The 45,872-nt window shown below is 40.6% G+C and carries 31 protein-coding genes and 1 tRNA gene; 15 read left to right on the forward strand and 17 right to left on the reverse strand.

Translation table 11 applies throughout. The annotated features are described in order from the left end of the window. Positions 1 to 132 precede the first annotated feature (132 nt). The gene (locus LBQ60_21955; GenBank protein MDR2040589.1) at positions 133 to 1,071 is read left to right on the forward strand and encodes a glycosyltransferase family 2 protein; all 939 of its coding nucleotides are present in this window, start codon (positions 133 to 135) and stop codon (positions 1,069 to 1,071) included. A gap of 241 nt (positions 1,072 to 1,312) precedes the next feature. After that, positions 1,313 to 2,833 (forward strand): potassium/proton antiporter, encoded by a 1,521-nt coding sequence (locus tag LBQ60_21960; GenBank protein ID MDR2040590.1) that lies wholly within the window; start codon positions 1,313 to 1,315, stop codon positions 2,831 to 2,833. A gap of 252 nt (positions 2,834 to 3,085) precedes the next feature. Here the strand turns inward: LBQ60_21960 and LBQ60_21965 are convergent, their stop codons facing one another. The 7 genes from LBQ60_21965 to LBQ60_21995 form a co-directional block, all read right to left on the reverse strand. Beyond that, positions 3,086 to 3,823 carry a hypothetical protein gene (locus LBQ60_21965; GenBank protein ID MDR2040591.1) on the reverse strand — a complete coding sequence of 246 codons (738 nt, stop codon included), beginning with the start codon at positions 3,821 to 3,823 and terminating at the stop codon, positions 3,086 to 3,088. A gap of 336 nt (positions 3,824 to 4,159) precedes the next feature. Next, positions 4,160 to 4,678 (reverse strand): hypothetical protein, encoded by a 519-nt coding sequence (locus LBQ60_21970; protein ID MDR2040592.1) that lies wholly within the window; start codon positions 4,676 to 4,678, stop codon positions 4,160 to 4,162. Between the two features lie 17 nt (positions 4,679 to 4,695). Then, positions 4,696 to 5,724, reverse strand: coding sequence for a hypothetical protein (locus tag LBQ60_21975; protein MDR2040593.1), 1,029 nt, complete (start codon positions 5,722 to 5,724; stop codon positions 4,696 to 4,698). 18 nt (positions 5,725 to 5,742) lie between these two features. Then, positions 5,743 to 7,059, reverse strand: coding sequence for a hypothetical protein (locus tag LBQ60_21980; protein ID MDR2040594.1), 1,317 nt, complete (start codon positions 7,057 to 7,059; stop codon positions 5,743 to 5,745). A 598-nt stretch (positions 7,060 to 7,657) separates the two neighbouring features. Next, positions 7,658 to 9,121 carry a glycoside hydrolase family 57 protein gene (locus LBQ60_21985; protein ID MDR2040595.1) on the reverse strand — a complete coding sequence of 488 codons (1,464 nt, stop codon included), beginning with the start codon at positions 9,119 to 9,121 and terminating at the stop codon, positions 7,658 to 7,660. A gap of 18 nt (positions 9,122 to 9,139) precedes the next feature. Beyond that, entirely contained in the window at positions 9,140 to 10,438 is a 1,299-nt protein-coding gene (locus tag LBQ60_21990) for a glycosyltransferase family 4 protein (protein ID MDR2040596.1), read from the reverse strand. A gap of 58 nt (positions 10,439 to 10,496) precedes the next feature. Then, entirely contained in the window at positions 10,497 to 12,452 is a 1,956-nt protein-coding gene (locus LBQ60_21995) for an amylo-alpha-1,6-glucosidase (protein ID MDR2040597.1), read from the reverse strand. A gap of 400 nt (positions 12,453 to 12,852) precedes the next feature. Between LBQ60_21995 and LBQ60_22000 the strand changes: the two genes are divergently transcribed. From LBQ60_22000 to LBQ60_22020, 5 genes are all read left to right on the forward strand, one after another. Next, a tRNA-Ser gene (locus LBQ60_22000) sits at positions 12,853 to 12,939 on the forward strand. Between the two features lie 141 nt (positions 12,940 to 13,080). After that, a complete protein-coding gene (locus LBQ60_22005) occupies positions 13,081 to 13,317 on the forward strand; it encodes a hypothetical protein (GenBank protein MDR2040598.1) in 237 nt (78 codons plus the stop codon). Between the two features lie 204 nt (positions 13,318 to 13,521). After that, complete coding sequence (locus LBQ60_22010; protein MDR2040599.1) at positions 13,522 to 13,860, forward strand: hypothetical protein; 339 nt, start codon at positions 13,522 to 13,524, stop codon at positions 13,858 to 13,860. 363 nt (positions 13,861 to 14,223) lie between these two features. Then, positions 14,224 to 14,553 carry a DUF3853 family protein gene (locus LBQ60_22015; GenBank protein ID MDR2040600.1) on the forward strand — a complete coding sequence of 110 codons (330 nt, stop codon included), beginning with the start codon at positions 14,224 to 14,226 and terminating at the stop codon, positions 14,551 to 14,553. Between the two features lie 700 nt (positions 14,554 to 15,253). Next, a complete protein-coding gene (locus LBQ60_22020; protein MDR2040601.1) occupies positions 15,254 to 17,023 on the forward strand; it encodes a hypothetical protein in 1,770 nt (589 codons plus the stop codon). A 258-nt stretch (positions 17,024 to 17,281) separates the two neighbouring features. Here LBQ60_22020 and lepB read toward each other — a convergent pair whose 3' ends face one another. The 10 genes from lepB to LBQ60_22070 form a co-directional block, all read right to left on the reverse strand. Next, positions 17,282 to 18,139: a signal peptidase I gene (gene lepB / locus LBQ60_22025; GenBank protein MDR2040602.1), complete on the reverse strand. Its 858-nt coding sequence runs from the start codon at positions 18,137 to 18,139 to the stop codon at positions 17,282 to 17,284. Then, positions 18,136 to 19,923, reverse strand: coding sequence for an O-antigen ligase family protein (locus LBQ60_22030; protein MDR2040603.1), 1,788 nt, complete (start codon positions 19,921 to 19,923; stop codon positions 18,136 to 18,138). The genes lepB and LBQ60_22030 overlap by 4 nt, the downstream gene beginning before the upstream one ends. 78 nt (positions 19,924 to 20,001) lie before the next feature. Continuing rightward, a complete protein-coding gene (locus LBQ60_22035; GenBank protein MDR2040604.1) occupies positions 20,002 to 20,565 on the reverse strand; it encodes a hypothetical protein in 564 nt (187 codons plus the stop codon). A 243-nt stretch (positions 20,566 to 20,808) separates the two neighbouring features. Further along, positions 20,809 to 21,912 (reverse strand): 6-bladed beta-propeller, encoded by a 1,104-nt coding sequence (locus LBQ60_22040; GenBank protein ID MDR2040605.1) that lies wholly within the window; start codon positions 21,910 to 21,912, stop codon positions 20,809 to 20,811. A gap of 255 nt (positions 21,913 to 22,167) precedes the next feature. Beyond that, positions 22,168 to 22,485, reverse strand: coding sequence for a hypothetical protein (locus tag LBQ60_22045; GenBank protein MDR2040606.1), 318 nt, complete (start codon positions 22,483 to 22,485; stop codon positions 22,168 to 22,170). Between the two features lie 197 nt (positions 22,486 to 22,682). Then, positions 22,683 to 25,850 (reverse strand): efflux RND transporter permease subunit, encoded by a 3,168-nt coding sequence (locus LBQ60_22050; protein MDR2040607.1) that lies wholly within the window; start codon positions 25,848 to 25,850, stop codon positions 22,683 to 22,685. Continuing rightward, complete coding sequence (locus LBQ60_22055) at positions 25,847 to 27,331, reverse strand: TolC family protein (protein ID MDR2040608.1); 1,485 nt, start codon at positions 27,329 to 27,331, stop codon at positions 25,847 to 25,849. The genes LBQ60_22050 and LBQ60_22055 overlap by 4 nt, the downstream gene beginning before the upstream one ends. A gap of 89 nt (positions 27,332 to 27,420) precedes the next feature. Next, a complete protein-coding gene (locus LBQ60_22060; GenBank protein ID MDR2040609.1) occupies positions 27,421 to 30,525 on the reverse strand; it encodes an efflux RND transporter permease subunit in 3,105 nt (1,034 codons plus the stop codon). A 311-nt stretch (positions 30,526 to 30,836) separates the two neighbouring features. Next, positions 30,837 to 31,907: an efflux RND transporter periplasmic adaptor subunit gene (locus tag LBQ60_22065; protein MDR2040610.1), complete on the reverse strand. Its 1,071-nt coding sequence runs from the start codon at positions 31,905 to 31,907 to the stop codon at positions 30,837 to 30,839. Between the two features lie 1,418 nt (positions 31,908 to 33,325). Continuing rightward, positions 33,326 to 33,559, reverse strand: coding sequence for a hypothetical protein (locus LBQ60_22070; GenBank protein MDR2040611.1), 234 nt, complete (start codon positions 33,557 to 33,559; stop codon positions 33,326 to 33,328). Between the two features lie 278 nt (positions 33,560 to 33,837). On the opposite strand from LBQ60_22070, the gene LBQ60_22075 reads away from it, so the two are divergent. The 8 genes from LBQ60_22075 to LBQ60_22110 form a co-directional block, all read left to right on the forward strand. Further along, on the forward strand, positions 33,838 to 34,668 hold the full coding sequence (locus LBQ60_22075) for a rhomboid family intramembrane serine protease (protein ID MDR2040612.1): 831 nt from the start codon (positions 33,838 to 33,840) through the stop codon (positions 34,666 to 34,668). A 101-nt stretch (positions 34,669 to 34,769) separates the two neighbouring features. Beyond that, positions 34,770 to 35,369: a riboflavin synthase gene (locus LBQ60_22080; GenBank protein MDR2040613.1), complete on the forward strand. Its 600-nt coding sequence runs from the start codon at positions 34,770 to 34,772 to the stop codon at positions 35,367 to 35,369. A 3-nt stretch (positions 35,370 to 35,372) separates the two neighbouring features. Further along, positions 35,373 to 36,404 carry a cell wall metabolism sensor histidine kinase WalK gene (locus LBQ60_22085; GenBank protein MDR2040614.1) on the forward strand — a complete coding sequence of 344 codons (1,032 nt, stop codon included), beginning with the start codon at positions 35,373 to 35,375 and terminating at the stop codon, positions 36,402 to 36,404. A gap of 307 nt (positions 36,405 to 36,711) precedes the next feature. Next, complete coding sequence (locus LBQ60_22090) at positions 36,712 to 38,373, forward strand: LuxR family transcriptional regulator (protein MDR2040615.1); 1,662 nt, start codon at positions 36,712 to 36,714, stop codon at positions 38,371 to 38,373. Positions 38,374 to 38,561: 188 nt separating this feature from the next. Next, entirely contained in the window at positions 38,562 to 38,954 is a 393-nt protein-coding gene (locus LBQ60_22095; GenBank protein MDR2040616.1) for a DUF3244 domain-containing protein, read from the forward strand. A gap of 328 nt (positions 38,955 to 39,282) precedes the next feature. After that, the gene (locus LBQ60_22100) at positions 39,283 to 39,636 is read left to right on the forward strand and encodes a DUF3244 domain-containing protein (GenBank protein MDR2040617.1); all 354 of its coding nucleotides are present in this window, start codon (positions 39,283 to 39,285) and stop codon (positions 39,634 to 39,636) included. A 1,746-nt stretch (positions 39,637 to 41,382) separates the two neighbouring features. Beyond that, entirely contained in the window at positions 41,383 to 41,883 is a 501-nt protein-coding gene (locus LBQ60_22105; GenBank protein ID MDR2040618.1) for a T9SS type A sorting domain-containing protein, read from the forward strand. Positions 41,884 to 41,941: 58 nt separating this feature from the next. Beyond that, on the forward strand, positions 41,942 to 45,872 hold a 3,931-nt coding region (locus LBQ60_22110), incomplete at its 3' end, for an FG-GAP-like repeat-containing protein (GenBank protein MDR2040619.1).

Below are 45,872 nucleotides of genomic sequence, written 5' to 3' on the forward strand. Positions count from 1 at the left end.
GATCATGTTTTTCGGCGGATTGCAGATGGTATTGCTGGGAATCATCGGGATTTATATCGGAAAGATCTTCATACAAACCAAACAACGCCCCAGCTATATAGTAAAAACAACGAACATTACCCACTCATCCATATGAAACGAATAGCTATCTTGATACCATGCTTCAACGAAGAAGCGACCATTGCCAAAGTTATCGCCGGTTACCGGGAGGTATTTCCATCGGCCGACATTCTGGTGTATGACAATAATTCCACTGACCGTACAGCTGAAGTAGCATCCTCATCGGGTGCAGTTGTACATAGGGAATACCGGCAGGGAAAGGGTAATGTTATCCGGAGTATGTTCCGTCATGTTGATGCCGACTGTTATATCCTGATCGACGGAGATGATACTTATCCAGCAAAAGATGCACAAGTCATGGTGGACATGGTCCTTAACGGCCAGGCGGATATGGTCATTGGCGACCGTTTATCATCCTCTTATTACCAGGAAAATAAACGGCCTTTCCATAATGCGGGTAACCGTTTGGTACGCTGGTTGATTAACCGGTTGTTCAACAGCCATGTCAAAGATATCATGACCGGTTACCGGGCTTTCAGCCCCTGTTTTGTAAAAACATTCCCTGTTTTATCTAAAGGTTTTGAAATCGAAACAGAAATGACCATCCATGCACTGGATAAAAATTTCCTGCTGAAAGAGATCCCGGTCGGGTACAAAAACCGTCCGGAAGGGAGCAATTCCAAGCTTAATACCTACAGGGACGGTTATAAAGTATTACGTACTATCTTCATGTTGTACAAGGAATACCGTCCGATGGCATTTTTCGGCTGGCTTTCATTGATCCTGCTCTTGCTGGCGGTAGGACTATTTATTCCTGTATTGGCGGATTATCTCGAAACCGGGCTGGTACCCCGTTTCCCCACATTGATCGTGTCCGGAATTGTTTTTTTATGTGCACTCCAGTGTTTTTTCAGTGGTTTAATACTGGAGGTGATTGTAAAAAAACACCGCCAGTTATTTGAACTCAGTTTAAATTACTTTGAAAGGGATTGGAAATTATCCAATCACTAATGAATACCTAAAAGATCAAACATTTACTTGCACCAACATGAATAAATCCGCTAAAAATTCGTAAGATAACGAACCAGGTATCGTTTTTTTCCTACATTGGGCCAATAGAAAGCATAGTTTTGCCCCCGTATAAAATTCATTTACAGATGGAATTTTTCAGGATATCCTGGTTTGTTAAAAGACCTTTTTATTATATTTGCACACATTACTCTCAGATTTCTAATAAAATAATCGTATATATATGCCTGTATCTATCGAATCTGTACTTTTCGTTGCTGCTATATTGTTTTTTATCAGTCTTTTTGCATCTAAAGCAAGCAATCGTTTCGGAGTACCGGTACTCCTATTGTTTTTAGGGATCGGTATGCTTTTCGGATCGGATGGACTTGGAATTATCTGGTTTGAAAATTTTAAAATGGCACAGACAGTCGGTACGGTAGCTTTGTGTATCATTTTGTTCTCGGGCGGATTGGACACCCAATACGACGATATCAAACCGGTGGTCAAGCAGGGTGTCATACTGGCGACATTGGGTGTTTTACTGACTGCTTTTATCACAGGTTTTTTTATATTCTATATCGCCAATGTGTGGTTTACCAATGTGGACCTTACTTTTCTGGAAGCTCTATTGTTGGCGTCAGTAATGTCTTCTACCGATTCGGCATCTGTATTTTCCATTTTAAGGGGAAAAGGCGTACGGTTAAAAAACAACCTGAAGCCAATGCTCGAACTGGAAAGCGGAAGTAACGACCCTATGGCATACATGCTGACGGTTGTCCTGATACAACTGATCACAAGCGAACAAACGGGCGGGGATGTGTCATACGGCGGTGCCGTACTTTCTTTTATCCTCCAGTTCTCTATAGGTGCGATAGCAGGATATCTGTTCGGACGGGGAGCTGTATGGCTGATCAATAAAATCAACCTGAATAACGACTCCCTTTATCCGATCCTGCTGTTTACCTGCGGTATTTTTATCTTTTCTGCGACTTATTTCCTGAAAGGAAACGGATATCTGGCTGTGTATATTGCCGGTCTGATCATCGGTAACTCCAGGATTGTTCAAAAACGTTCTTCCATGCGCTTTTTTGACGGACTGGCATGGATCAGCCAGATCGTGATGTTTCTCACGTTGGGTTTATTGGTCAATCCCAAGGAACTATGGTATGTCGCTATGGCCAGCATATTGATCGCTTTATTCATGATTTTCGCATCCCGTCCGTTAAGTGTCTTTATCTCATTATTGCCCTTCCGGAAAATGGCGGTTAGGGATAAGTTATTTGTTTCATGGGTCGGGTTGAGGGGAGCTGTTCCTATTATTTTTGCCATTTACCCACTGGCTGCTGGTCTGGATGATAATCGCTTCATGTTCAATGTTGTATTTTTTATCACACTATTATCACTTTTATTACAGGGAACCTCCCTGACTAAAGTTGCCGACTGGTTGAAGGTATCCGTCAAAGGGAGGGATAGAAGTAAATTCGAAAACTTCGATGTGGAATTCTCGGAAGACATCAAATCAACCATGACGGAAATAGAATTGAATGATCAGATATTAGCCAATCATGATCACTTGATGGATCTGCCCCTACCCGAAAATACCCTTGTTGTAATGGTCAAACGGGAAAATAAATATTTTATCCCCAAAGGAAATACCGAGTTGTTACCTGAAGACAAACTGCTGATCATTACCAATAAAGAAGAAGATTTACTGGAAATATATGAAAACCTGGGGATAGACTACCGGCTAAGGCGCACATAAACAAAAAGGAGCTATCCCAAAAAGTCCAAAACAACGGCTTAACCTTTAGCTCGGCAAAGCCAACTTAGCGTAGCCCTTCTCAACGAAGTTAATTACATATTACGCCGAACTATTCGGCAATTTATTACTTCTGAATACTTTACGCTACTTATGTATAAATTTTATGCCGGCTTAAGTAAGTATTGTTGAATGTTGCTAAAAAAATTTACTAAAAAAAGTAAAAGTCTATTTTATATGTGAGAATATTTATGATTACTTTCCGGGAATGTTTATGTTTTGAATTTGTCTGTTCTGATACTCCTTTTGTCCTTGCAGCAACATCAACCATTCCAGATACATCTTGTCGGGCATTTTACGGTAGCCGAGTTCATGAATGTGGGCATACATTCCTTCCAGTCTGGCAAAAAGCTGTTTGTTTTCAGGTGTACTTTTATCGGGTTGATTACGGTATGATTTCATCAATGTTTCGGCTTGGAGCAACAAGGCATTTACATAATTGGGATAATATTTCAAGGCGGTTTCGCAGCAGTTCAGGATAAACCCCGGATTAAAATCATTGCCGGACTTCTTTTGAAATCCTTCTGCCAGATCGATCAGGCACATGGCAACCGATTGTTTTTGCGATAAGGTATCCATATACACACCGTTTCTTATGGCATCCAGATGGATATAGCCCGTAGCCGTCAACCAGCCGTCAGTAGGGAAATAGCCGCTGGTAAGTTCGGTGTTGTACCAGCCGTCTCTTTTATTGTAGAGCTTGATATATAAATGATTGGGAGCAAAGGATAGCCATGCCCGTTCACCCATTTCTTCTACAATCAGTTTGTAGAGGATTGGTAACGAGTGACAATTACCTTTATATGTTTCAAATAGTTTTGTTACAAACATATTACTCCAGTCTTTTTCTCCTGCAAAATCTTCGAAATTGTAAGTGAAAGGAGGGTGAACAAAAAGAGTATCATCAATTTTAAGTTGAATCGTATCTGTCATAAGTAAAAAAACTGATGCATATTTTTTAGTTTTTGTACTATCTTTATTATTATAAGAAAGTTTTATTGTATTTTCTATTTCATTACACATAGAAACGAACATGTTGATTTTTAAACAAAAATCATAATAATTATATTGATTATTATAATAGGCATTTTCTGTGATAAATACAGCCCTTTTAAAACTGATGTTTCTTGTGTTGTTAAGCATATCACAAAGCTCCATATAGGCATTGTTGTAAAAAGAATTATTATTTTGTCCTATACAGTGTTGAAAAAGAAAAATGAATATAATTATGGTTAAGATTTTCATAAAGATGTAATACTTTTATAGGCTTTATTTAATATATTTCAACAATCTTGTTAGTAGAAAATTGTATATTTCTATATCTATCGGATTAGGATTAATTATAGTGGTTAATTTTGATTCTCCATATATATTATCATCTTTATCTTTATAATAAAAATACGTTTCATTACCTTGAGAAAATATATATCCGTTTTTATAAAAATCTGAATTCAAGTTAATAAAACCTTTGTGATAAATATTTTTATTAAACGCTTTTTTTAGTATTTTTTTATGTTTTCGTATTTTTAAAGATTTGACTATAATATACGTTGAATCATTTTTTTGTAAAAAATATTCTCTATAAAAATTACTTTTTTTTTCAATTATCAGAAACCATCTATCATCAACTGAAAACAACAAATATGCATTTTCAATCTTTTTAAAAAGTAATTTTTCTATTTTCCCTTTGGCTATCAGGCGGCTACTATCTATTTTAGACAATTGCTGTGTATAACAAATTGAATTGATAACTAAAAAAAAACATAAAATAATATAGCATTTACTCATAGATTTCAATTTAATTTTCAAGGAAGCGCGTACGGATTAACAATTTTAGCTCCACCATGTTCGGTTCTAAATGTAGTTATTTTCATCACTCTACGTATTAAATTATCAACACGAATTGCTCGTGTATTATTATCAACACCAGATAATTTATTTGCTGCTGCAACTCCATGACCAATTATTTCATGACCAGTTGTAACAACTCTCCCTCCGTCATGTACAACACCTTTACCTTCCATAATTACTGAATGAGAACCATCCTTTGTCGGTATATTTAAGCCACCCCCTGAAATGGCATTCATTGTAGGACCACCCATTGTTTTTCCTGGCACCATTGCGTCTCCAGCACCCTTTTGAACACTGTTTACATGATCTCTTAATGCACTTGAACCTTCAATAGATACATTTCCTGATATATCAACAAATTCGACTTTATGAATGGATGAAGAATTAATAGTTCCAACAAACTGATCAACCAATGCTTGCTGATCAGTTGATAATTGAATTCCATCAAATGCAGCAGTTACAGCATCTGCTGCAATAGAGTTAAATGTTGTTCCACTTTTATCAAGTGTAATTAAATCTCTAAATTTATCAAATTCTTTATCAGCAAACATAGTATTGAAATCAGTTTGTGCCTTTAAAACATCGTTTTTTGTCAAGCCTACTATAGTCCGGCCATCCGGATCTATGTATTTAATGGGATTATTGGCAACATACGCATACGGTGAAATATGGTAATACTTTTCCGCCAATGGATCGGGTGTATTAAACCGGCCGATCATCGGATTCATGCTGACTGTTTGAGGGTCTAACCAGAACACGGTGGTATCGGGCTTATATTCCCCTGAAATGCTCTTGCTCCTGGGAACGAATAATACGGAGCCGATCACAACGGTATCCTTCCTGTCGTGAAACTCTTCGAAACGTCCTTCGCTGGCCGTGATCACACGAACGTTATAACCGTACCCGGCAAAGGGATTGGTGTTTTGCGCCTGCAAGAGAAACACGTTCCACATTAAAACTGGTATTAAGGCTAATCTTTTCATGGTGTTGGATTGATGTGGTTATTTGACGAGATATTGCATTTTCATATTTTGATTTCCGGACTTTGCTTTTTCTTCACTGACGTGCTTCAGCCATAGTTGATACAACTCCTGCGGCATCGGTTCGAAACCCCGGGCATATATTTCATCCTCGACCTTCCGGTACAACTGCCATGCCCGTTTAGCCGCCGGACAGTCTTCCATATCATCCGGCGTTTCCACTCCCGTATGGGCGCAAATATAAGAGAGGATATACTGTGCATAGATACCCTTGAAAATATTCGCCCTGATATTTTTCGGGTCAAATTCCAATGCCGTATTGTAGCACATGGCAAAAAAACGGTCGCATCCGTAAGTATGCCGGTATATCAATGCCAGATCGAGAAGGATGTCTGCAAGTAGTTCTTTCTTAGTCATCGGATACAGGTATATGTTTTTCCGTAACGCTTCAGATTTGATAAAGCCGCCGTACATATAATGCTGGTCACTCAGTATGGCTCCGCAGGTCAGTTCCAGGTTATGCCAGGTTCCCAAAGGGTCCTGGATTTTTACAAAAGAATGTAACGGGGCGGTGGCAAAATGAGCTTCGAACCCCATTTCTTCCGCCATGATCAGGAAACGCTTGGGCATGGAGTTGCACTGTCCCGTATTTTCCGTCATCAGCTTTGTCACAAACACTTTTGTTATGTCTTCCTTTCCGCCCGGATCATTATAATCGTAGGTCATGGGATAATGTACCAGTGTTTTTTCATGGGCGGAGAGTTGTACCTCGAATGTGTCGGTGAGAAAATGAAACAACATCATCGCCTTTACCATCGGATCGTCTTCATTTAGCTTTAGTTGCCTGATCCTGGCATTGCACAGTTCGACATCCCTGCGTATGGATTGGTCGTAATCGTCATAATTCAGGCTGTTGCCATAAAAGGTGTTCTCCGCCATAAAAACAGCGTCCTTGATACTGACCGGGGCTTCTCCCGTCAACATTTTCTCGATTCCGTCAAATGCACGGTGAAAGTTTTCCACTCCATCCGCTCTCCTGAAATCGGGTAAGGGAATGGCATTTCTGCAGTTGACAAAATTCAATCCCCGTTGCGGCTCAAAATCTGCAATGGCTTCCTGCAACTGCTTCTGCCGGTTTTGCCGTTGGAGTTCATGTTGCCGGGCTTCTTCAATGATCTGTTCATTTCGCTGCCGGGTATCCGGCAGGTAATGGTGATGCCCCTGCGGATATGAAACTGCCGGTTGCGGTGAATTGCCAATGATAACGTTTGGCTGTAAAGTGGCTGGTTTAGGAGTGGTTATAACCGGAATACCGGGAAATTGCCCTTTAGATTCCATACAAAAGAACCCTGTCAAAGATAGAAACAGAAAAATAAAATTGAAAGTCTTTGTTCTACAAGATATTATTCTGACAAAACCTTTTCTCATAAATAATTGTTTTGTTGGTAATAAGCACTCAATGCTATTTAATGTTTTCTTAAGTCACATCGATCAAGTTGTTACGTTTATAAAATATGACATTCATTGTTTGGTATTACTTAATATGCCAAATATAGATAATTATCCAACAACTACTGTATATTTCATATTTTTTTTTTGAACTTCTTTTATTTTATTATTATTTTACACGAATAAACAATAATTTACCGTTTATTACACCATTACACTAGTAATGTGTAATTTTTTACACATAATTACTTTTAGTAATGCAATTACTTATAATTTTTTCTACAAATAATGTTATAAACAACATACTAAACCTTTCTTTTGCCTCTACAGTATTAGAATATAATCTGGTCATACCTACGGGTATGTATTTTTACATTTAACTATCGACAAAGCAATGCTATATATGTCAATTGGCCCGGCTAAAGCGCAATTAAAACAAAAGGATACCCTTTTGAGATATCCTTTTGTTATTCGGTGAATGATTTATCTAGCCTATATCTACTGTTGCTGCTACTTTATTTTTGGCTGCTGATGTTTTTTTAACGGCTACAGTTTTTACTTTGGGCTTTTCTTTTGTTTCCGTTTTCTTGACAGCCTTCTTTTTAGGCTGGGCTTTAGGTGCATCTTCCATTTCCGTATCATCATCATCCTGCATGGCTTTGGCAATGGTAGTACGCAACTTATCCAACTGCAGCTTTGTCATCTTCAACTGCTTATCTTTTTCGCTAAGTTCCTGTTTCAATGCATCCACATCAATTTTTTCTGCAGGAACTTCAGCTTTTTGTAATTGCAATGTAAAATCCGATAAAATATTCATGTAATTAATGAATGCATCATAGGGAGACTCATACGGATTATAGGGTGTCCGGCGCCCGGTAGAATAAAATTTAGTACTCATGAACCGGAAATGATCACTTGCCTGTAAATATTTCCAATCGACCTTAACTTTAGGATCCGGTGTATTTTTTACCCTTTCGGCCAAACCGTACAATTTATCAAATGCCTCCAGTTGCAACTCGTTACCCCGCCAGGCGGTGAGGTCGCGTTCCTCATCAGTCCATGATATCGGATAATGAATACTGATAGGAGCAACAGGCTGTATGTCCAACAGTTCATCAGGCGTTACAAAAGTAAATTTCTTTTTGAGTGCTAACTTGGGCAGGTGACGCAAAAACTCAAAAATACCTGAGGATAATGTTTGTTTCTCTCCAAAAGTGGCATAATCCAAAGACAGGTTGATGATCTCTTCTTTTGGATCCAATAACTCCAGCCAACGTACGAATTTATCAGCCGTGAGCGGATACTCTACCCATGATTGGTTGGAGAAATTAAACCGTATATCATCGCTCAGCTTATAATTACGCAATAAGAGTTTTAACCGGGGATTAGTAGCTGAACAATACATATAATTAGGGCTCTTCCAGCCTAAAATATGTTTGGCGCCTTCGGTAAGTACTCCCCGGAAGCCCATTTCTCCCACCATAGCTCCAATGTCGTTGCTGTAAATCATATTACTGTTACAGAAGACCTTGCCTACCGGCTTACCGAAATGGCGCTGTATCTTTTCTTTATGAGCATTTACCTGTGTTTCAAACTCTTCCCTATTGACCAATGAAGCCAGCGAATGGGCATCTGTTCCACCTACAAATTCGACACATCCGGTATCGGCCAGTTCCCGGAAACTATCCAACACGTCAGGAGCATACAATTCAAATTGGTCGAGAACGGTTCCGGATATAGAAAACGACACCTTTATCTTTCCTTTATTTTCTTTAATAGTCTCCAGCAATATTTTATTGGCAGGAAGATAAGAAATATCGGAAATACGACGAATATACGACTCATTGGCATAGTCATCATAGTAATAATGGTCATTACCTACGCTGAAAAAACGATACCTTTTTAACCTGAACGGCTGGTGTATTTGAAAATTGAGGCATATCTTTTTCATAATACTTGTATTTAATATTTAATTTACTACACTATAATATACATCTCTGACATTCTTTGCAGATGTCTCCCACTTCATTTCGTCTACTTCATCTTTTCCGTGTTTCTTAAATGTCCCGTGAAGAGCGGGATAATTCAAGATACCGTAAATAGCATCAGCCATAGCATGCGTATCCCAAAAATCTATTTTAACAGCATTTTGCAATACTTCTGCAACCCCCGACTGACGGGAAATGATTACCGGGACATTGGACTGCATCGCTTCCAGCGGTGAAATACCAAATGGTTCCGATACTGAAGGCATGACATAAACATCGCTCATTCCAAACATTTTATTCACATCATCACCTTTCAGGAATCCTGTAAAATTAAATTTATCCATAATTCCCAGACGTGCGGCACGGCGTATCATTTTGTTCATCATATCACCACTCCCGGCCATTACAAAACGGACATTATCCATCTTCTTAAGCACTAAAGCAGCCGCTTCTATAAAATACTCAGGACCTTTCTGCATCGTGATCCGGCCAAGGAAAGTCACGATTTTTTCATCAGACTCTTTCGGTTTTTTCCCAAAAGAGTCACAGGCAGCACATCCTTCAACCGGTTCCACGGCATTGTATACAGTAACTACCTTTTTCGGATCAATTCCGTATTTTTCAATGACAATATTCCGGGTCAGGTTACTTACCGTAATGATTTTATCGGCTGCTTCCATCCCTTCCTTTTCGATATTGAATACCACGGGATTTACATTTCCCCCGCTCCTGTCAAAATCCGTAGCATGCACATGGATCACCAATGGTTTTCCCGACACATATTTGGCTGCGATACCTGCAGGAAAACATAACCAATCATGAGCATGAATGATATCAAAAGTATTTTCAAGCGCTATAGATGCCGCTACCAATGCATAGTTGGATATTTCCTGCATCAGGTTCTGCCCGTATCCTCCTGAAAACTGGAATTTCCCGTTGAAATCGGAAGTTATGAATTTATTCTCTCCTGAAATGGTATCTACATTATATTTTTCATATAATTCAGGATCAACATAGGGCAACAGGTTAACGCCGACTTCTATTTGTTGCATTTCCTTTAAAAAACCCAAAATACGCGTATCTTTAACCCGTACAGGAATATTATTGGCTCCCAGCAACCGCATATTGCTTTGATCTTCATCCCCGAAAGCTTTGGGAACGACGAATATTATTTCCATATCGGAGAATGTGGACAAGCCTTTGGTCAGTCCGTAACAGGCTGTTCCCAATCCTCCTGAAATATGGGGCGGAAACTCCCAGCCAAACATTAAAACTTTCATATTTTTTTCATTTTTATATACTTATTAAAAATTCTATTTTTTAAGATTCCGGAAAATATTAAGCTTCATATTTTTCCAGCATCTTAAACATCATTAATAATGCTCCCACGCTCCAAGCTTGCGAAATAGCTCCTTTTGCAAGATGCGGAGGATCTCCGTTATAGACTTCGGAAATAGTTCCGATTCCATGTTGGTTCATTTCTTCCTCAAATCCATGTAATAAGCCGTCAATATAGGCTACGCCCGACTTTTTATGTATACGTAACCAACCTGCACTAAATCCTTCAAGCAACCATGGCCATACGGTTCCCTGATGGTAAGCCTTGTCTCTTTCTTCCTGATTTCCCTGATAGGTGCCTTTATAGTTAGGGTCTTCAGGGGATAATGTACGTAATCCCCGTGGGGTAACCAACTGTGTTTTCACCTCATCCAGTATTGATTTCTTTATCTCATCATTGACCGGACTATAAGGTAACGAGGTAGCGAATACCTGGTTAGGACGGACTGACCAGTCCTTTTCATCGCCATTCACGACATCGGCCAGATACCCTTTTTCTTCATCCCAGAATTTTTCTACAAAAGAAGCGGCAATTAGTTCAGGAAGGTCTTTCCATTCTTTGATGAACTTTTTGTCTTCCGCCTCTTTTGCCAGTTCAAGCGCGAACATGACAGCATTGTACCACAATGCCTGTACCTCCACCGGATATCCCATACGAGGAGTTACGGGAACTCCATTGACGACGGCATCCATCCAGGTGAGCGCCTTACCTTCTTCCCCTGCATAAATCAGGCCATTATCATGCATCCGGATATTAAAAGGTAAAGATCCGTTACGGAAATTATTCAGGATGGTCTTCATCGTACCACCGTAATGCTTCCAGACAGCGGCATTGGCACCGGTAAAAGAGACATATTGTTGTATAGCAGAAAAAAACCATAAAGGTGCATCTACCGAATTGAAAGCGGGATTCTGAACAGTTCCCATATTCGGGAACAATCCGCCTTCCATGCGTTTGAGCATCGTATCCAATATCTGCCTGCAGGTTTTAGGGTCGTCAATGCCCAACGTAATCCCGGGAAGCGCGATAAAAGTATCACGTCCCCATACCCCAAACCATGGATAACCGGCAATCACTTCCGTTGTCTTTTCTTCATCATCACGGATGACAAACTGTTGTGCTGCATTGGTCAGGCAATGCATATAACTTGACCTTGGCAAACGGCGTTCCAATTGTGTTGCAAAACGCCTTTTCAATGTTGTGGGGGACTCTTCTACAAGACTCCCTGAAAATATAATACTCTCACCTTTCTTTATATCTATTTCAAAATACCCGGGTACAAAGAGATCCTCGCGGTATTCGTAACCGCGTTCCTGCTCTTTGGGATATTCGATCCCATAATACCAATCCGGAACAGGGACGAATTCGGCTGCTTTCGAAAATTGCATATAAAGCGCCGGTAATTCGGGATACATCTGGATACTCACACCGTTTTTGATTTTTTCCACATGCGTGTTTGCCTGATGATTGGCTTTTGTCAGCTGGTGCATGCCACGAAAGGCCAGGAACGGACGAAACCGCAATTTGGTAGGCGAATGGGCGTCTTCCAGCGTATAGCGAAGCAATATCTGCTCTTCCTGATCCACCAACAGGCTTTCTTTCCGTAACATCACCCCTCCTACCCTGTATAAAGTACTGGTAACTATGTCCGCTGAAAAGTCCACTACATATTTATGCCCTTTCGGTTCATAGATCTCACCTTCATACTTATGGATGCCCAGATTAAATTCGCTGTTGTGCTGGACAACCGTCTCATCTAAAGATGATAAAAACACATACCGCTTGTTCTCAAAACGTTTAACAGGGCTTACCAATAAGCCATGGTATTTCCGGGTATTACACCCTATGATGGTTGTATTACAAAAAGAGCCGCCTCTATTTGAACGAAGAATTTCCCTGTTTAAGGAATATTCTAAATTAACTAACTGGTTTTTGTCAAATTTCAGATAACTCATGAGCTATATATTTTTGTTAATATTCTTATTTTCAGAATGAAATAGCGAATTTCAGGTGCCTAACAATGCCTAAATATAGTAAAAAACAAGTAAAAAAACAAGTAAAAGCCGTTTAACTCCGTTTTCTTCTATTTTATCAAAGATTTTAGATGATTAATCAAAATTCCTGCCAAAACAAATCTTCTTTTGTTAACAAAACGTTAACAAAATGTAAAGCCTGCACATATACAATTATTATTCTCTATGTCAAAATGATAGAAATATAAGTGAGCCAATCTAAATATGTCATAAATAAACAAACCAAGTGAAAAATTGTTCTCTGAATCCTAAAAAAAATAAATGATCGGGTAATACTTGTTTGTTTTGGTATTTTATATACCTTTGTGCCATCGAAAGATGAGGTGAGGTGGGTGAGTGGCTGAAACCACCAGTTTGCTAAACTGACGTACGGGTAACTGTACCGAGGGTTCGAATCCCTCCCTCACCGCTGAATAACACTGAAGGTCAGCAGATTGCAATATTTATACGCAATTCTTTACGCAAAAAGAGTTGCGTATTTGTTTTTTAATTCAATCAATTATATATTTTTACAATTCATTTGATAAATTGTTTTCTCACAAATAATAATATGGAACACATTCACGCAACAGGTTATCAATTATTATCTGTAAAATATCTGTTTGAATTGCAGGAAAAAGAAGGGCAGGCTGCCAACTTCATTCAATACATCCCGAAGCGCGATATTTTCAATAAGGACGGATATTTCAAGGAAGTGGATGAATATCTGGTTACTTACAACAACGAATACATTAAAAGATTGCTCGAAACCCACCTTCAACATACGGAACATATTATTGACATTTGAAACAAGACGCTTTCCATCATACCCGAAAATAGAACGTTTGAAACGATATGGTAAAACCGGTCTGATATTTATTGTTCTTTCAGGCAAAACTTGGATTTCCCTTTTCAGGAATTATATCTGGTAAGAAACAGGTTACCAGAAATATATTTTGGTAATGCGGCAATAAGTGAACATTGATCTTGAAGCCTTGGCAACCAAACCACATTGTCAAACTTTAATCTGAACCGTATAATTGTTTACAGGATAGAGCAAATTATTGAAGAGGTAAATAAAATACATATACATCTTTCATATATGCTATATGGAAACAGCAAAGCTGCTAATGATAAAATAAATAAACTATTATTTGACTTCGGCATTGTATCAAAAGCCCATAAGGTGTTCAACAACAATCAATTTGAAGATATTTCCGAAGAAAAATTATACAACTTCCTGAATTATCCCTCCCGGTTCAAGGGTACATTGCAAGTCAAACCCAATGAAAAGACACGGATGTATTATTTAATTGGCAAATTATCCGGATCAATCCAAAATGATGGGTAGGCAAAAGAATTATGCGACACGCTCGACTTTTCATTCGAGACCTACCAGAAGAAAAAGACATACATTGAGGAAGACAAATTTGATGAAAAAAAACCCAATACACGGTTTTTAGAAGAAATTGCATCCATTTTTTAGCAGTGGCACTTTTCCCCACCAATTCCACCAAAAATAATCCCACAAAGCACTAACAACTAATAGCTTGAAGTATGCGAAAATGTGGATTACACTTTTCCCCACTAATATTCCATTTTAGTTTTGCTGTCAAATCACATCAATATACCGGCCGGATATTGTATGTGAAAAGAATTTATAAAATGATTTATAGTCATGGAATATTTAATTAATGACAGTACTCCTATTGCGATGTTGACGGTAGGGCAATTGAAACATATATTCGGTCAGCAGTTTGTTTCTAACCCTGTTCAGAGCAATCCGGACAAGGAAAAACGTTACGTATATGATATCGGCGGCATTGCCCGGCTATTCAATTGTTCATCGCCTACTGCCAACCGTATCAAGAAAAGCGGAAAAATCAATGCAGCCATCAAGCTGATAGGCCGTAAAATAATCGTTGACGCCGGACTTGCCCTCGAACTGGCAGGACGTAAAGAGGGAGGACGCAGAAGATGGATACACAAAGTTATTTTGAAGAACGTATCTATGGGGAATCAGACATTATTTGCCTGCCAATAAAATATAACATGTATCAAAGTCCGCAACAAAGGGTAAAAAACCTTCTGTCCAGCAAATGATCAGGATAACACAAACAGGTTGAAGCGGGCACCAAGCAAAAGCAGTGGAAAAGCACCATAAATGCTGAAAAATGCAGCGTATTACCAAGCAATCAAAAGAATTTTAAATATCAAAACCATAAAAAACGGATATCCCGAAATTTGTCTATTTGATAAAAAACCACTATTTTAGAGGGAAATTAATGGTATGGATTTGATAGAGTTTATAAAATTCTATTCTGAAGAGAAGAGTTGCGGGGCGACATTCATATGAAAAATTAAACAAAATTAATCACTTTGTTAAGTACGTGAAAGTGCATGATGTTTAATTTGCGGGTTATGAAATATATTTGAGGCATAAATCAGCTCACATTGTTCTTGCATGTAAGTATTTGATTTTTAACCAAAAGTAATTTGATCGATTAAGACTAATTTTAATTAGGTATTTAAATATAAATAACGAAGATGATATTATGAGATGCGTTTATTTATTTGCCTTAGGACTATTCCTTTTTTGTTCATGCCAACAAAAAAGTGATTTGGAGCAAGCATTGTCATTTGCCGGAAAAAATCGAAAGGAACTTGAAAAGGTGCTTTCATTTTATAGTCAGCGGCCAGAAAACCACTACAAACTCAAAGCGGCAGAGTTTTTAATTTGTAATATGCCAAAATATTATTCTTTAACCAGTAAAGAATTAGATTCTTTTCGTTCGGATGTAAAAACGTTTGCGTTAAAGAATGATTATAGGGTTACTGATGAACATTTCAGGGTACTTCACCCTCTTTCTTTCAAAAATAAATATGGAAATCCTCCGGCAGGTGGTTTTCGAAAGGTTTATGATGCCCATATCATTACATCTGAATTTTTGATTGATAATATTGAGAGGGCATTTGAAGTTTGGACAAGAAATCCTTGGTGTAAATCACTTTCATTCTCTGAATTTTGTGAAGAAATACTGCCTTATAGAATTGGAAACGAGCCATTGGAAAATTGGAGAAAAGCGTATTACGACATGTTTCAACCTTTATTGAATTCATTGCTTGAAACCGGCAGTTCCATTGATGCCGGTATGATCCTGTACGATGAAATAATGAATCAGCGTTGGATTTTTGACAACACTTTATCTACTATTTATTTAGGCGCGAATTCACTTTTGAAGTGTCGGTTAGGCGGTTGCGAAACAATGGCGTTTTATGCTGTTTTTGTTTTTCGTTCGGTGGGTATCCCTGCCGGCATTGACTTTATATTGCAAAATCCGGATATGTTGCATCCGCAGCATTTTTGGAACTATATGAAAGATCAGAGCGGACGGAGTATTCCTTTCGAAATTTACTCGACGCCGCCTGCTCGTACACCGAATCATATCAACAGGAAAAAAGGAAAAGTCTACCGAATTTGCTTCAGCGAACAACCGTTGTCTATTCCGAACAAATACAGTGGTCAGGAGATCGTACCTTTGCTTAACGATAAATACATGAAAGATGTGTCATCAGTGTATTTCGACAACACCATAAAGATACCGGTTTATAATGCAAAAAAAGGACGGGTTTTGTATTTGGGGGTATTCAATAACAAAAAATGGGTTCCGATAGCCTGCACTGAAATTGATACGGACAATGATGAAGCAGTATTTCATTATGTGGAGCCGAATATTGTTTACCGGCCGGTTTATTATCTGGAAGGGAGATTTATCCCTTTTACCTCAACTGTTATTCCGCAGGAAAATGGAGAGTTGCGTGTGTTGGATTCAGACAGGGAGCATTTGATACAAATGGAGCTACACCGGAAATATCCAATGCCCGAATGGGCTGAGGCATTTAAACACCGTTCGGTTGGCGGTTTGTTTCAAGGGGCAAATATGGAAGATTTCAGTGACTGTGTTACATTGTATACAATAACACATGAAATGGATATGTATTATCACCGTGTATCGGTGAGTAACGCACAAAAATTCAAGTATGTACGATATTTTTCGGCGCCGAAAAGTAGTTGTAATATGGCCGAATTGCAGTTCTTTTCGAACGGGAAAGAATTAAACGGGAAAATTATAGGAACCGAAGGTGCGTCAAGGAATGAGCATGTAAAGACGAAGTATGCAGTATTCGATAAAGATCCGGTCACTTATTACGATGCGGAATGGCCTGATAACGCTTGGGTAGGATTGGAATTTGAGACTCCTGAATGCATAACAGAGATTGAATATTTATTTCGTAGTGATGACAACGGTATTCGTGAAGGTGATGTATATGAGTTGTTTTACTTTTCCCGAGGAGGCACAATTATTTCCATGGGAAAGAAAACCGGAAAAAAGAATGGGGTATTGGTGTTTGACAACATCCCTTCGAATGCATTATACCTGCTTCATAACGAGACCAGAGGAAGAGAAGAGCGGGTTTTCACTTACGAAAACGGCCAACAGGTTTGGTGGTAATTTTCATATTGAATGATCACTTCATCAGATATGTTTTCTATGACTGTGACTTGTCCGGGGCTGAACTGTTTATTTCTCTTGTTACTTGACAGGAAAAAAGAAATAATATGAATAATAATACACTAATCTGCATCATCTTTTTAAGTTAATCATGGTAAATTCTACTACGAAAATTCCTTTTGGCGCAAAGCTGTTTATACATCACCCCATATTTTACAGGAAAAAAACTCCAATTGTATTCTGTAAACCTTTTTCCTTTTATTTAATTCGTTTCATTGTTCTCTTCCAGCGTCGCTTTCCGGTATACAGATCTTTTGATGACACAATCATAGACACACGTCCAATGATATACGCTTCCGGTATCAAACCTATATAACGCGAGTCCTGCGAGTTCATTACATTGTCGCCTGCCATGAAGTACCAGTTTGTTCGGAAAGTATATTCAGGGGCAAGTGTATCATTGATGTATACTGATGAATCTTTCAGCAACACTAATTGTTTAGTTTCATATACCATCTGTTTGTGGTACAGTTTGAAGTTTTCTGGTGTTAGCGTAATGGTTCTGCCTGCGGCAGGGATATAAAACGGACCGAAATCAAAAACATCCCAGTCAAATGATTTATCAAATGCAACCGCTCTGATAATGACCGAATCAAGCGTCGAACGCCACTGCACCAATTGCCTCTGTCCGGGTCTATAACCCAAAGTATCCGGCAACCCGCTAACATGATAAAAACCGCCGGCCGCCGACAAACTGTCGCCAGGGAGACCGATACAACGCTTAACGAAAATTGTGTTCAGATTCATCCTGATGGTATCCCATGTATCACGGTAAGGAAAGTTAAATATCGTCAGATCATTTCTGTGTATTTTCCCTAATCCGGGAACTCGTTTTATGCGAGGATCCTCATGTTTTCCAAATCTCAAACTAGTAAAGATTCTTGCTCCGTATTTTAACTTTCCGGCCATAATAAAATCACCGGTTGTTACCGTAGGCGCCATCGAATCGGATGGCACCCGGTAAAAATTGCACAGGAAAAGGCGGATCAACAGAGCCAAAAGCAATGACAGGAAAATGTATTTAAAAACTCTAAGTATGGATTTAATTGTTTTCATTCAATATTTTCTCCTTTTATCAATTGTTTTGCGTCTAGTTGCATTTCACGTATGGCGGTTGACATAACCTTGACCGGTTTTTCCAATAGTATTTTTGCAACATCCGTTGACTTATCTGTTTGCCCGGTTTCCTCATATAATTTCATAAGCAGATACAATGGATAATGCCGGTTGGGAACAATCTGCGATGCGCGGATATAGGCTTCTTCAGCTTTTTGATACTCTTCCATGGCCTTAAAATTGTTACCCATGCAGTTGTATACCATGGGATCGCTGCCGTAATGAAGATATTGTTCGAATATGTGATTACTTTCGATGTGTTGTCCGGTTTTCGAAAGGCTTTGCCCGTATTCAAACAGAAATTGTTTCTCGTGTTTCAAAAAAGGATGCCATTTTTTATAATGATCAACAACTGAGCCATAACCATTTGAATTATACAACATTTGAAAAGACATCCATTCCCTGTAAGCCTTCTTCTTGGGCAAAATCTGACATGAACTATAAATGGTGATGAACAGTATAATTATTAAACCAGCCACTTTTAGCCACGCCGGTAAAGTAAAATAAAATTTAGATGATGACGCAGAAATACCCAACAGAAAAACGAACAATATACATAGCGGCAATACACTGAATGGGTAGGAGAAAGCAGCGAAAACAAGAAAAGCCAACAAGGCACATTTTTCTTTTGAAGCTTGTGTACCATTACCCGAACAGAAAACACAAACGATGACGGCCATGAACAATGCCAACCCCACCCATCCAATTTCCACCACCATTTGTACGTATTCATTGAAGGCATATTCTGGGCTGTCGGCTACCATCATCTGCGCCTCTGAACCTTTGCCTGAAAGGAAATATTTCGCCTGTGCGTTGCCATACTCTGATGCAAAACGGCCAAACCCAACACCAAACAATGGATGTTCCTTAATTATTCCTGTGCTTGCCTGCCAGATAACCCAGCGCCCATCAGCAGAGTCTTTTTTCATTAAATATGTTCCTGCCAATAATGCTGCCAATAAAAAACCTCCGACAATTACAGCCGCTATCCGAATAGTATTTGTCGGCAGCTTACTGAAAACAAAATTTTTAATTTTTAATTGATAAGTTATAATTAAAACAGCCGCACTTCCTGCAATTGCAGCCAACCATGCAGCACGGCTCATAGCAGCGGGTAAGACAAGCAAGGCGACAAGAAATGTTATTCTTCCCAGCCAACATTTCCATGCAGGTAATGTTGTATCCAATGAATAGGCCAATGCTAAGGGAACACCCACTGCCACAAAACCAGAATATGGGCCGGGATTGAAAAACGATCCAGTAGTTTTATACAACCCGTGAAATGAACGGGTAAATCCGTACAATTGCAGTAATCCCCAAAAGGCTTCGATCATAACAGCTATCAAAATAACGTCAAGTGCCAAACTTTTCAGTTGCCGGTTGGCGCAGGTAGTACGTATCATCGCATACAAGGGAAGCATTAACAGGAACAGCCACCAATGCATGGATGGGTTACCATTAATTACATAATAATTTAACTCAATATAAGTCATAAGTAACCCCAATATGACATCCGTAAGATTTATCTTTATTTTCCAGAACAGTAACATCACACTCCAATACGACAACACTAAACACATGGCTATGGCAAACCAAAAATATTTAGCAGTGATAACACCCTGCCATATGGATCTATCAATGAAAAAAACTGTTGAAATTACAAATGCAAGAGTAACAAAAAAGATGGCAAAGCGCAATGCGCTTTGCCATCTTTTTTTTGTCATTTTTTCAGTAGATAAAACCATATAGTAGAAATATGCCGACTACATAATTAATACAGCTAAAGCCTGAAAAGAACTTTTTTAATCAATTATTGACATTTCTTCGAGTATTATTTTCTTGACGTTCGCTATCAAATTATTCATGCTATCAGGATGGGCGGGAACGAAATTATTTATGGTCATGTCGGGAAAAACAATACATGCATATGGATATCCCATAACATCGTAAATAGTGGATAGCGTATCCGTCGAACTGTAGACAGGGCAGGTTAATTTTGTTCTTTCTTTAAAGAAATAGACTTCTCTAGGTTTGTCCGCAGAAAGAATTACAAAAACTCTGTTTTCACCAATATTATTTTCCACATTTTTAACTGCATCAGAAAACATAGTTTCAAAGCAGTTACATGCTCCATGAGGTAATCTGAACATGACGTGGACAGAGTCAGCAACTATATCATGTATTGATAATTCGTTCTTCAAATCAAATATTCGAACTATTTTTAAGGTGTCTTCCGACTTTATGTGAAGATTTTGATTACTGCTGGAAAGTTTGGGATATTTCAACTTCATAATCAGAAAAATTCCCAGAAGAACTATTAATACGCCTAAACCAAAAAATAACAGTCTCGCTTTCTTCGTATACATAAATATAATAATTTATTATGTAAGCATCAGATGAAAATTTGAAAAAAAAGGATTGACCTTGACGCAGGATAATCAACTATGCTTCTGAACAGGTGTATGAGTGACATGGGAGGTGGACAAAAAATTATTTCTCTCATTGGAAAAATAATTAAAATTTTACCAAAGCATTTTCAATTTTTCAAAAGCGGGAAGAATATGGAGAGATAAGAAACAGAGATACAATGCCATACGATATTTTTCCCTTTATAACGTTGATTTTGTTACATACATAATTTGTAAAACAGGATTATCTCCTTCATCTTTGAACATGGAAGATATCATCCTTTTATTGTCTTCATTAATAGAATCAACCTCCAAAAGCATTAGAGTTAAATGTGGATAGAGCACACTTAATTGTTGATTAGGTATATTATATTTAACATTCATTCCTGATATGATACCGATATTGTTGGCATATTCGATGCCTTTGGTGGCAACAGTCTCATTCTTATTTTTTAAATAAATGGAAGTACAAAGATAATTAATGCCTTCAATCCATTCTGTTATCAAAAAATTCCCTTTTTCTTCTACGTTGTATTTTCTTACCATTTGATTATTAGCTCCTCTTTCTACTTCAGGAAAATCAACAACCGTTTTCCGGCTAGGTTTCATCGACATATATTTTTCTACAGACCTGCCATCGAAATGAAATATATCATTCAAGTCTGGACACCACAGCCCGATTTGATCGTTCGGTAATTCGTAAAAATAAGACATACCTCCAATTTGAATGGGATAATCAGTATCTTGATTGATTAAATAATCACCTGGTTTTCCGGTTTCATCAACCTGCCAGACACCCCATCTGTTATTGGGCATAAAATCTGGAGTATAACATAAAAAATTCCCATCCTGTATATTGATTATGTCTCTGATAATATCGCCTCCACTAAAATCTGATATTTCCTTGATGAATTTACCGTCAAACGAATAATAAAGCATTTTTTTTGTCGGGCCATCATAAATAAGAAGGTTCTTTTTGTTTTTATCTATCATGAATTTTGACAACTCTATATATTCACCCGGACCTCTTCCTTTCTTATTAATTTTATGGAGGAAGTTTCCATGGCGATTAAAAACAAGAATAGATGATGTTTTTGAGTCTTGAATAAAAAAACAATTATCAATAAAAAAAACACTTTTAATATTTCCAATCAAACAGTCAGCATTTGTTTCCAACTTGATAAAATTAACAGAATCTATATATTGGGTTATCTTGATTGCTTGCAAATCATTCATGTTAATCGTTGAAATGATAGTTCCAGAATCATCAATTGATATATTTTTTTTTCTATTGCATGAAAACATTATTATTGAAAGCAATACTATAAAAAAGAAAAAATAATTCCTCATAATATTAAAATCGGATTATAATTTAAGAGTTTGTTCAAACCTACAAAAAGGGAGAGAAATATTTTTCTCCCTTTTTGTAGGTTTAGTTTAAAAATTAACAGAAATAAATTAAAAAGTCCACTTGAATACACTTGTTTGATGTGTCTAATTTTACTTTATGTTGTTCAGATTACGCATTCCAGAAACAATTTCTTATTTGCTAATAATTTATTATATTGCATCTTCACAACCGGCTTGATGGTGAGCAAAATCACAACTTTTTGAAGGGTTTGACATACAGCAATTATAGGACTGATATAATGGCCATGTTTTCCCATCTACCACGATATAACCAACTTGAACGGCTCGACTCTCCATATTGTAACCTTTTTTCACTAACACTCCACCTCCTTCAGTTTGCGCTAATGCTTCAACATTCGTCAAATCAAGATTAGGAAGAAAACTAGTACCTATACCCAAATTGACGTTAAAAACTACTGCTGCTATAATAGCAACCACACCTACAAAGGAAAAAAAATTCTTTTTCATACAAGAACACATTAAAAAATAATTATTTTGATAATTATAACATATATAAACAGTTTTTTAAGACTATTTTCGATTGACAAAGGTAAATTATATAAATAATTGAAACAAAAAGGAATGTAGTAAATTACACCTTACAACAAGGCTATTTTCACCATACGTCAACTAAGAAAGATTAACCTTACGGGTACGTTTCTTATTTATTCAACATTTTTTGTCTTTCCCACCCCTATAAACAGCGGCAGAAAACAGAACGTAGCAAAGACAGATAGCACTAACCCTCCGATAGTTCCTGCTGCCAGCGGAAACCAAAACGCTTCCTTAAAACCAATGATAAACGGCAGAAAACCTAATATGGTAGAAATCACAGTCAGAAATATCGGCCGCACTTTTGCATTCCATGCTTTGATATAAGCGCGAAGCCTACCGATTCTTGGATTATTCTTCAAAATATCGTTATAAGCATCCAGAATATAGATATTAGCGTTGATGGTCAGTCCGGATAAAAGGATGAAGGAGGCAAAGCCGCCCTGGTCAAAATTTAATCTGAACAGGTAAAAGGTCAGGAATACACCAATATAAGATATGGGAATCACAAAAAGAATACATAATGGTATGCTGAATGAATTAAACAGGATGCTTGCATTGAAATAGATAATTACAAAAATCAACAATAACAACAGGAATTGTTGGGTTTCTTCCTTTCCCCATCTCTGGTTTGTGTTTCCCGATTTGAAACTGTATCCCATGGGCAATATTTTGCCAAAGTTCTCTTTTGTTCTCTTTTGGAATCTTTCGCCCTGTTTAGCTGCTCCTATATAATCATATTGCAATACTAGCCGATATTGCTGATTTACTTTTGCTACTGTTTGTGGTGCCAGAAATCTGGCAATGTCTGCCAGTTCCGATATTTTGTATTCAACACCGCTTACTTTCACCGGCATTGCGTTGAGACTCCATACATCATACTCTTTGTATTGCTGCGAGTGTAGTCTTATTTGTTCCGTTCCGCCGGACGTTGTTATTGCTCCGGCCCCTATTCCCTGCCCAAACAGGTCACCGATAGATGAACTTAATTGATATGGCCGGAGGTTTTCCTGTGCTAAACGTTCTCTTTTTATATCAAATTGAAATTCCTCATAATCATCTTTCATCCAGCTTCTTTCGTGACGTGTAGCTACCTCCTTAATTCTGTTGTTTTTCATTAAACTGTCTTTAACCTGCCCAGCCCAATAATACAACTCATCATAGTTAAATCCATACATTTCGATATACAGATTGCCGGCGCTTTCTCTCATGGAGTTGCTGAATCCGTCTCCAACTCCGTATATTGTCCAGTCGCCCGAGCCTAATTGAATGCCAAGGGTAATCAGCTCGGAATAGAGTTGATAAGGAAGCCCGCTTTTATGTCCACCCGCAGTAAACCGAATAGTAATTTGCGCATTACGCGCATTGAACACCCTCGTTTGAAACTGCCTGATATCATGATACCGGCTTAAATGAATTTCTACCCGCTGCACCAGATCATTGAGCTGTGCGATTGTGGTATTGTTCGGCATGGAAGCATTGACCGTAAGTGTAGTTTCCCCACGCTCTTCAAAATACGAATCCAAATAAACCTTTTGTACAAAAAGACGGAGTGTTCCACCAAGAACATTGTCCGCATGTTTTTTGATTTTTTCCTTATAGGTTTCAGAACCGATGGTCTTCCGGTACAATTTGCTCCACCGGCTGTTTTCGTCTATTTTGTCAGGCAGCATAAACACCGGAAGACCAAACGACAGGATGATAAAAACGATAAAAGCCGCCCGCCAACGCCAGATCAACCGGCACAACTTCTCATAAAACCGGTTGAACCGAATATGAAACCGTTTCCGCCAATTGATTACTTTTTCTTTTTTCTCCCGTTGCCCGATTTTCATTTTTTCGAGCAGGGCAGGAACTAAAAACAGGGCAATAAGCAACGATAATGCCAGATTGATAATAATAACCATTGCGAAGTCCTGCAAGTTCAGGCGCATTTTGTCGCTCATCAGGAATATCACCGACAACGAAGCAATAGTAGTGAGGGTAGCCGCAAGGACGGCAAGAAATACTTTCATGTTACCTCGCCGGATGATCTGATCGGATACAATAATGGTGTTGTCGATGATCAGAGTCAGCGAAATGGTAATGCCTGCCAACGAATAAAGCTGCATCTCCAGTCCAAACAGCCGGTAAAAGATAACAGCAACGGCAACATTCACCACCAACGATATTACAATCAACAATGTGTATTTGATGCGCCGGTAGGTAATGAACACAAATATCATAAGAATCAACAAAGTCAACCCAGAACGGAAATAAATTTTTTCAAGTTCGGTATTGATGTATTCGGTAGCATCATATACTATATGAGTCTCATATTCCTGTGGAAATGAAGGCATAAGTTTTTCCAGTTCATCTTTTACTTTTTGTGCCAGTTGTAACTGGTTGGCGCTCTCTTCGGCAAAGATGTTCATGTAGATTGAATTCAGCCCGTTTATCCGGTAATAACTATTGGGTTGGGCTTCCACACGCTCGGTCTGCGCCAGTTCTTTCAAACGGACAATCTGTCCGTTGATCGATCTGATAACAATATTCTCCAAATCCTGTTTTTCCACGTTTTGTACACCTGTACCCAGTGCCACCCGTATCCATTGTTTTTCCCCCTGTTCCGTATCTATCGTTCCTATGCCCAGAAATTCCCTGCCTAAATATTTACTGATAGCGCTGGTTATGTCGTTTACGGTCAAGCCAAGTACTTCAAGCTTCCGGTAGTCGTATTCTATCTGCCATTCCATAGGTGTGGCGCCTTCCACGCTGATGCTGTACACGCCGTCTACCTGCGACAGTTTGGTTTTGATTTGATTCTCGGCAAACTGCTGTATTAACAAAGGGCTTGCTGGCGCATTAATGGTATAGCTTAGAAATGGCCTGCTGGAATTATCATCCGATCTCCCAACGGATATGGAAGGATATCCCACACCGGAAGGCAATTGTGGCCACGCTTGCCGGATAATAGTGGATACCTCAAAGCGCGCGACATCAATATTTGTGTGTTTATCAAATTGAAGGTTAATGTTTCCACCATTCTTATAAGAATTGGACGTAATGTTCTGTATGCCTTTTATCCTGCTGAGCATCGCTTCCAATTTGGAGGTTACCTCCATTTCCACAATGCGCGGTGAATTGCCATACATGGAAAAATTGATGCTGATACGAGGCAGGTTCTGCGACGGCGAAAACTTTACCGGAAGCTTCGGAACCAAAGCAATACCCACTATCGCCAGACATACGAAAGTGAGGATAACGGAAAAGGATGATATTTTAAATTCTGGTTTGTTCATTCTGCGTGAAACATCTTGTCAAACATGAGGGACAGTGATTTTTGTCGTTCAAAATCATACAGCGTCAACCGGCGCAGATTGTAATAACTCAGCCAGTAGTTTTTTAATGCTGATATATAGTTGGTTTGTGCGTTCTTATAACGATCTAACGAAAGGGTCAGGCTACTGATGTCCGACTGCCCCGTGATGAAACGCTGTCGCGTGGCGTTGTAGGCCATTGTAGCCAGTTCTATTGCTTCTTCGGCGCTGGCTATCAGGTCTTGTTGGATGTTGAAATCGTTCACTGTTAACATAATATTCTGTTCCAAACTGATTTCCTTTTGCTGTGCCGACAGCTTTGTCATATTCAGGTTGTTTCTGGCCATGTTCGCTTTTCCCTTGCGTACTCCCCAGTCAACAATGGGAACACTCAAACCGATGGATACCACATCTTGTTGTATGGGATTCTGATACGCCTGATTAAATGTGTTGGCCACTTGATTAAAGCCCACGCTTGCCGAAAAGCTGGCATCGAAAAGGGAACTTCTCTTGGTTCGCTCCACTTCCCGTTCCGACTCCAGTACATCTTGCCTGTATTGCAGGTAATCAGGATTATTCTCTTTGGCCAATTCCAGCGCGTGCGCAGCATCAATAACAAATTCCTGCGGCTTGTTGGGTAATGTCAGTTGTATCAGTGTGTCCTTATCCATATTCAGGTACGACACAAAAGCGAACATGTTCCTTTTCAGGGATATTTCGGCGTTCTTTAAGGTGTTTCTCGCATTGATAGCATCCAATTTCAACGTCATCAAATCCGATTGTGATATGCCGGCAATTTTAAACCGTTGCTGTCCGATGTTGTACAGTGTATCCGCCGATGCCGCATTGTCCACTGCCATGTCATATTGAGCCTGTGCCATTGCCAGATTGAAAAAATAATTAATGACTGTTTCCGATATTTGTTCATGTGAATAGAGTAACTGCTTTTTCGCTTTTTCATATTTCAGAGGCTCTATCCTTTTTTCCCATTTGAAACTGTTGAACCCGAACAGCGACTGGCTGTACCCAATCCTGACAGGGACACTCGTAAACTGGGTATAATCATTATCTCCGAAATTTTGTACGTATCCCAGTTCAGAGTCAATATAGAAGGTACCACCGGTTACATCCAAGTTTTGTTTGAGAGATAGATTACCATAGCTGTACAGCGATTGTTGCTGACGGTAAATGTCGATATTCTGTTGAGAATCGTACCTCTTTGTAAAATCACGATAATACTGCAATGGTGTGGCATTCAGGGTCAGCGAAGGAAGACGCCCCGCCTTGAAAGTACGATACTGCCAGTAGCTGGATAGGTACATGTTTTCACTGATAAATGATTGCAGGGAACTGTCGATGGCCATTTCGATACTTTGACTCAGGGATAGTTCCACAACCTGCGCACGGGCACTTACCGTAAAAGCTGCACATATAACGATGAAAAATATTTTCCTGATATTCATGATTCAATTAATTTTTGATTTTTGAATGATGATTTTTGATTTTGATAGTTATGATACGGAGAACACACTGAGACCCCATTAACCATTAATCATCGTTTTTTTTCTTCCTTCCTATAAATCCACCAGTACACCAACGGCACTACAAACAAACTCACAGGCGTACCAATTACCATCCCGCCGATAGTGGCTATGGCCAGTGGTTTTTCAAGCTCCGAACCAAGGTCGCTGCTAAAAAGCAACGGAGCCATACAAACGATAGAGGTCAGACTGGTCATCACGATGGCGTTCAGACGGCGCCGTCCCGCTTCGTGGATAGCGTCGCGCAGCTTCATTCCGCTGCGACGGAGTTGGTTCATCACATCTACTTTCAGGATACTGTCGTTGATAATGATACCGCAGGTGACTACAATACCAATGGCCGACATCAGGTTTAGCGAATGCCCCAATAGGATAAGCAACCCTATAGCGGCAGCCACGTCGATAGGTATTTCCAGCAACACAATCAGCGGTTGTACGAAACTTTCGAATTGCGCTGCAAGGATAAAATACATCAGCATGATGGAAATAAGCAAAATCACCATTAGTTCGCCGATCATCTTGCGGTTGGAGAAGAACGAACCGGAAAAATCAACATCCCATGCCGCCCTGTTTTTTGTGTCGGCCTTGATGGATTCCATCATCTGTCCGGTCTGTCCTGTGTTGTAGAAATAGAAAGGAATATATTCGCCGTTGCGCCCCGCCACAATGGTTTTGATGTCCTCAGAAGTGGTTACGGACACAAAGGCCTGGAGCGGTATCTGCGCCCTTTTGCCGGAAGCGTCAGCCGAACCAGACACAAGGGTATTGCTGATGATGTCGTACACATGGTCATTGTTGTCGCCCAATATAATGGGAAGATATTGCTGGTAGGAGCGCAGGATGGTTACCTGATTTTCGCGGAACCCTGTCCTTAACGCCCGGTGTACATCATCATACGATACATTGTACAACAACAGCTTTTCCATATCTATATGCAGGTTCAACTGTTTCTGGAACGACATGCCGACAGGCGGCTGGTTTACCGTTTCCGCCAAATCTTCTTCCAGTGCCTTTATCGCTTCCACATCCGAAATATTTCTTCTGTTCCGCGTATAATATTCCACCACCAATTCGGCCTCTCCGGTGACAAATATTTTTTCGAAAATAGTACCTGCGGGCGAAAAAGAAACAATCGCTTCGGGATGAGCCTCTCGCAAATAGCGTGTAACTTCTTCCTCAACAACAGGAATTTCCTCCTTGTTCCGGACCCGGATATACACTTCCGTTTCCGACGACGATTGCGCCCTGTCACGGTTAAGCATGTTTTGCTGTTCGCCGACTAATGCGGATGTTTCCTGAACCTTTCCTTCCATTGCGTGAAGAAAATCCCGGGTACGTTTCAGATTTTCGCCGGCGTGGATATTTTCGTTCCACTCGATTTTGGCGATAAGTTCGTTACGGCTGATGTCGGGCATCTTTTCCTTCGGGATGATGGTAAACAGCCACGCGCACAAAGGGAAAACGGCCAGCATCACTACCGTGGTCAACGCCTTATGTTGGAATATCCAATCGGAACCCCGATGGTAAATCTTTTCGAGAAACGTAATCTTTTCCGTCTTTTCATCAGATGAACCATCGGATTTTTTACGGAATTTTTGCAAAAGATTCATTACCCAACGGGGCGGCGTCCATGCATAAACGATTTTGTACAGCACGGGCAACAAAATAATACCAGTGATGTATGCCACTAACAACCCGACGGTCACCGAAAAAGCCTGGTCGAAAAAGATGGCTCCGGCAATACCACTCAGGAAAATCAACGGAATGAATATGGCGATGGTGGTGAATACCGAACTGAGCATGGGCGCCATCACCTCGCTTGTTCCCTGCACGCAGGCATCTTCAAGGGTAAGCCCTTTGCGCCGGTACTGCCCCACATTGTCCGTCACGATAATCGAATTGTCAATCATCATCCCCAGCGCCAGCACAAATCCCGTAAGGGAAACAGTGTTGAGCGATATTTTGAAAAGATAGAAAAACAGCAGGCTGATGATAACTGACACGAACATGGTAAAGCCGATAATCATGGGCGATTTCACATCGTTGAGGAAGAGCACCGAAACCAGACAGACGAAGATAAAAGCGAGCATCAGGTTTTGTTTCAGGTTCGAGATGGTGTAATCCAACAGTTCGGTCTGGTTCTGTGTGATGTTGAACTCAATGGACGGATAGGAATTTTCAAGGTTCCGGATGGCAGCGTCCAGTTCCTTTTGCAGGTTGTCCATATTTTCGTTGTTCTGCTTGATGATGGAAAGGCTCACGGCACGTTTACCGTTGTAGATGGCCATTCCTTTTTCCTTTGCGGGAAGGATTTCAATATCGGCAATATCCTTCATTTGGTAAATCCGTTCGCCTTTGCGGATGAACACATTAGAGATGTCCTCGAGCGTACGCATCACCGACGAGAAGTTGATGCTGTATTCATAATACCCGTCCCTGACGGTCATGCCGCTCTGTTCGATATTGTTGTTCAGGAGTGCCGTTTCTATTTCCGGCAGGGATATTCCGGTGATTTCCAATTTGGTTTTGTCGGGTGTGATGACAATCTGTTTGTTGATCAACCCCGTGATGTCCGCCATAGCCACCTGCGGAAGCTGTTCAATCCGCCGCCGGATAACCATTTCGGAAAACTCGCAAAGGTTCAGGAAATCCGTTTCGTTGGTTTCACCGTAAGGCTCATCGTCTTTAAGGGTCAGGTAAAGATTAAAGACGGGAATATCCGTCGCGCTGGCCTTAACTACGCGGGGACGGTCGATGTCGCGCGGGATGTAGTTCATCGCGGCATCCACCTTTTCGTTCACTTCGATAAAAGAAAGGTCGATATCCGCGCCATACTCGAAGCCAAGGCGGACAATGGCGCTACCGTCCGCGGTTTCGGAACGGATGTCGCGCAACTTGCCCACCTGAAGTAATTGCTGCCTGACAGGCGTTACCACTGCATTTTCAAGCGCACGCGCCGAATAGTTGCCAGCAGATATTTTGATGGTGATTTCCGGAATAGGAATGTCCGGCAGTAGGGATACTGGGATATTCAAGTAGGTAATAACGCCCAATATGAAAAAAGCCGTAAAAGCCATAAAAACGGCTATGGGCCGCTGGATGCAAAAACGAACCATAGTCAATTGAGAATTGAGAGTTGAAAACTTAGCGATAGCGATCTCATGAACGTAGTGAATAATTGAAAATTGAAAATTTCGCAACAACGAGTAGTTGACAACCTGAATAATCCACCACCATTAAATAGCGTCTATCCCCCTTTGGAGGGGGTAGAAGGAGGATATTACCAATCTCCCGCCAGTATTTTATATATTTCATAAGTATTCTTATATATTGTTTAATCACCATGTTTTACCAAAATGTTAAATATCTGTTTACTGTGCTTTACGTCAACTTTGTGCAGCATTCTCATGACTGACGGTAATAATTGTTAATTATCAATTGTCAATTCAACAGGTGTTTCGTGTGCAAGGTTGATGTTACCATCGTAAATCACGCTATCGCCTACAGCTAATTCGGTGGTAACAACATATCCGGTAGAGTTTTCTGCGCCCGTTTCCACATAATTCCATTTTGCACGGCGGTCTTTATAGGTGAAGACAACTTTCCGGTTGGTACGCAGCACCAAAGCGCTTTTTGGGATAACCAACTGTTTGCCGAGCGTTCGCTGTATCAGTATTTTTGAATTCATCCCATCATACAGTTTTTGGTTCGGATTGCTCAGGGTAGCTTTCATTTTAACAACGCCATTCTGCTCAACCACCGGATTGATTTCCGAGATACGCCCCTCTACCGAGGCGCCGCCGTGTGCGTAAGGCGTTACCAACACCCTGTCGCCTGTGTTGATTTGCGACAACTCGCTCTCCAACGCCGTAAAACTGACTTCCATGCTTTGATGGTCAAGCACGGTACAGAAAGCCTCGGAAGAGGACGGGGTATTGTATTCCTTAGTGAACAGATTGGCGATGATACCGTCAAACGGTGCATACAGGACGGAGTTTTTGAGGTTGCAATCCGCTAGTTCACACTGTATGGACGCCTGGTCGAAATTGCTTCGCACTTTGGCTATCTGCATGATGTCGGCAGGTACGGAAGCCGTATCGCCAATGGCGTATCCCTGCCCTGCCAGAATCTCCAGCAACGATAACCGCGACCTTTCCAGATTATCCTTGGCCTGTTGCAAGTCTTTGGTCAGTTTGAAGTGGTCTAATGCCGCTATCTTTTGCCCTTTGGCTACACGGTCGCCGTTTTTCACTTCAATAGAAGTTACCAGACCCTGCACCTCAAAACGCAAATTAGCCTTACGCCTTGCCGAAATTGTCCCGTTCGATACCAATTCCTGTGTGAAATCGGAATATTCAAGCCGCATGACTTTTACCTGATTGGTCTGTTCGGGCAAAACCGTAGAAACGCCTTGCTGTTCTTTGCTGTCTTTTTTTGAATTTTTACAGGAAATAAAACCGAGTAAAAGGATGATGAAGATGGCTGGTAATTTGCTCATTGATTATTCATGATTGATATTGTGTTTTAAAATAACTGTTCCCTTGTATACAATAGTATACAATAGTATACCATAGAAACGATCGAATCAAAAAACGTGAGGTAAATAGCACCTTGCTATGTGATGATTTGTATCTTGTTGCATGGTTTGATCAACCTTGGTTGGTTAAACCATTGGATAATTTCATAAAAAAATCGACTTCCAAGACCTTAGAAATCTCAGACAATAAACCGGTATCTATGGACGAACATTGAAGTTTCTTATTAAGATTACTTTGGTCACAACCGACTTTTTGGGCGAGCCATCTGATCGACCGTTCTTGTTCCTTCAACTGTTGCCGGATTTCTTCCCCTATATGGATTTTACACATGAAAAATTGAACTATAAGTTATAAATATCATCTATTACCTTCTCATTTATTAAAACCGGTCTGCTGTTTCCAAAAGAATATCCTTAACGAATCCTGTTTCCCTGCCACAGAAAATGTTTAGAAATATAGATGCGCTCGATTAACAAAACGCTTAATAAACGCTTAATTTTCATAAAAATCCTTGTTATTTTTTATTCACGCTTAAAAAACAAACACTTACCATATGGTTTTTTTCTATCAAAACACCATCTTTTTTCTGTTTTGTTAATTCAAAAGTGATACTTCGTTTTATATTCATTTCGATAAAATTATTTACGCAAAAAAATACGCCATATATTTTATACGCAATTATATATCCATGATATTTATTATTATTGTTGAATTGTAAATATGTGTATAATAAAGATATTCAGACATAAAATGATATGATGTGATTTTATAGGTATGAGAGCCTCTCCCTCACCGCTGAATAGCCGTATCGCCTGAAATAAAGGCATACGGCTATTTTCATTTTGTACACAAGACAAAATTGAGGTTTATATTTATCAATTGTCTGTCGATAAGATAAAAATGAATGATTCTTATTCTATTCACAAACAACTCCTCGAATATAGTTTATTTCATCTGTACAAAATTGTTTTTAAAGGTCAGATGTAATGTCCGATTTTGTTCATTACGGTGGGTATACCGCTATATTTATGGACATTTCATGTAAACTAATCTAGCAAAAATCTGTGATTAACAAACATATAGCTATTCACTGAATACATTTGTGACTATCATGCAGTTATACGTAAAAATAAACATACTTAATTATTTGGTTATTAAGCAATAAAATGCTTATTTTTTCATTTCGCGAAATGAAAAAATAATGAGATGATGCAAAAACACAATAAATGATAATTGTTCAGATATAATGTTTCAAATCATATCCCTTATCATAGTGTTTCAATCCCTATTCTCCGGGATGCTTGATAACCATACCATATAATAATGGTAAGTAGACGTTCATAATTAGTTCACATATCTCATATTTCTGTTCACCTGCTCATACAAAAGTGCTACACCAGGAAGGCCTGACCTTCCGGAAGCGGGTACCAGTCCTGCAAAGTGAAGGGGCAAGCCGGAAGCTGTCTGAGCCGTCAGGCGAACTTAGCGGAGCGATCTCACCGAAGGTAGTTCTTCCGGCGTCCCGTAGCGTGCAGTGACTGGTCGCTGAGGAAACAAGCCTTGATTTTTGCTTCTTTTTATCAAGAAAAAGAAGGGTAAAAAATGATTCCATATATGTATGATATAATTTTGAACTATTACTTATAAACCGAATCCATCAATAATTTACATGCCCTCAAAGCATAACACAATAAATTTCCCACATAATATAAGATATACAACACATATACCTTCAATTACAGAACTGCTTTTATTTAGCCAACAACACGCTGTTTATCAGATCACTTCCACTTTAACACACGAAATACGGAAATCTGTCTATCTTTGTGCTTTCATTGAAATGGCATCCCACCATAATAAGATGCTATCTAAAAGTATACCTTCAGACACATGAATAGGATTTCACCGGTTGTTAAAAACTTATTGATCATTAATATCTTGTTCTTCCTGGCCACATTTATTTGTGAAAGCCGGTTCGGAGCAGGACTAATTAACCCCATGATCAGGTACCTGGCCTTGTTTTATCCGGGATCGGTCTATTTTGAGCCATACCAGTTTGTCACGCACATGTTCATGCATGGCGGGCTTATGCATATTTTTTTCAATATGTATGCTTTATGGATGTTTGGTTCTCCGATAGAAAATGCCTGGGGAGGAAAACGTTTCCTGTTCTATTACCTGTTTACCGGATTGGGTGCGGCCGCCCTGCATACGCTGGTCAACCATGTTGTTTTCCATCAGGTGCAGGTCGATATCAATGCCTTCATGGATGCTCCGTCGCCTGAATTATTCAAGCAATTCCTGGAAGCACATAAGGACGGGTTTACGACGCAGGCTTTAGGAACCTGGTATTCTGTTTATAAAGAATGGGCTGCCAATCCATCTGCTTCCGGTTTTGCACAACAAGCCGTTGAGGTAATGGAAATAATGAAAATGAACATGATGAGCATTCCCACGGTAGGTGCATCAGGAGCCATATTCGGCATATTGCTTGCTTTCGGGATGATGTATCCGAATGTCCAGCTGATGCTGCTCTTCCCTCCTATCGCTATACGGGCCAAATGGTTTGTCCTGGCTTACGGAGGGATCGAGCTGTTCCTCGGTTTTTCTCAACCCGGTTCCAATATTGCCCATTTTGCCCATGTCGGCGGAATGCTGTTCGGTTATATACTGATCCGCTTCTGGGTCTACCAGGCCCGGAATAAAAAGAACCGGTACTGACCCCGACAGATGATCTTTGATTTTTTGGAGTAACTTTTAATCATAGGAAAATAGAAGATGGCCAACCATTTTCTATTTTTATTTAATCAATATACCATATTATGTTTTCAGGAATCGTTGAAGAAGCAGCCCGGGTGGTGGGCATTGAAAAGGAGCAGGACAACCTGCATATCACCATGGAATGTTCATTCGTGAATGAGTTGAAAATAGACCAGAGTATTGCCCACAACGGCGTATGCCTTACGGTCGTGAAAATGACAGACACGACCTACACGGTGACTGCCATCCGGGAAACCCTGGTGAAATCAAACCTTGGGTTATTAAAAACAGGTGACAAGGTGAACCTTGAGCGCAGTATGTTACTGAATGACCGGCTGGACGGCCATATGGTACAGGGGCATGTCGACCAGACAGCCGAGTGTACCGCCGTTGAAGAAGCCGACGGAAGCTGGTATTTCACTTTCCGCTACGACACGGCAAAAGGGAACCTTACCGTGGAAAAAGGGTCTGTTGCCGTGAACGGGGTAAGCCTTACCGTGGTAAATTCACAAGCCGGATCATTCCAGGTCGCCATTATCCCATATACTTATGAATTCACCAATTTCCACCAGATCCAACCGGGTACCGTGGTCAACCTTGAATTTGATATTATCGGGAAATATGTGACCCGGATATTACAATCGATGGACCTGAAACCATAAACAGTGAGATTCAGTTTCGTTATACGCACGGCTGCTTACATAGCACTGTCGGGCGGGATCATACTGGTCGGGTTATTGTACCTGTTGCAATACCTCGACCCACACAGCCTGTGGGTGGAAATACTGGTCATTTTCCTTTTCGTTGTAGCAGCCTTTGCCCTGGTGGTCTTTTTCCTGAGGCGTTTTCTCGTACAACAGTTCAACTTCCTGTTCCATCTGATCGACGGAGGCAAGTTGACGGAAAAAGAACTGGAGGTGCTTTCCGGGAAAGAAGACGCTTTATCGGATATCCGGAAAAAAATGTTGCAGTGGAGCAGTGAAAAGGCTACGGAAATCGACCAGCTCAAACAGATGGAAAAATACCGGAAGGAATACCTGGGCAATGTCTCCCATGAATTAAAAACCCCTATATTCAATATACAGGGGTATATACTGACCCTGCTCGACGGCGGCCTGGAAGACAAAACCGTGAACCGCCTGTACCTGGAACGAACGGAAAAAAGCATCAACCGGATGATCCATATCGTGGAGGACCTGGAATCCATTTCACGCCTCGAATCAGGCGGATATCCCATGGAGTATACCTCCTTCGATATGGTACCGCTGGTGGAAGAGGTCTTTGAAATGGATGAAATGACAGCCAGGACGGCCAAGATAAAACTGGAAGTGGAAAAAAAACAAGTCAGGGTATATGCCGACCGCAAACGGATACTTGAAGTGATGAATAACCTGGTGGCCAATTCCATCAAATACGGGAAGAAAAACGGGATGACCCGTGTCTTCTTTACCGAAAAAGACCAGTCATGGCGGATTTCGGTAGCCGACAACGGGATCGGGATCGCCGAAAGCGACCAGAAAAGGATCTTCGAACGCTTTTACCGTTGCGATAAAGCCCGTTCGAGCGAACAGGGCGGAACCGGACTGGGACTGGCCATAGCCAAACATATTGTAGAGGCACACGGACAGGCGATCCAGGTAGAATCTGCTTCAAATAAAGGATCTGTCTTTTCTTTTTCACTCGAAAAGGGAAAATGAAAGAAAAAAATGGACGCACTTATTGATAATATTTACTATATTTGCCCCATCTTGTACACAAAAACTGATTATTTATTGTTATTTTCCGATCATTCGCAGGTTTCTTTCATATAGAACTTCGTTTTTTGTTTAAATTTTCATTTTATTATGTAATTTTACGCAAACAACGCTGACCTTGAAAGCCCTGAAAACAAGACAAGGGGTGGTGTATAATTAATTTTTAGTGGGTATGGAAAAAATGGAGGTTGTAGAATTTGAATCAATTACATATAGAACACTACAGATACGATCATAAATTATTGTAATCATGAAAAACGAGGCTTGGGCATTATGTATTATCATCATGTCGTGTATGGGTTATGCGGCATGTACGGAGAGTGAGAAAGAACGGGAAATCGGGGTTCTTGACCATGTGGCAACCATCGTTGCCGAATATCCCGACAGTGCATTGAGGTTGTTAGGATCGGTAAATACCGGGCTATTGACCCTGCAGCAGTATTATACTTATGTACTGCATGAGGTACAGGCAAAAGATAAACTGGACATGGACATCTCCTGTGATACCATGATTTACCAGGTAAAGGGATTTTTCGAGGGCAAACGGGATCCCATAAAAGCAGCACTGGCCTGTTTTTACTGCGGAAGGGTGGCGCATTCGTGCAAGAAAACCGAAGATGCCATGATGAATTACCTGAAAGCGGCCGACTTCGTTTGCGAATCCGAAGACAGGAACATGGAAGGAATTATCTGGCACCATATTGCTTTTTTGCATTATGAAGGGGCAAAAAACGAACATTCGATAGAAGGATTCAAAAAAGCACGGAAGATGTTCCATGGATCGGGCAATCATAACAATGAGATACAGGCATTGGAAATGATCGGAGCGACTTATAATTTGCTAGGAAAAAGGGACAGCGCGTTGTATTATTACGACCTGGCATATGATATTGCTGAAAAACATGAAATTCAACCCATAAAATCCAGTTTATTAAGGAAAAAAGGCGTGATCTTCTCCGAAATGGAAGAATACACCACTGCAAGATCACAGTTTTATCAATCCATTAAACTGGCTTCCGACGAAACAGACCGCGCTATGACATATGCCAACCTTGCAGAAGTTTACTGTGGCCTGAACCGTTCCGATTCCGCCTGTTTTTATATCGACCTGGTGACCTCTTTTATCGACAAGGATGATGAACTGAAGGAAGACCAGTCGTTTATGACCTACCTGAACCTCGTACTGTCGAAAGTGGAAAGCCTGAAGGGCAATTATAAGGAAGCGCTGGCCTATTATCAGGTATATACCGAAATGTTGCAAAATATATTACTCTTAGATTCGGAACAATCCATGCTGGAGATCCAGGAAAAATATAACCACCAGAAGGTATCCAACGAACGGGGAAAGGTGGTCATTGAAAAGCAACGGCTGTTGCTGCTGAGCAGCGTCCTGATCTTCAGCCTGGCGCTGATCATCAGCCTGCTATTTTTCAGGCAAATCCGAAACAAACACCAGATGTACAGCATGGAGCAAACCATTCTTACGCTACAGAAAATGTCGGAAAACCGGGACGACAAGGAAAGCGGGCTGCGCCATGCCTTGCTGGAACAGCTGGGCATTATCCGGGGCGTGATGCAGCTCGAACATGCCATCGCAAAAGGCGATACCGGCGCCGCGCTGGTACAAAGGCTCAACAAGGTACTCTCGAAACTGAACAAAGAGATCTTTGTGGATGCCGTCAACAAGATACGGACGAACTTCTCGGAAGACCTGGTAATGAAATACCCGGCGCTGGACAACTCGGAAGCCACCATTTGCTGCCTGTGTTACCTTGGGTTCGACAACCATGAGATCTCGATGATCATGAAACAGAAAAACAACACCATCCAGCAGAAGAAATCCAATATACGGAAGAAGCTGAACATTCAGCCGCGTGTCGATATCAATATCTTCCTGCATGAGGTCATGTGATAAGCAGGTTATATCCTTCGGACTGCCTTACTATATTTAAAAAAATAACCACCTGTTACGATGGTGGTTATTTTTTCGACCACTATATTTACCCGATTATTGACTATATGACCTTGCCCCGGGGTCGCTCCAATCCTATGTTTGCAGGGATATCTATTTCAAATTTTAATTTTTTAATTCTTTTTACCATGAGGAAATTATTACTTATTTTAAGTATGGGGTTGATCGTGAGTGTTTCTGAAATATCGGCATTGAGCGGGGTAGCAGTATTGCCGGAAGAAACACAAAATTATGTGGTAACGCGTGGAAGAATAGGAGCCAGAAATGGTGTAAAAGCCACCGAGGAAACAGTGGTGGTCTATCAATATGATGACAGGCTGGAAGTTATTTTCTGGGAAGCCGTAGGCAATGTCACCATCACGGTCATGAATGAGTTCGGCTATCCGATGTACAACAGAACAGTGAATTCGGATCCCGACACTCCGGTAGTAATAACCACGAGCACTTGGGCTTCGGGAATTTACAGCATCTACCTGACTGACCCGCTGGGCGGTTACCTGAATGAGTTTTTTGTGAAATAGCGGGAGGCACAGCTAACATTCAAAGATACCCGCTGCGCGTATTTCTTTATGGCTCCCTCCGTAAAGATAATACGCGTTTTTTTTGGCCTCCTGATCAAGCCACCTGAAAAATCAACTATATTTTTAAAAATTAATTATGTGAATTTAAATATATTATGTTTTTGTTTACTATATGGTGTAAAATTGAACTATATTTTGTGCTGCGGCTCACCAGGGTCGCTTATGTTTGCACCAGATATCACTAAAAGTTGAATTTATAAACATTACCGCCGGGCAAAGATTATTGCTGCTATTTTATTAAAACATAGGACGAACAAACATGATGGTCATGTATCATATAACGGCAGTAAATGAACTCGATGTTCAAGCGGTAGGGAAACACAGGAACCATGTTACCCTGAAAGGTGGATTAGGCCCGGAGGCTGAAATCGAACCTGACACCCGGAGTGTAGTAATATACCAGAGCGAGGAAGATTTAAGGGTTATATTTCTTAAATCATTGGGCAATATCTGTGTTACAGTGTTGAATTATTACGGGTTTCCCGTGTATAGGCAGGCTGTAATATCGGCTCCAAACAAAACCTTATATATTGGTACGCGCGATTGGAACACAGCGTGGTATACAATTTATATTACTGACACGGAAGACGGTTGTTTGGAGGGTGTATTTGAAATAGAATAGACTAACATTTGCTCAATTCTAAATAACCCCGCGGCGTGGACTTATCCTTGGCGATGCTCTCACACAAGGATAACCACGCCTTTTTTTTGTAATCCCCGTTCAAACACCCCGGACCAGGGTACCAATAACAGTATATATCATCCATTATTCCCGGCGGATCTTCGAAAACAGGAAAAATACAGTTCTCATCGACCGGTTATTTCCTGTGTGGCGCTCCAACCATCTGGCCCCATATCGAAAATAATTATACCTACTGAGCAGAACATCCTGAAAATAATCAAATTAACAATCGCCCGCTATATGATGCAAAATCGGACTATATCCTGTTGGTTTCCGCTTTTTATTGTTTATATTTGTCATAGGTCAATGATGTATATCACTTCCTGAAAAATAAACATTTCTCAGGAAAGGACAAAAAACATCCAATGCGGATAAAAAGAATAAAAATTAACAAATTATTGTGAACATAATTGGCTTTGGATCGTTAATACGGTTATATAAATGTTTATTTAAAATTTCAGACTAAGTAACATAACATACATGAATAAAAGAAATAAATATACCAGTACCTCCCTAACACAAAAATTGGTTGCTTGGTTGGGGGACTAGAATCGACTAACACTACCCAATTCTATATACCCCCGCGGCGTGGACTTATCCCTGGCGATGCTCTCACACAAGGATAACCACGCCTTTTTTGTAATCCCCGTTCAAACACTCCGGACCAGGGTACCAATAACAGAATATATCATCTATTATTTACAGCGGATCTTCAAAAACAGGAAAAATACAGCCCTCATCGACCGGTTATTTCCTGTGTGGCGCTCCAACCATCTGGCCCCATATCGAAAATAACTATATCTACTAAGCAAAATGCTCTGAAAATAAGCAAATTAAACAATTGTTCGCTATATACCACAAAATCGGACTATATTTTGTTGGTTTCCGCTTTTTTATTGTCTATATTTGTCATAGGTCAATGATGTATATCACTTCCTGAAAAATAAACATTTTTCAGGAAAGAACAAAAAAACATCCAATGCAGTAAAAAGAATAAAAATTAACAAATAATAGTGAACATAATTGGCTTTGGATCGTTAATACGATTATATAAATGTTTATTTAAAATTTCAGACTAAGTAACATAAGATACATGAACAAAAGAAATAAATATATCGGTACCTTCCTAACACGAAAGCTGGTTGCTTGGTTGGGGACTAGAATCGACTAACATTGCTCAATTCTAAATAACCCCTCAGCGCGTGCTTATCCCTGGCGACATCTCAATCATGGATAACACGCGCTACTTTTTTGCATCAACCCCAAATATTGATTTTTTACGAATGATGCGTTCTTGAGATAATATATATATAATATACATCATTTAACAATTCCTTATTAATATAAGGAGGTAAAAAAGAGCCATATCGACGAATTGTGCAAGATCATGCCGGTATTGGATGAAAAAGAGCAAAAAGTACTGCTTTAAGTCCGGTTTAAAATCATCCGTATTGGTTCATGAAATGATTTTTTTCAATATTTTAAAGAACTTTTCAAGGACACTCTAATAATTTTCAACTATATTCTGCAAAATATAAGACACTGACAATCACACATAAACAATATTTTTAAGTAATTTTTACTATATTTTTACTATTGGTGCGATGAAATCATGACCTTTATGTGAAGACAGTAGTGAACTGAGTGCAACTTTACATGTGAAATCAATACTAAAAACATATGAGTATGAAAAACCACCGTTTTTGCATATACCTTTTACTGTTACCGGTAATGCTTTGGGGATTTCAGGTAAAAGCCCAGCAGGTAAAGTACCGTTATGATGCTTCCGGTAACCGGAAAAACAAGGAGTTGATCTCTGTGAGTAATATGACCTCCCGTAATAGCCTGAAATCTGCAAAAAAAGATATACCGGAATCCGAATGGGATATTTCCGAAGCTGTTTTCGGTGAATCCGTTGTTGTTCCATCCGAAGAAGCCTTGAAAGAACGGAAGGTAAAGATCTATCCTAACCCCACTAAGGGAAAGCTCCGGATAGATATTACCGGAGGCACGATCCCGGAAAAATCCCTGTTCATATTACACGCTGCAACCGGAAATATATTAAAACAACAAACTGGTATTACAGCTACGAACCTTATGGATATTTCTTCTTTTCCGGCCGGGATATACATCCTGCGGATCATCCTCGGCGAAGAAGTTAGTGTCTGGAAAATCATTAAAGAATAAACCGGATAAATTGAATTTATCCTATCCTTTCGATCTGTTCAACTAATAACCCATAACTATGAAAATAAATTTACTCATCCATATCAGACGATCTACCATATGCTTTATTATTATCCTACAGTCATTTACAAATACTAACGGACAGGAAAAACAAATTTTCCAGGCAGCCAGCCTACTGGCAACGGACAGCGACCTGCGCTGTAAGATATCGGCCATGACCGGGGTAGGTTGCGACACGGTGAAAATGAAACAAATCCTGCAACTATTAGCCGAGTCAAAAAATACTGCCACAGAAAAACGTCTGACTGCGATAAAGGCCGATATCAGCCTGCTAACGGAAAGCGTAAAAACTGCCGGGTCTGTCGCAAAAAGCAGCAGCTCATCCGAATGGACCTATACCGACAATATCCCTACCTCTTTCCAATGGTATGTTTCCCCGGACGGGAGCGATACTAACGCCGGCACGCAACAGGCGCCTTTCCGTACCATCTATAAAGCTATAAGTAGGGCATCTGCGGGTGATGCCATCAAACTTGAAAATGGGAAATACAATGAAAATGTTTATATTTCAAAAAATGTTTACCTTGTCGGAAACCTTGAATGCCCGCAATCAGTCATCATCGATGCCTGCGCGTTTGAAAACGCCGTATACATATACAACTCTTCCCCGGAATTACACGGCATGAAAATGATCAACGGCGAAAATGGCTTTCCACTCATTTTTATCAGTAATGGTTACCCCAGATTATCGCACCTTATTTTAACGGAAAACCCGGGGATGGCTATTGAAACATACGGAAGTTTTTTCTGTACCTTGTATAACTCTTTAATTTATGGCAACAATGCAGGATCCGGCGGCGCCCTTATAAAACTGAACCCTTCGGTCAACTACGGCGGTATAGATATGTGTAATGTGACCATTGCCGATAACCAGGGTTCGTATGCGGTTAATCTTACCGGATCACTGGCAAAAGAATTGTTGATCACCAACAGCATCCTGTATAACCCGCAGATGACCGCTGAAATAAATTACTATTACCTGCAGAGCTACATCGACGTGCAATATTCCAATATCAGGAATAAAGACTATCTGGGTTCGGGGGTTAATTACCACAACGGCGTAATAGATGAATTTCCATATTTTGATGAAACCGATCCGATACAGACCTATCATTTCTGGGATTATTCGCCGTGTATCGATGCCGGGCGCCCGGATTTTTACGATCGTACCAGGCCCCCGGGAAAAGGAGGCAGTCGCAGCGACCTGGGATTTTACGGCTGGGAGTCGAGGGCAACCGGTGTGTGTATTTCTGCAGCACCCGGGGATGACCCTGACTCGGCAATCGATATAGGAACCTATTACCGTGATTTTGACTTTGACGATTCCAGGCAGTCTGGTCTCTATACTAATTATTACAACTGGATAGATGGGGTGGATATTTTTTACCGGTTCACAACCACTACTTCCATGGATATTATAGTAAACCTTTGCGGTTCAACGGCATTGGATACCTATGCGGCCATATTGACTTTATCCGGCTCTATTATAGCACAGAACGACGACCATCCGGCCGGTATTGAATGTACTGCAACCGGGCACTCATATTTATACAGGGAAAACCTTGCCCCCGGCACCTATTATGTGATGGCCAAGGTAAAACCAGGAAGTACGGGAACCGTATATACCTATATAGAGGGCTTTCTGAGAGGCGAAAACATGAACCTTCCGATCAATGCCGGCGAATACTCTTATGCTTTTCAATATTCGAATCCTCAGAACACCGGGAATTTTGCCAATACTTATACCGGGCAATCCACCAATGATGTATTCTATAAGTTCAAACTTAACCAAAAGATGGATATCACCGTTTCCCATTGCGGGTCGGGCCTGGATAACACCTACATACATTTATTGGATACCAACGGTGATGTAATCGCTTATAATGATGACTATGCCGGCGAAGGCATGTGTTCCTCACCTTTACATGCCTGCATCAAAAGGACATTAGATGCGGGAACCTACTATGTGGTATCGGAGGGCAACAGCCAAAACGGGAATATTAAAACCAGCATACAAGGGTTAGCGACAACATATACCGAAGACCTGGGTTACCCGGGTAACCCGCCGGTTACCGGGAATAACACCGGAGACAATTCTGCCGTGGGTATCACGGCAGGCGCTTTCAATGTAAGCGCCACGGGAGCGGCTACTTATAGTATCCCCATAGCAGTACCACCGGGAATCAACGGATTACAGCCTTCCCTGGCTATCGTCTACAACAGCCAAAGCGGCAACGGCGTCGCAGGATGGGGAGGTTCGCTGGCCGGGACCTCGGCCATCACCCGCGTTCCTAAAAGCAAATATTATGATCAAACGGCTGAGGGGTTAACCTATCTTGCCGATGTCGGGTATGCCCTGGACGGGCAGAGGCTGGTCCTTTCCTCCGGAACGGCGGGACAGAACGGCGCCATATACCATACGGAGGCCGACCCGTTCACTAAAATAACCTTACACGGCAGCGCTGCCAATGCATGGTTCGAGGTGGTCACCAAAGACGGCATGAAATATTATTACGGGGGGGTGGGCAACAGCGACGGGCGGCATGTATATTACGATACATCGAACCCGTCAAACACGGTCACCAAAGTATATGGCTGGCACCTGGATTATGTGGAAGATCCTGCCGGCAACTATATGAACTATTATTACACGAGGTACGAGCATTTTACTTACCTGGCCTCTGTGATTTACGGTAAGAACAAGCATGTAAGTTCATCGTTCTACAATATGGTATCGATGAGTTACCAGAGCCGTACCGACCAGGCACCCTTTATTTTTGACGGTATCCCGGGAAAGATGCTGCACCGCCTGGATAAAGTCACCTGCCGGACGGGAAATGACACCTTCCGGGAATATATGCTGGAATATGCCAATACCGACCATTTTTCAAGGCTGGTGTCGGTCACCGAAAAGAACGGTGAAGGAGAAGCACTGAAGCCACTGGTATTAGATTGGGGTTATTATGGGACAAGCAATAGCCATACGGCGGGTTCGCTTACCCTGGAAGGTTCTGTAACGGGTTTTGAGCAGCAGTACTACTCTACCGCCGACCTGAACGGCGACGGGGTCAGCGACATCATCAGCCTGACACCCGGCTATTCGGCCCCGGATGAAGGAGGAGCGGTATATACCCTGTCACAACATTTCCTGTCCACCAGGCAGGATAACGGAAGCTTCAAGTTCGTGGCATCCGGCAAAAAATATTTAGCGCCAAGTATGGAAATAGAAAAAATAAACCATAACCAGCGCTTAGGCGGACCAATGGCATTCAATGCATTGGGTGACGGGAGACAGTACCTGCTGACACCTTTATATCTTCATGACGGTTTTGGCAAACGTACCATTTTTTACATTTACAATCATGAAAACAATAATACCCATAACAGGGTACCATCGCCGACCGGGATACAGGGACTGGGACATATGCTTATAACAGCCAGCAGTGAGCTTCCTGTTTATGTTACGGGAGATATCGACAATGACGGAATAGATGAAATCGTCGCTGTAGAAACAGGTTCCATCGGCGGATCTTATCCGGGTAAAATCGGCAAGGTAACGGGTATTGCTTCGGACCAGGTGGTTTCTTTCGGTAACTGGATCGACCTTAGCTTAGATTTACCCCAGCCACCAAAGAAAATGTTTATCGCCGATTTTAACGGCGACGGGATGAACGAATTGCTGGTTTTCCATTCGGAAGGCTATACCATGTATTTTAACCAGACAACCGGCGGCGCCCGTTTCCATGATTCGAAAAAAATTGCCCGGGCCAATATTTCCGACTGCAGCATGATCCGTACAGGTGATTTCAACGGCGACGGCTTGCCGGACTTTATACTCAATGCACAAAATGATGACCAATGGTATTTTGCATTGAACAACGGTAACGGTACTTTTACCAAACGACCGGCTGGTACCATAGACCTGTATG

Source organism: Bacteroidales bacterium, from assembly GCA_031275285.1.
Lineage (GTDB): Bacteria > Bacteroidota > Bacteroidia > Bacteroidales > UBA4181 > JAIRLS01.

Excerpts from the sequence above, each read along its gene's own strand:
- LBQ60_21975 (MDR2040593.1), bottom strand. The coding sequence starts at position 5,724 with ATGAAAAGATTAGCCTTAATACCAGTTTTAATGTGGAACGTGTTTCTC.
- LBQ60_22090 (MDR2040615.1), top strand. The coding sequence starts at position 36,712 with ATGAAAAACGAGGCTTGGGCATTATGTATTATCATCATGTCGTGTATG.
- LBQ60_22040 (MDR2040605.1), bottom strand. The coding sequence starts at position 21,912 with ATGTTTTCATGCAATAGAAAAAAAAATATATCAATTGATGATTCTGGA.
- LBQ60_22075 (MDR2040612.1), top strand. The coding sequence starts at position 33,838 with ATGAATAGGATTTCACCGGTTGTTAAAAACTTATTGATCATTAATATC.
- LBQ60_21970 (MDR2040592.1), bottom strand. The coding sequence starts at position 4,678 with ATGAGTAAATGCTATATTATTTTATGTTTTTTTTTAGTTATCAATTCA.
- LBQ60_22070 (MDR2040611.1), bottom strand. The coding sequence starts at position 33,559 with ATGGAATCATTTTTTACCCTTCTTTTTCTTGATAAAAAGAAGCAAAAA.
- LBQ60_21990 (MDR2040596.1), bottom strand. The coding sequence starts at position 10,438 with ATGAAAGTTTTAATGTTTGGCTGGGAGTTTCCGCCCCATATTTCAGGA.
- LBQ60_22105 (MDR2040618.1), top strand. The coding sequence starts at position 41,383 with ATGAAAAACCACCGTTTTTGCATATACCTTTTACTGTTACCGGTAATG.
- LBQ60_21995 (MDR2040597.1), bottom strand. The coding sequence starts at position 12,452 with ATGAGTTATCTGAAATTTGACAAAAACCAGTTAGTTAATTTAGAATAT.
- LBQ60_22030 (MDR2040603.1), bottom strand. The coding sequence starts at position 19,923 with ATGACAAAAAAAAGATGGCAAAGCGCATTGCGCTTTGCCATCTTTTTT.
- LBQ60_22095 (MDR2040616.1), top strand. The coding sequence starts at position 38,562 with ATGAGGAAATTATTACTTATTTTAAGTATGGGGTTGATCGTGAGTGTT.
- lepB (MDR2040602.1), bottom strand. The coding sequence starts at position 18,139 with ATGAAAACAATTAAATCCATACTTAGAGTTTTTAAATACATTTTCCTG.
- LBQ60_22080 (MDR2040613.1), top strand. The coding sequence starts at position 34,770 with ATGTTTTCAGGAATCGTTGAAGAAGCAGCCCGGGTGGTGGGCATTGAA.
- LBQ60_22005 (MDR2040598.1), top strand. The coding sequence starts at position 13,081 with ATGGAACACATTCACGCAACAGGTTATCAATTATTATCTGTAAAATAT.
- LBQ60_22050 (MDR2040607.1), bottom strand. The coding sequence starts at position 25,850 with ATGAACAAACCAGAATTTAAAATATCATCCTTTTCCGTTATCCTCACT.
- LBQ60_22020 (MDR2040601.1), top strand. The coding sequence starts at position 15,254 with ATGCCAAAATATTATTCTTTAACCAGTAAAGAATTAGATTCTTTTCGT.
- LBQ60_21955 (MDR2040589.1), top strand. The coding sequence starts at position 133 with ATGAAACGAATAGCTATCTTGATACCATGCTTCAACGAAGAAGCGACC.
- LBQ60_22015 (MDR2040600.1), top strand. The coding sequence starts at position 14,224 with ATGTTGACGGTAGGGCAATTGAAACATATATTCGGTCAGCAGTTTGTT.
- LBQ60_22055 (MDR2040608.1), bottom strand. The coding sequence starts at position 27,331 with ATGAATATCAGGAAAATATTTTTCATCGTTATATGTGCAGCTTTTACG.
- LBQ60_21965 (MDR2040591.1), bottom strand. The coding sequence starts at position 3,823 with ATGACAGATACGATTCAACTTAAAATTGATGATACTCTTTTTGTTCAC.
- LBQ60_21980 (MDR2040594.1), bottom strand. The coding sequence starts at position 7,059 with ATGGAATCTAAAGGGCAATTTCCCGGTATTCCGGTTATAACCACTCCT.
- LBQ60_22065 (MDR2040610.1), bottom strand. The coding sequence starts at position 31,907 with ATGAGCAAATTACCAGCCATCTTCATCATCCTTTTACTCGGTTTTATT.
- LBQ60_22100 (MDR2040617.1), top strand. The coding sequence starts at position 39,283 with ATGTATCATATAACGGCAGTAAATGAACTCGATGTTCAAGCGGTAGGG.
- LBQ60_22060 (MDR2040609.1), bottom strand. The coding sequence starts at position 30,525 with ATGGTTCGTTTTTGCATCCAGCGGCCCATAGCCGTTTTTATGGCTTTT.
- LBQ60_22045 (MDR2040606.1), bottom strand. The coding sequence starts at position 22,485 with ATGAAAAAGAATTTTTTTTCCTTTGTAGGTGTGGTTGCTATTATAGCA.
- LBQ60_21985 (MDR2040595.1), bottom strand. The coding sequence starts at position 9,121 with ATGAAAAAGATATGCCTCAATTTTCAAATACACCAGCCGTTCAGGTTA.
- LBQ60_21960 (MDR2040590.1), top strand. The coding sequence starts at position 1,313 with ATGCCTGTATCTATCGAATCTGTACTTTTCGTTGCTGCTATATTGTTT.
- LBQ60_22035 (MDR2040604.1), bottom strand. The coding sequence starts at position 20,565 with ATGTATACGAAGAAAGCGAGACTGTTATTTTTTGGTTTAGGCGTATTA.